This is a genomic window from Ruminococcus sp., from assembly GCF_024691275.1.
Lineage (GTDB): Bacteria > Bacillota > Clostridia > Oscillospirales > Ruminococcaceae > Ruminococcus.
Map to the genome: position 1 here is coordinate 1 of NZ_JAILNU010000042.1, position 49,486 is coordinate 49,486.

The 49,486-nt window shown below is 42.0% G+C and carries 30 protein-coding genes; 22 read left to right on the forward strand and 8 right to left on the reverse strand.

Features of this window, described 5'->3' with window-relative positions:
- A partial coding sequence (locus tag K6G33_RS05335; protein ID WP_296777071.1) for a hypothetical protein occupies window positions 1-269 on the forward strand: 269 nt, incomplete at its 5' end.
- 68 nt (window positions 270-337) lie between these two features.
- Here K6G33_RS05335 and K6G33_RS05340 read toward each other — a convergent pair.
- Both K6G33_RS05340 and K6G33_RS15255 read right to left on the reverse strand, forming a co-directional pair.
- Window positions 338-2,176 carry a leucine-rich repeat protein gene (locus tag K6G33_RS05340; protein ID WP_296777074.1) on the reverse strand — a complete coding sequence of 613 codons (1,839 nt, stop codon included), beginning with the start codon at window positions 2,174-2,176 and terminating at the stop codon, window positions 338-340.
- A gap of 46 nt (window positions 2,177-2,222) precedes the next feature.
- Window positions 2,223-2,879 (reverse strand): TraX family protein, encoded by a 657-nt coding sequence (locus tag K6G33_RS15255; RefSeq protein ID WP_367270480.1) that lies wholly within the window; start codon window positions 2,877-2,879, stop codon window positions 2,223-2,225.
- Window positions 2,880-3,869: 990 nt separating this feature from the next.
- Here K6G33_RS15255 and K6G33_RS05345 point away from each other — a divergent pair.
- The 4 genes from K6G33_RS05345 to K6G33_RS05360 are packed head-to-tail and all read left to right on the forward strand — an operon-like array spanning window position 3,870 to window position 10,631.
- Window positions 3,870-5,333, forward strand: a complete 1,464-nt coding sequence (locus tag K6G33_RS05345; RefSeq protein ID WP_296777075.1) for a radical SAM protein — start codon at window positions 3,870-3,872, stop codon at window positions 5,331-5,333.
- Window positions 5,330-8,869, forward strand: a complete 3,540-nt coding sequence (locus K6G33_RS05350) for an FtsX-like permease family protein (RefSeq protein WP_296777077.1) — start codon at window positions 5,330-5,332, stop codon at window positions 8,867-8,869. The genes K6G33_RS05345 and K6G33_RS05350 overlap by 4 nt, the downstream gene beginning before the upstream one ends.
- 18 nt (window positions 8,870-8,887) lie before the next feature.
- Window positions 8,888-9,550 carry an ABC transporter ATP-binding protein gene (locus K6G33_RS05355; protein WP_296777079.1) on the forward strand — a complete coding sequence of 221 codons (663 nt, stop codon included), beginning with the start codon at window positions 8,888-8,890 and terminating at the stop codon, window positions 9,548-9,550.
- A complete protein-coding gene (locus K6G33_RS05360; RefSeq protein WP_296777082.1) occupies window positions 9,540-10,631 on the forward strand; it encodes a hypothetical protein in 1,092 nt (363 codons plus the stop codon). The genes K6G33_RS05355 and K6G33_RS05360 overlap by 11 nt, the downstream gene beginning before the upstream one ends.
- Window positions 10,632-10,715: 84 nt before the next feature.
- Here the strand turns inward: K6G33_RS05360 and K6G33_RS05365 are convergent, their stop codons facing one another.
- The gene (locus K6G33_RS05365; RefSeq protein ID WP_296777084.1) at window positions 10,716-11,360 is read right to left on the reverse strand and encodes an N-acetyltransferase; all 645 of its coding nucleotides are present in this window, start codon (window positions 11,358-11,360) and stop codon (window positions 10,716-10,718) included.
- A gap of 251 nt (window positions 11,361-11,611) precedes the next feature.
- On the opposite strand from K6G33_RS05365, the gene K6G33_RS05370 reads away from it, so the two are divergent.
- The 5 genes from K6G33_RS05370 (at window position 11,612) to K6G33_RS05390 (ending at window position 17,599) form a co-directional block, all read left to right on the forward strand.
- Entirely contained in the window at window positions 11,612-12,571 is a 960-nt protein-coding gene (locus K6G33_RS05370) for a hypothetical protein (protein WP_296777086.1), read from the forward strand.
- A gap of 188 nt (window positions 12,572-12,759) precedes the next feature.
- Complete coding sequence (locus K6G33_RS05375) at window positions 12,760-13,914, forward strand: O-antigen ligase (RefSeq protein ID WP_296777089.1); 1,155 nt, start codon at window positions 12,760-12,762, stop codon at window positions 13,912-13,914.
- A 1-nt stretch (window position 13,915) separates the two neighbouring features.
- Window positions 13,916-14,998: a polysaccharide pyruvyl transferase family protein gene (locus K6G33_RS05380; protein ID WP_296777091.1), complete on the forward strand. Its 1,083-nt coding sequence runs from the start codon at window positions 13,916-13,918 to the stop codon at window positions 14,996-14,998.
- Window positions 14,988-16,190, forward strand: coding sequence for a Coenzyme F420 hydrogenase/dehydrogenase, beta subunit C-terminal domain (locus tag K6G33_RS05385; RefSeq protein ID WP_296777094.1), 1,203 nt, complete (start codon window positions 14,988-14,990; stop codon window positions 16,188-16,190). The genes K6G33_RS05380 and K6G33_RS05385 overlap by 11 nt, the downstream gene beginning before the upstream one ends.
- The gene (locus K6G33_RS05390) at window positions 16,190-17,599 is read left to right on the forward strand and encodes an oligosaccharide flippase family protein (RefSeq protein ID WP_296777095.1); all 1,410 of its coding nucleotides are present in this window, start codon (window positions 16,190-16,192) and stop codon (window positions 17,597-17,599) included. Before K6G33_RS05385 ends, K6G33_RS05390 begins: the two co-directional genes overlap by 1 nt.
- 94 nt (window positions 17,600-17,693) lie before the next feature.
- On the opposite strand, the gene K6G33_RS05395 is transcribed toward K6G33_RS05390, so the two are convergent.
- From K6G33_RS05395 to K6G33_RS05410, 4 genes are all read right to left on the reverse strand, one after another.
- Window positions 17,694-18,905: a hypothetical protein gene (locus K6G33_RS05395; RefSeq protein WP_296777097.1), complete on the reverse strand. Its 1,212-nt coding sequence runs from the start codon at window positions 18,903-18,905 to the stop codon at window positions 17,694-17,696.
- Between the two features lie 21 nt (window positions 18,906-18,926).
- On the reverse strand, window positions 18,927-20,222 hold the full coding sequence (locus tag K6G33_RS05400) for a hypothetical protein (protein WP_296777099.1): 1,296 nt from the start codon (window positions 20,220-20,222) through the stop codon (window positions 18,927-18,929).
- A 107-nt stretch (window positions 20,223-20,329) separates the two neighbouring features.
- The gene (locus K6G33_RS05405; protein ID WP_296777102.1) at window positions 20,330-21,676 is read right to left on the reverse strand and encodes a hypothetical protein; all 1,347 of its coding nucleotides are present in this window, start codon (window positions 21,674-21,676) and stop codon (window positions 20,330-20,332) included.
- Window positions 21,677-21,708: 32 nt separating this feature from the next.
- Window positions 21,709-23,037 (reverse strand): hypothetical protein, encoded by a 1,329-nt coding sequence (locus K6G33_RS05410; RefSeq protein ID WP_296777105.1) that lies wholly within the window; start codon window positions 23,035-23,037, stop codon window positions 21,709-21,711.
- A gap of 335 nt (window positions 23,038-23,372) precedes the next feature.
- On the opposite strand from K6G33_RS05410, the gene K6G33_RS05415 reads away from it, so the two are divergent.
- From K6G33_RS05415 to K6G33_RS05470, 12 genes are all read left to right on the forward strand, one after another.
- On the forward strand, window positions 23,373-25,097 hold the full coding sequence (locus K6G33_RS05415; RefSeq protein WP_296777106.1) for a substrate-binding domain-containing protein: 1,725 nt from the start codon (window positions 23,373-23,375) through the stop codon (window positions 25,095-25,097).
- Window positions 25,098-25,617: 520 nt separating this feature from the next.
- A complete protein-coding gene (locus tag K6G33_RS05420; RefSeq protein WP_296777131.1) occupies window positions 25,618-26,211 on the forward strand; it encodes a signal peptidase I in 594 nt (197 codons plus the stop codon).
- A 22-nt stretch (window positions 26,212-26,233) separates the two neighbouring features.
- The gene (locus K6G33_RS05425) at window positions 26,234-27,571 is read left to right on the forward strand and encodes a BsaA family SipW-dependent biofilm matrix protein (protein ID WP_296777108.1); all 1,338 of its coding nucleotides are present in this window, start codon (window positions 26,234-26,236) and stop codon (window positions 27,569-27,571) included.
- Between the two features lie 54 nt (window positions 27,572-27,625).
- The gene (locus K6G33_RS05430; RefSeq protein ID WP_296777109.1) at window positions 27,626-28,372 is read left to right on the forward strand and encodes a hypothetical protein; all 747 of its coding nucleotides are present in this window, start codon (window positions 27,626-27,628) and stop codon (window positions 28,370-28,372) included.
- Entirely contained in the window at window positions 28,369-29,127 is a 759-nt protein-coding gene (locus K6G33_RS05435; RefSeq protein ID WP_296777111.1) for a class B sortase, read from the forward strand. The genes K6G33_RS05430 and K6G33_RS05435 overlap by 4 nt, the downstream gene beginning before the upstream one ends.
- Before the next feature lie 9 nt (window positions 29,128-29,136).
- Complete coding sequence (locus K6G33_RS05440) at window positions 29,137-29,628, forward strand: signal peptidase I (protein ID WP_296777113.1); 492 nt, start codon at window positions 29,137-29,139, stop codon at window positions 29,626-29,628.
- Window positions 29,629-29,660: 32 nt separating this feature from the next.
- Window positions 29,661-30,440: a hypothetical protein gene (locus K6G33_RS05445; protein ID WP_296777116.1), complete on the forward strand. Its 780-nt coding sequence runs from the start codon at window positions 29,661-29,663 to the stop codon at window positions 30,438-30,440.
- Between the two features lie 24 nt (window positions 30,441-30,464).
- Window positions 30,465-39,815 carry a leucine-rich repeat protein gene (locus K6G33_RS05450; protein WP_296777118.1) on the forward strand — a complete coding sequence of 3,117 codons (9,351 nt, stop codon included), beginning with the start codon at window positions 30,465-30,467 and terminating at the stop codon, window positions 39,813-39,815.
- 16 nt (window positions 39,816-39,831) lie between these two features.
- Entirely contained in the window at window positions 39,832-42,555 is a 2,724-nt protein-coding gene (locus K6G33_RS05455) for a hypothetical protein (RefSeq protein WP_296777120.1), read from the forward strand.
- Between the two features lie 14 nt (window positions 42,556-42,569).
- A complete protein-coding gene (locus tag K6G33_RS05460) occupies window positions 42,570-43,232 on the forward strand; it encodes a hypothetical protein (protein WP_296777122.1) in 663 nt (220 codons plus the stop codon).
- A gap of 206 nt (window positions 43,233-43,438) precedes the next feature.
- Window positions 43,439-44,005 carry a hypothetical protein gene (locus tag K6G33_RS05465; protein WP_296777125.1) on the forward strand — a complete coding sequence of 189 codons (567 nt, stop codon included), beginning with the start codon at window positions 43,439-43,441 and terminating at the stop codon, window positions 44,003-44,005.
- A 394-nt stretch (window positions 44,006-44,399) separates the two neighbouring features.
- Window positions 44,400-47,885 (forward strand): glycoside hydrolase family 11 protein, encoded by a 3,486-nt coding sequence (locus tag K6G33_RS05470; RefSeq protein WP_296777126.1) that lies wholly within the window; start codon window positions 44,400-44,402, stop codon window positions 47,883-47,885.
- A 141-nt stretch (window positions 47,886-48,026) separates the two neighbouring features.
- Here the strand turns inward: K6G33_RS05470 and K6G33_RS05475 are convergent, their stop codons facing one another.
- On the reverse strand, window positions 48,027-49,229 hold the full coding sequence (locus tag K6G33_RS05475) for an IS110 family transposase (protein ID WP_296777128.1): 1,203 nt from the start codon (window positions 49,227-49,229) through the stop codon (window positions 48,027-48,029).
- Between the last annotated feature and the right edge of the window lie 257 nt (window positions 49,230-49,486).

Here is a 49,486-nt window from a genome sequence, read left to right on the forward strand (position 1 = left end):
AGATCTCCATTGCTATTGCCACTCCTTGTTCCTCCTGTACACAAGCTCTTTCTCTTATTATACAGGATTTTTATTTTAGTGGCTCATTTTTTTATTATCATTTTGAGGCTAACTGGCTCAGTTTTATTTTAGCATACATAGGCTGGGATTGGTTGGCGGTTACCTTTAACAGTTTAAGTTCGAGCAAATGGACGACAAATTGTAAAGTATCCCCCTATGCCTATAAAGAAAGAAACCGCCCACAAAGTGATACCTCCAAAAATATATAACTTTTGGAGTGCATATCATTTCACAAGCGGTCATTTTGCTGCTATTCATCATTAATAATATTAATTGTTTATTCTCCGAAAGGAGCTATACCTCCCAGTGCTTTTTGTACCGGAGTAAGTGAAGCAGATGGGTTATCATAGATACTTCCGTATTCCTTATAGAGGGTGTAATATCTTATGCAGTCGGAATCTTTTGTATCAACAACACCATCCATATTTACATCACCATATGGATAGTTCTTTCCATTAAACAATACCTCAAAGGTATCTTTAAGAATGCTGTCGCTCCAACCAATGCTGTACGCGGTATCTGCGCCTATTTTAGGTTCATCAGGATTTAGATTCATAAGTGTTCCGCACATAAGGTCAGCGTTTTTGCCTGTATAATAATTATTTGTATAGACTAATCCTGAGCTTACATTATTCAAATTAACTTGACCACTTTTAAGTTTGGAGCGAATGTAATAATCTTCTGCACCATAGAGATGACATATTTCATGCATAATTGTGAGCTTGTTTTCATTTTTTATTAAGCAGTGTTCATCAGTAGCTGTTGTAAGATTACTGTTATTCGCAAAATCTTTTAAATCAGTACTGCTATTTGGAAAAGCTATACCACCAAAATCATTTTTACCAGGTATATGTACGATGTAAATAACACCATCAACATCATACTCTGACATTAATTGGTTTGTAAGTGGAGAAGTATATTCATCGCGGTTGACTTGTTCCTTTGATATCATAAAATCCAATCCGACTTTTTCACTCATCTGCTTTAATATAATATCTGTATTAGTCCATTTTGTAATTTCCTGATAGCTACCTTTTATAGGTTCAACATTTACATCGTGACCCATTACTTTAAAATCATACTGAACAGTATCGTCCCAGTTATTATAGGTATAATAAAAATTCGTTTCCGGAGACATGACAAATTCAAGATACTGATCATAATTTGCTGCCTGAGCCTCAAGGTCTTCAAGTGCATCATTAACAGTATTCAGCGTTTCCTGTATTTCAGGAGAGGTTACGTACCAGTCTTTAATGCTATCAGTTGTTGCATCTGTAGCAAAAGAGGTGTAATCAGCATCTACCAGACTGGAATAATTTATTGTATCAAGAGATTTAGCATAAATCTGCTCTGGATTTTCTGCATTTATTTCGTTTATATTACTTACGCATTCTAAAGTACCATTATAACCCCATTTTGATAAAAAAGTGTATTGTAAGTTACTTTTTAGGTATTTGTAAAATTTATAATCTTTATATATCACATACTCTTTATCATGATCTACTATGTAATCCCCGTCAACTTGAGTAGCAACTCCTGGCATACCTCTTAGTTCAGCCGGAAATATATTTACAACAAGCTGACGGCCTGTCATATCTTTAGCAGAACCAATACTCATATACGAATTTCTTTCTGTGGTGAACTTGTTTCTGTAGTAAGGTGTATTTTTGAATGCGGATTCATGAATTATTCTTGTTGTTGCATTCATTTCTACAGCTTCAAGTCCGGAATTATAGAAAACAAATTTTCCTATTTCTTGAACTGAATTAGGTATCTCAATGTATTTGAGATTTGAGAACATGGCGAATGCATAATTGCCTATGCTTTCAACACCATCAGAAATTATAACCTTCTTTATTTCTGATGCTCTGACTCTCCATGGAATTGAATTGATGCCATTAAAGTTTTTCATTTTACCGGTACCGCTTATTGTAAGAGTTCTGGAAGATGAATCATATTCCCAACTAAGTCCATCACCAATATAATTGCTGATAGCTGCCGAAGCTACAATCGGATTGGTAAAATTATCAGAATATGTATTGCTTGTAAGTGTTAATACACTTCCGCAGGCAAGCGTTGCCGAGAGGCAAAATGATATTATCTTTTTTGTTTTCATAGATTTCTCCTTAGTATAATTATTATTTGAAAATTATTATGATAAATTATATAATGAACAGCAACTCATAAAGTATATCACATATATATCTAAAAGTCAATGAATAATAACGTTTTTGGGATTCAATAGCGATTAAAATAATCACCATCATATGCAAAGGATAGTAGATATAGAAGAACCAACAATTGATTTTCTTTTTCAATGGAGTGCTGCTGCGTTCACGCTTCCCGTTATATAATTGTAGCGGGATCAGAGCGAAGAGCGCACCATAATTGAAAGAGAAAGCTGCAAAGCTATCATAGTATTTCAGGAATGTTACCGGCAGAATTATTATCGTTGCTGCTATAAATGCAGCCAGCATCATATATTTTCCCTTATTGAAAAAGAAAAAAATTATCGTCCAGACTGGAATAATATATCCCCAGTCCGCAAACTGTGCGAACGAAATTGTGATTACAGTTAATATACCTTTAGCTGTAATGTTAAGCTTATCATTCGTCAGGATCAGCAAGCAAATGAACGCAAGCATCAGACTAACCATCATGCTCATGTTGCGCATGAAGTGAAGAATACTTGTAGGTGCAGTTCCATATACATATATATAGTATACAGGCTGACTTATGACAGCAAACAATAATAATCTGAAATAGTATTTCTTCTTATCATGGGTATGCCTGAACCCCTCTGCAAGGAAGAAGCACATAATGGGATCCGTTGTTTTAGTGTACCTCCAAAATGTCGTTTATTCGGGGAATACCCCTTGAAAATTATAGCATATAATAAAAAAGCCTGATATTGACTAAACACTTAAAGTTTCAGCAAATATCAGACTTTTTTCAAAAAAAGTACTTGATTTAATTTGGTAAATATGATATAATTTATCATATATTATTAGTCGTTTTAAATAATAATTTCGGCTGGGATCGTTTGAAGAGGGGGTGGCTACCCTCCCTTCAAATCCTTCCACCCCAACCAACATAGCCTCGCTAAAGATTAGCGAGGCTTAAATAATATATAAGAAAGAATAAATAACAAAGAATAATAATGTCAGGGCGCTGGTGTATTATTATTTCTTATTTATTCTTGGCGGACGTACCAGCATTCTTTGAACTGCTGAAAAAATGATGCCATTTTATAGTTGAGCATAGTCGGAACGGCAATGAGCTGCACAGTAATGTGCAGCTCATTTTTTATACATATATATTGATATGACGTTTGTTGTTTGCCAGTCTGTGGTTTGGACGTGTATTATAATATGAAAACAAGACTGAGGGATAGCAGAGGTGTCTCATATTGTGCTTCTTGTAAAATATGGGACGGTTTATCACATAGGAGAAAAAGTTGTTCAATGATATTTATTTAACAGATATGCACAAAAATGTTCAAAAAAACTTTATTTTTTATTGACATTTGTGTTTTTATATGATATAATATTTTTGACAAACAAAAAAATTTTGTCTAATATTTAATTGCGGTTAGAGAGATACCAAAAAGCGTTTATATTCACACAGGCATACAAAACGGTGCAGCGGAATGATGGATGTGTGTTTATGATTTTAAATTGTAAGGAGGTGTGGGAAATGGATGAGCTCAGAAAGAATGAAGAGTTAACAGAGGTTTCTTTTGACGATATCGAGACTGTTGAAGAGATCGTTACCGGAAGTGTGTCCGGCTTTAGCAATTGCTGCTACGGTTGATAAAAATATCTTGTACACATAATGGGGGGGCAGTAAGCTGCATATTACTGCCCTTATTGCTTTTAAAAGGACTTTTAATTATGATCAAAATCAATAACGATTTTTTCGCCGTTCAGTGCGATTTGAATAAATATATTATTTTTAATTCCGATACTCATAAGATCTTTGTTTATAACGGACAGCTCGATTCTTTTTCTGCTCCTTCAAAAGCTAATTCAGAAATATGTAAAAGCGATCAGGTTACTGAATTAAAATGTAAGGATCAGTTGATCGGTCTTACGCTGTGTGTAAGTGAACGATGCAATCTTGCGTGTAAGTACTGTTATGCCAATGGAGGCGCTTACGATCATTCGGCAATAGAGCAGGATATGAATGCAGAAGATATGAAAAAAGTTTTTCATGAATTGCTTCTTGTCTATCCAAAGGGAATAATGAACTATACTTTTTTCGGCGGTGAGCCAATGCTGGCATTCAGCGCTATCAAAGAGTTTTCGGAATATGTTGCTGAAAAATCGGAAAAACTCGGTTTGGATAAACCACATTTCTCGATCGTTACAAATGGTACTCTTATTACAAAAGAGGCGTGGGATTTCTTTAATAAGATGGATTTTAGTGTGTCAATAAGCCTTGACGGAAATAAGAGCGAGAATGATACGATGCGAGTTTTTGCTCATTCAGATAAAAGCGTCTATGATGTAATTGCTCGTAACTTAACTTCTTACGGAGAGAGGTCATTTTTTTTGGTCGCTGAAGCTACATTAGGAGTAGCTTTTTTTAAAAAATATACTTCGGGAAAAATACGTGATTATCTGAAGACCTTTGATGATCTCGGATTTGATGCGGTCTCTCCGTTTGTTGCTGAATCAGCTGAATGTGATCTCAATGATCCTGAGATAGTGAATGGAATAAAAATGTTCTATTCTGACCTTGTTGATTACAGTTTTGAAATTCTGTTATCAGATGATAGATGGTCAAAAACTCCCACATATATTTTGAGTGCTATCATTAATATAATAAAAAAGAAAAGTAAACGCACCTGCACCGCAGGAAAAGAGAGCCTCTTTTATACCAAAAAAGGTAAATTTTATCCTTGTCAGATGTATTACAGCGGAACAGATCAATCTCTGGGCTGTATATCTGATATCGAGGCTTTAAAGAAAACTGTATCTGAAAAAAAGAGATGTTATCGTTCGGATATCCGTGAGTGTCAGGAGTGCTTTGCACGTAATTTCTGTACTCTTTGGTGTCCCGGCGGATCGTATCTGTTCTGTGGAGATGAAATGGCTGTTGCTCCCATACGCTGTCTTGTTCAGAAGGCTATCGGTAAAAGGATCATAGAACAGCTTGTGAAAGTATATAATTCTGATAAGAACAAGATCTTTGTCAGCAATCTCAGGCAGCTCAGTCAGAGGTATTCATGGAATCGGCTCATTGAGGATAAAGGTGTTAATATCAAATGAATGATTTGCTCATTGAAGTTGTTGAAGATATTGAATTTGTGATCCAGAAATCATTCCAAAAAAAAAATGTGATCTTGTTAGGCAGTAAATCAGTAAATTCATATATCAAGATGAATGAGAATACTTATAAATACGCATCTGATATAATTGAATCTCTGAAAAAAAAGAGCTCTTTGGAAGAATTAAAAAAAGAACTCGAAGGTAAGTATCCTGATAAGAAAATAGATGTGAACGCCTTTGTGGACCGATTGAGATCGGCAGGTCTCATCAAGGGAACTGAAAAGAGGATCGACGATGAAATGGGAGCGCTCGGCGTTACTATGTTCAATAAGCGATTTGAAAAAGGCTGGGGAGAAGATAACGTTCTTATCCGTCTTTTATATAAGTTCTTTTTGACATTTCCTGTATGGGCTGTACCTGTGTTTGCCATAATTACGTTTGTTTCGTTTTGTTTCGGCAATGAACTTCGCATAAAGCATATTGCGAACTCAAGTGCCGTGCATACGATCATAGAAACGGTCATAATGACTATCGCTTGTTTCGGTATTCATGAAGCGGGTCACGCTTTTGCAGCGATCAATAATAAAGTAAGTATCAAAGATTTTTCATTAGGATTATATCTTGGTATTATCCCGATGTTTTATTTCAGATACAGAGACATGAAGATCGCAGATCCAAAAACAAAACTGAAAGTCGTTCTTGCGGGGATCTACGTTAATTTTATTGCGGTTATTTGTGCTTATTTTTTGTCATTGCAGCAATGGGTTCCTGCTTCTGTGGCCGATAGTGCATATCATTTTGCTTTGCTTAACGGCATTATGATCGTATCAAATTTTATGCCTACGAGACTGTCTGACGGATATTATATCATGTCGCTTCTGATCAATAAATATGATATCCGCCTGTCCTTCTGGCAGAATTTGTTTTATTCAGAGCCGGACGATCGCAAGAAGAAAGGCAGTTTGTCAATAAAGCTGTATTCTGCTTTGATCGTGATCTTCATTGCAATTTCTGTTTGGGGAATAATCAGGAGATCGTTTAATTACATTCATAACGGAAATGTTATTTACGGATATGGTATTTTGCTGTTTTTCTCGTTAACTACCTTGCTTGCAATAGGAAAAATCATTCTGAAAATATGGGGTTCAAGATCAATGCTTTTGAATTTACTTAAAAAAACTACTAATCTGAAATATCATCGTAAACATTTAATAGGTCTTGGCGTTCTGCCGCTTTTTTTCTGTATGATAATGGCTGCGGTATTTTTTGTTCAGGACAATGCAAAAAAAGACGCGGTGTCTACGTACTGGGATAAGTACGGATGTGCCGACATGATAGTTTATTATTCCGATACAAAGGAATATGATCCGTCGAAGGATCTGGATTCTTCTGACGGAAATGCTTGTGCGTATATTGACGGTCTGGCTTGTGAAACTGATTATCAGGATAAGACTTCATATTCCGTAAAAGTAGTTACTGACATATCAAAGATGAACGAGTTCTTTCATATCAGCGATGGAAACGTGAAAGAAAATGAGGTCCTGATAAATACGCTTCTTTGTGAAAAGCTTGGCTGCAAGATCGGAGATACAATAAAAATTGATAATAAAGATCATATCATAGCGGATATATCTAATAAGATAAACGGTTTTGCACCTGATGCCGAGATCGTACTTCTAAACAGCAGCGAAGCGGTTCAGACGGATCAGATGATCGCAACACTGGATCTTTCACATGATACTGAAAGAGTTGAAGCGCTGAAAAACGAACTGGATAAGAATGAAATAACATACATCAATCAGTTCAGCGGTACCGAACAGATAGATAAGGAATTTGAAAATCTTCAGACCGTTTTATTGATACTTGTTATTGCAATAACAATCGTCTTTGTAATATTTATTTTCACTCATTTTGCTCAGGTATTCAGAAGTGAAAATAAGCTGTTCGTAACATTGAGAATGTTAGGAATGTCAAAGTCAAAACTGAATAGATTCATGCTTACCGAAAGTGCGATCGTCACTGTTATAGGCAGTGTTCTCGGGTATTTTTTAGGAATTGCAGCTGCGAAGGTCATATGTAAACTTACGGATACTGCATTTACAATATCCGTTGATCTGATGCTGATGCTTGTGCTTCTGGCAGCGAACATTATAATAATATCCGCTGCTTTGCTTATATCTGTCCGCAAAAATAAAGAGCGTTTCATGATAATAAAGAATGAAGATGAAGCAAAGAATTATTCAGCCAAAAAAGGAAGATCAATTGTTTTTGATATCATTACAGTGATATTGCTGGCATTTGACATAGCGATACCATTTATAACGAAAGAGAGCGAAAAAAGCTCGAATGCTTTGATCCTGCATATGCTGCTCACAGGCTGTACTTTAGTCTGTGTGCTGCTGATCGTACATAAGTATCTGCTGAGAAAGATCAGTCTGATACCTGCTAAGTCTGCCAAGATCACAAATAAGCTTTCAAAGAGAAAGGTGAACAACCATTTCGGATTGATCTTGTCGTTATCCATAAGCCTGATAATGATATGTATACTGACCGATTTTTCAAAATCTTTCAAAGATTGGGCAGGCGATAAAGGAGAAACTCAGGTGAATTTCTCTGCAAGGATCACTCTTGACAATGATTCCGTTGGAAAGGGTCAGATGAAGGAATTCACCAATAATGAAAATGTCACTCCTGTTTGCGGCTATTACCTCGGAACAGGAAAGGCTGATATCATAACGAGCTATTTTATGTCCATTGAAGATAATAGCGAATATATCGCGGAAATGTATGATGATAAAGAAATATCGGAAATACAAGGCAATGAAGCTGCTGTTTCGAGCTCGATATTTTACGGTCTTAACCTCAGGATCGGCGATCCTGTAAATGTGACAATGAACGGCGTGGAAAAAACTGTAAATATCAAAACAGTTTTTGAAACAGAAGATTATTCTTCGTATATCATGATCTTTCCTGACGGACTGTTCAATGCAGCTGATTTCAGCAAATACTGTGCAAACGTGGATCTGAAGGATAATTATGATGTTTCGGAATTGAGAAAGAACATAAACCCGAATATCGTAAAGATCGAGTCAAGAGACGATCTTATAGCTTCATGGAAGGATTCGATAACCAACGGTGATGATATTCTTTTGTATTTATGTGCTGTCATGGCTTTTGCACTGATACTTGTACTCAGCAATCAAAATAAAAATACAATACTTGACCGCAAAAGAGAGTTTGCACTTTTGCGTATCCTCGGACTTCCAAGGAAGAATGTTCTGAGTTTGCTTATGTGTGAACTAACGGCATTTCACTTACCTGAGATAATCATAACACTGCTTTTTGTTCCGCTTTTCTCAAAGGATTTTATAGAATTGAATAAAGTATCAAGTCATTTTTCGGTTTCATATACGCCGAATGTAGTACTGTATCTGATAATAGCGTTATGTGCTGTTGTTGTAATGCTGTTTGAATCATTTCGGTTATTTAGGATCATGCGGAAAGAATCACCTATTGAAAGTATGATCCGGTATTAAATAAATGAGGAGTTCACTATGGTTGAATTGAAAGAACTTACAAAAGAATATAACGGAACAGTAATAGTTAATGATATATCATTGAAAATATCAGATGGAGAATTCGTAGGTATTGTCGGGGAATCGGGCGCAGGAAAAAGTACATTATTGTATCTGATGAGCGGTCTTGTTGAACCGACTAAAGGACAGGTATTTATTGATAAAAAAGAGATCACGGCTATCAATGAGAAAGAAATGAGCGATATCAGAAATAATGAGATAGGCTTCGTTTTTCAGTTCCATAATCTTATCCCGGGATTAAGCGTGAAGGATAATATGGAGATCCCCCTTATTTTATCGAACAAGAATCCGAACAAGTATCACGATCACATAGTATCTCTGCTTGAATCCGTTGGATTGGGACAATGCATTGATAAACAGGTCGAAGCTCTTTCAGGCGGACAGCAGCAAAGAGTTGCTATTGCAAGGTCTATGGTGAACGAGCCGAAGGTCATTTTTGCTGATGAACCAACAGGAAGTCTTGACAGTCAGAATTCTGAGATGATAATTGATCTGCTGGCAAAGCTGAATAAAGAGAAAAAAATTACTGTCATAATGGTCACACACAGTAACAGGACTCTTCGCTACTGCGATCGTGTTATCAAAATTGCAGACGGAAAGGTTGAAAAAAATGATAATTGACCTTGTTGATCGTGTGGATAAAGATGAACGAATAGGCAATTGCAGAGTTCAGTCATTATGTGATCTTTTAAAGATAAAAGGTATGAAGGTGTCTCCTCATGCATTGTTTCTGACCTGCTTTAATTCATTGATAGGTTTTTCGGAGATGAATCTAAGCCATATGAAGCTGCCGATGCTTTCAGGCTTTTGCGACAATTTTGAAGAGGCTTTTTTTAAAGAAGAGAATATTGAGCATAGTATCAGGAAAGATCTGAAAACACAAAGTCAGCTGAAGGAGACCTTGATTAACGAAGGTGCATTTATCATTCTGTGTGATTCAAATTCTATACTTCATCAGAAGATGAATAAGGCAACATTTCAGGTAGGTGTGTGCAGCGGGATAACTTTGATAGGATATAAGCTTAACAATTTCATTTTTTCACAGCTGAGCAGGGAAAAAAGCTTTTCCAAGATATCGGCAAAGGTTCTGGAGCATTCCCGTACATTTAAGGTTTATCCTTCCGCTCCTGAATCTATCTCGATCCATATCAGTGATAATGCTCATTTTGATGATCTCGCTGAGAAGATGAATACGCCCGAATATTTAAAGGCGATGGTCGAAAGGGTGATCTCGGAGAGAACAGATGATATCGGTGGTGATGAGAATTCATACCTTACCAACCAGCAGATAAAGGTGTACTGCGGCTGTGACGGATACGATCATCTCATGCAGTTTTTTGAAAGCTTATATGACATTATAAATGATAAAAGCGTGGATAATGATGCGATCAAAGTTAAAATTGTCGGATTGAAGCTGAGAATGCTGCGCAAATCACTGCTCTCGGGTTCGGCGACTTTCAACAGAAGTGAGTTTGCTGATTCGATTTACTATCTGAGTGAAAAATGCTCATCAGACAAGTTAAGATGTCTGGCGGACGGATTTAAAGAAAGCGGAGATAAATTCAGAAATATCGCGCGTTTTTTGTATCAGACCGAAAGCGGACTGTGTAAGGACGCGAATGAGTATGTCACTGATGTCATCAAGATGTTTAAAAATGTATTCAATTATGAAAACGAGATAATACAGACATATTTTGGATAATTGATATGAGAAAGCCTTCCCGAAGCAGGTTCAGGAAGGCTTTTGGTTTTACGAATTATTATAATGTTTCATCAAGCGGGACGATCAGCACGAAACTTTCATGCGGAAGCTCCAGTTGCCGATGATACAGCCGTCTTGTCTGATCTCCTTGGCATCAAATTCCTCGAAGCCGTTTTTAGCGTAGAATCTGCGGTTTTTCTCGTTGTTGGTGAATAGTGTGAGCTCAGCATTTTTTCCGCGGGACTGTTTTCGTATATAGGGAAGGATACAATCCTGTATCATACCTGTGCCGAGGTGTTTGCTCTGGATTTCGGGAGCTACTGCAAGGGATTCGATGAACCAGGAACGTTTCATAAGCTCCTCACACGGACCGTGTCCTGAGTCCATGACTTTTAGCAGTTTGAAGATATTGGCAGGACTTGTCATAAGAAATATTTTTAATGCGCCTGCTTTTATGTAATCCTGAAGCTTTACGCTGGGAGTATGAGGACGGACGAGGATCGAAATGCTGGCAATAGTATTTCCGCGTTTTCCTATGAAGACAGGGCAGCCTTTTCTTTTGTATGCCGCGACATAGACCTTGAAGATCTCTGTCATGAAGCGCAGGAACTGTTCTCTGGTGGTAAATTTATCCCTGACGCAGTCGCACAAAGGATAATCCGCAAATGCATTTGCCATGACTTCGGCAGCTCTTGTTAGTTCGGCGGGTTCTAATTTTTTGTATAACATATGTACCTCCTTAGACTACAGTGACGAAAACGGGTTTAAAAGTGCGGTTATGTTCTGATATCATTATAACAGAAAACAGGTGCTTTGACAATGTTTTTTCGTTATATTGAGACATAAGACCCGTGCCTCTGAATTCTCTTGTTGACATTTTTTATGTGAAAGTGTATAATTCAAGTATGAAAAGTAATATCTTTTATACTTTTTCTGTGTGAATGCACTCATAAATTAAAAAGATCGGAGAGTGCTCGGTAATGAAAAAAATACCTTTTATAATAACTATAGATACAGAGGGCGACGACCTCTGGTCGCAGCCCGAGGTGATCGGGACAACCAATACAAAGGGATTACACAGGTTTCAGGAACTGTGCAATAAGTACTCGTTCAAGCCTGTATACCTGACAAATTATGAAATGGCTATGGACGACGGCTTTGTTGAGTTAGGGGAACATTATTCATGCAGAGGACAATGTGAGATAGGTATGCATCTTCATGCGTGGAATTCTCCGCCTGAGTATGACCTTACGGGTGATGATATGCATCAGCAGCCGTTTTTGTTTGAGTATCCCGAGTCAGTGATCGACAGCAAGGTCGGATTTATGACGGAGCTGCTGCGCTCACGCTTTACGGCTCCTATAGTATCGCATCGTGCGGGAAGATGGGGCATGAGCCCTGCGTATTACAATATTCTGGGGAAATACGGATATACTGTGGACTGTTCGGTCACGCCGGGAGTTGACTGGAGCGGCGTAAAGGGAAAAAAGGACGGCAATGGCGGAACTGATTATTACCGCAGTCCGCACCATTACTATTTCGTGGATAATACTTCGGGAAACAGGATACTGGAAGTGCCTGTGACTATCGAGGGATTCCCGAGGAAAAAATTCTTCTCGCCTTTTGATGCTGTAAAGTATCGTTTGCCCAAGCCGATGTACAGGGTGATGTTCAGGAACAGATGGCTGAGACCAAGCCTTAACAATCTTGATGAGATGAAACTGTTAGTCGATAAAAAAGTGGGTGCTGACTGCAAGTACCTTGAGTTTATGATACATTCTTCTGAATTGAGTGCAGGTCTGAACCCGACATTCAAAACGGACGAAGATATTGAAAAACTGTATTATATGCTTGAAGAGCTTTTCAGCCATATTTCGGCATATGCTGAGGGTACTACCCTTAATGAGTTTTACAAGGGAACTGTCAGCAGTGAGAGGTGAACTGAATGACCACAGATAGCAAAAAAGGCTTTATATACCTGACGTTATGCTTCTGGACTGTATACAGCATATTATTCAATGTGTACGGTTTTAAGGCAAGTATGGTCATGTCTGCTGTTATTTGTGTTCTGTTTTTTTCTTTCTCGATAGAGAAAAAGTGGCTCTTTACATTTTCGGCGCTGCCTTTTATGGGAATATTCAAGTTTGCGGTCTCGCTTCCGAGTACATCTGTCATACTTTATACTGTTTTCATTGCGGACAGTCTGCGAAAAGGGTATAAGATAAGGAGCAGCGTCAAGATATGTATGGTTATATGCTTTTTGTTACAGCTGCTGCTGCTCCTGAAATATGAGCATACACCTGTACCGCTTATCAGCTCTGCTGTGAACTGGCTGTTCATCACGCAGTCGGGAAACCTTCTGGGAGCTGATGAGGAGAGAAAAAAGGGATTTTTCCTTGATTCTGCCAAATTATACCTGTTGTCGTTGACCTTGATGACAGCTGCATCTCGGTCAATGCCTGATATGGCAAAGCATATTGAGGTCACAGCGCAGAAGGTAATAGTAAACGGTGAGATATCATCAAGATATGCAGGTATAGCGGGAGACCCCAATTATTACACTCAGCTCATAATAATCGGCATAGCTCTCGGAATAAGCGCACTGACAGTATGCAGGACGGATATAAAGAGCAGGCTGATTATCGCTGTTTGCTGTATATACCTTATGTATAGCGGTATACTGACGTTTTCAAAGAGCTTTTACGTTGCTGTTGCAATAATGTTTGTCATAACATTGCTGTATATCTATCGGATAGGAAGAAGCAATAAGCTGATATTCATGATATTCTTTATACTTACTCCCATAATAGCGTACTCGGGATACTATTTGTATCAGAATTTTATAATTCCCGGAATATTCCAGCGAGTGACAGCTACAGTCGATTTCACCAGCGGAAGAGCTGCAATATGGAAGGCTTATCTTGAACTTATGCTGTCAAGACCCGATGTGCTTATATTCGGAGCAGGTGTGGATAATGCAAAGCAGCTTCTCATACCGTATTACGGGAAAGCTCAGGCGGCACACAATGTTTTTATCGAGCTGCTGTCAGATTACGGCATAGCGGGCTGTGTGCTTTTGTACATGATCTTTTCTGAAAGCCTGAAGAAATTCTTTGCGGACATAAAAGAACCTATGGGACTCTGCTTTATAATGTTTGCAGTCACAGCAATGTCGCTCTCGCTTTCTGCATATGACACCATATGCTTTGTTATACCTTTACTGTGTCTGCTGCCTGAAAAAGCGAATGAGGTGCATGAAGTTGAAAAGGGGAATGATAAATAGTATGAAAAGCAATATAAAGACAGGTATACTGACGTTCAATGATACTAATAACTTCGGTTCGCTTTTGCAGACATATGCACTGTATAAGGTCGTGAGCGAAAAGTATTCCGGCTGCGAGATCGTAAATTATCGCTGCAAGGAGCTTTATGACCGTGAGATACCTAAGCCCGTCACAAGGCTGAGAAGTGTCAGGGACATCTACCGCTATATCCGATATCACAGCAGACAGCAGAAGAAATACAGCAAACTGTGTGCGTTTGCCGAGAAGAATATGAAGATCTCACCTGTTCTTGACAAGAACAGCATTTCAGAATATTCCGCGAAGTATGACATGGTAATGGTCGGAAGCGATATTGTCTGGGGACTTGATATCACAGGTGAGGACTATACCTATTTCCTTGATTTCTGCAACGTGAAAAAGTGCGCATATGCATCAAGCTTCGGCTCGGATTATATACTCCGCGATGACAGAAGGGAAAAGGCAGGAGAGCTTTTAAAACAGTTCGATATGATAGCGGTGCGCGAGGAAGATGCCCGCGGTATAGTGGAAAAAATATCGGGGAAGAAGGCTGAGACCGTGCTTGACCCTACGCTGCTCCTCGACAGGGAAGCGTGGAAAAAGCATATTTCGCCGCGCAGGGAAGCCCAATCGTATATACTCACATATTTTGAAGACGAAAAAGGCGTTGTAAAGGATACGGCGGTAAAGCTTTCGGAGAAGCTGGGACTGCCTGTATATAATATCAGCAGCGGCAAGCCTATGAAGGGCGTGAACAATATAGCTGTATACAGCCTTGAGGATTTCCTTTCGTATATTTATTATGCTGATCTGGTAGTGACTGCCTCTTATCACGGCATGGCGTTTTCTGTGAATTTCGGTAAGGACTTTTATTACTTCAACAGGTGCCACAAGTCAAGAATGGACACTCTTGCTGATCTTATGGGGATAAAAGACAGGGAGCTTTTTGCGGGCAGAGATGTTGCCTACAGCAGTATGGATCATGATGCTGTAAACGAGAAACTGGAAATATGGCGTAAAAAGTCATATGATTATCTGGATAGGGTATTTGAATATGAAAAATGATCTTGTAGTTGACAGGGAGAGCTGTACAGGCTGCGGAATGTGCATGAGCATCTGCAAGAGGAACTGTATTTCGCTTGTCAAGGACGATTCTGCGGCGGTTTATCCTCATATAGATGCGCAAAAGTGCGTTTCGTGCTCGGAGTGCGTGAAAGTCTGTCCGTCGAACAGTATAAAGCCTGAAGTGTTCAGTCTGCCGCGAAGGGTATATGTGGGCTGGAATACAGATAATGACATAAGGAAAAATGCTGCTTCGGGCGGCATTGCATCTGCTTTTTATCAGTGTGCCTTTGATAATGGCTGGCTGGCTACAGGAGCACGTTTCACAGATGAACATATCTTGAGAATGGAGCTGTTTGACAAGGACGGCTTTACGCCTGCATACAGAAACTCCAAGTATGTTTTCTGCGAAACGGCAGAGGTGTACCCTGAAATTGCCGAAAAGCTCAGAGAGGGCAGGGGAGTGCTGTTCATCGGTCTGCCGTGCCACACAGCTGCGGTGAGAGCTCTTGCCGAAAGGGAGAATTGCTCTGAAAAGCTGATAACGTGTGATATCATTTGCCATGGAGTCGCACCTGCTGAGTACCTTTTACAGCATATTGATGCTGTTGCGGGAGATCATAAGAGCGTTGACAGGATATCTTTCCGCGATCCTGATTGGGAAACTTGGTCTTATATGTTCACACTCAGAAAAAAGGAAAAAGTTATCTATAAGAAGCGTGTTAAAAGCGGAGATACCTATCAGAACGGCTATCATTCGGCTCTGATATATAGAGAGAACTGCTACAGATGCAGATACGCAAGACCTGAACGCATTGCCGATATAACTATTGGCGATTTCTCGGGACTGGGTTCGAGAAAGCCCTATACAGGTGAGAGATATAATGTCTCCTGTATCATGGTCAATACCGATAAGGGAGAGCGTTTTTTCAAGGCAGCGTCGAAATATCTTGTATATGAAGAACGTCCTGCCGATGAAGCACTGAAGGTCGAGAAACAGCTTCAGCACCCTTCCGAGAGAACAGAAGCACATAATGTGTTTGTGCGTGAATACGCTGCGGACAGGGATTTTGACAAGGCTGTCAATAAAGCCATAGGCAGTCAGCTCTTTTCGGGAAAGATGTATGAGCTTTTCCGTATCCATGAGGTCAAGCAGTTACTGCGCAGTGTGAGGAGGCTTGTGATAAAGAAATAATGAGCAAAACTAAGGATCTTGTTAAAAATACGGGCATTATCGGCATAGGAAAGCTTAGTTCGCAGATAGTTACATTTCTGCTTTTGCCGCTGTATACCAGTATATTATCCTCTGCTGAGTACGGAACGGTCGATCTTATACTGTCGTATATACAGCTTCTGCTGCCGATAGTTAATTTGCAGCTCGATCAGGCGCTTTTCCGCTTCCTTGTAAACAAAAGGGAAGACCGCAGCGAATGCAGGACGATTATTTCGACCATGGCATTTTTCTCAGTCATACAGCTGGTCGTATACATAGGCATCTTCGGAGTAGTTCAGCTGTTCATAGACAACAGATATAAATGGTTCTTTCTGCTGAATATAATCTGCTCGGTCTACTCCTCCTTTATGTCGAACTGTTCCCGCGGACGCGGACATAATATGAGCTATTCCATACAGAGCTTTATCGGAGTTCTGATGAATATCCTGCTGAATATCCTGTTTCTGGTCTTTGTGAAGATGGGCGCAAACGGAATGCTGTTAGCATCTGCATTGTCCTCGGTTTGCTCGGGAACATACGGACTTTTCAGCAATAAGGCGTATAGCTTTTTCTCGCTTTCAGCCGTTGACCGCAGCAGGATAAAGGAGTTTTATGCATACTCTGTTCCGCTCATACCAAATCAGCTTTCGTGGTGGATAATGAAGGCTTCCGACAAGACGGTGATAAATATATTTGTGTCAATTGCCGCAAACGGACTTATCGCAGTTGCGTCAAAGTTTTCGAGCGCGTATATAATGGTCTATAATCTGTTCAACATGGCATGGGCTGAATCAGTAGTGCTGCATATAAACGACAAGGACGGCAAGCAGTATATTGAAAAAACGGTGAACTCAACGTTCAATATATTCTTCTGCCTTTGCATCAGTGTGATATCGTTTATGCCCTTTGTATACAGATTTTTTGTGCCGAATGCAGAATATTCCGACGCTTACGGACTTATCCCCATATACATGACAGCAGTCTTCTTTAATGTAATAGTCGGGCTATACAGCGCACTATACGTTGCGAATAAGGATACAAAGGCTATAGCCGTCACCAGCGGAGTTTCGGCAGCTGTGAATATAACCGCAGACTTGATGCTGGTCGGGGTGATCGGAGTATATGCAGCTCCAGTCTCCACAGCATTGGGATTTGCAGTGATAATGGTGTACAGGTATTTTCATTCGAGGAAGTACATGGTCGTAAAGCTGGAAATGAAGAATATCCTCGGAGCACTTGCTGTTGGAAGTCTTGTGATAGCGCTGTATTATATCAATTACACAGCAGCTAATATCCTTTCGGCAGCTGTAAGCGTGGCATACGCGCTGATATTCAACAGGGATATCATAAAAAGCTGCATAAGCACCATAAAAAAGCGAGCAGCGCGATAATACAGACAGCCGCCGCAGTCACTTAGTGACTGCGGCGGTGCTTTTATGATCTCTCAGGGAAAATGCCGAAAGCACAGAATACCATTCAGCTTGTTTATTTCAGCAGATTACGGAAGGTATTCGGCGAGCAGTTATAGAAGTTAGTACCGATGTTTGATGTTGTGGAGTTCCAGTAAAACTCTATGGTGCTGTATTTGCCGATATTGTCCATCAGCCAGGTGTTGCGGCTGAAAGCGTATTTATAGCCGCAGTTGAGGAGTCCCTGCAGCTTGCCCACACCCGAACCGTTTGCCCAGCTCTGGTCTGATATGCCCTGATTCACACCTGCTCCGATGCATATTTTCAGAGTATCGCCGTCGGATTTGAAGGCTTCAAATTTATTCTGACGGAAAGCGGAAGCTGTTGAGCCGTTTGCGGTTGTTATGAGGTCAGTACCGCCGCGAAGTCCGTCATAGACAGTGTTTTTTTCGTAGGTGTATGTCTTTTTGAAGTTGGTGAATGTACGGCTTCCGTTGATGTAAGTGCATTTAAGGTTTTTGAGTATCGTGTAGGTCGAAGAAGTCGAGTTCCCGAACATGATCGAGCCGCTTCTTGGCAGAACGCCCTCAAAATGCACCTTTGTGACAAGTCCGTCATAGCCGTTATAGTCCATCTTCAGAACGGGAGTGCTGAATGAAGTGGTTGAATCTGAGCAGGTGAACTTCATCTTCGGAACATAGCAGTCATACATTACAAGATCGCCGCTGTATTTGCTGCTGTTCTGATCGAATGAGTAGTTCTCAATGCCGAAGTCGTAGAACGGGTCTGCGCACTCGTCGGAAAAGAATGATGACTTGTCCTTGTTTTTGTTGTCGAAGAACTGGAGTGCCCAGTGTATCGTATCGGAGTATGCAGGGTTATTGTCGTAGCGCAGGCATACAGCACGGTCTGTAAGTGTGCCGTTTTTCTCTCTGACCTTAACGTATATCTTATCGGCATTGAATTTGGTCATATCAAGATAATCTTCTCTTGCAACGTGCTTGTTCAGGAGTGCGAACACGCCGTTGTAGATAACGTAATTATCAGCTTTAACAGCAACAGCATTTATTATGGAGTTAGCTGCTGCGTATTCGCCCTTGAAGGTGGGCAAGCCTGCCTGATTAGGCTTCAATTTCCAGTATACGCCTGAATCCTCGCCGTCATATATATTGTTAAGGTATGTGACATTATCCGAGGTCACATCATAAGCAAGAGCTGTCATATTTACAGGAAGTGCAAGAGCTGCTGCGGCGGATAATGCTGCGATAGTTTTGATAAGCTTTTTCATTGGTATATCCTCCGTAAAATATTAATAGAGAGCGCTGCGGACATTGCCTGCAGTGCAGTTGTAGAAATTGGTGCCCATACTTGCTGATGATGCATCTCGGTAGAACTTAACGTTTTTGACCTTTTTGAGCTGAGTTTTTATCCAGCTGCAGTTTCTTAATCTGTCACCGTGATTTTCAATAAATGATTTAAACTGATCTTTGCCCGGTGCTTCAGTAGTAGTAAACAAATGGTATTTTTGGAATTCGAGCTTTCTGCCGATGTAGAGGCTAAGTGTTGTACCATCTACTCTGGCACAGATAAAATCGCCATCATAGAAAGCGGCCTGATTATCTGCTTCGATCTCGGTAAGTAATCCTTCATCAGTTATAAATCCCTGATAATTTGTATGAGTATAATCGGAAATGAATGATGATACGCAGTCATTTTTATTTATCTTTACTGTTCTCCTGAATTTATTTGTGGAGTATACAGCATTTCCGCCGCATTTATAAATGACTTGGAGATTGTTGAATATGGTGTAATCGAGAGTTCCCGGGACAGAGGTTCCGAAAGCGAGATATTTGTCCTTATAAGGATTGAGTATATGGAACTTTATTTTTGTGCGGAAGCCCATACCGTTTTCCTTAGTTTCAAGAACAGGCTCATCAAAATCTATGATAATAGGAGCATCGCTTCCGAAATCCAGACCGGAAAGGTAATAATCGTCCAGATAAAGGTAGCCTTCGTAGCAGCTTCCCGGGAGACTTACAAGATCACTCATATATAATTTGTTGAGTATAGTGTGGTTTACATCATATTCACTGAGCATTCTCAGACCGTAATCCACAACATAATCATCTGTTCCGGGGACAGCAGACGGCTCATCAGGGAAAACATCGTCCCATGAGTTGTTGTTGTATTCCAGGCAGAGCGCAAGGCCAGCGTTTTTTAGACAGAGCTTATCCACATATTTTTTAGCGTTTGCGATAGTTGCAGATGTTGCAACGTCCTTGTCAAGGAGACCGAGCATATGTCTGTTGCCGAAGGGCTCGCCGTTTACGTCAACAGGTACAGATAATCTGAAAGAATCCTTTGTATCAAGGAAGGATTTTTGGAACATTGGAAGATTGTCCTGAAGAACATGAGTGTTCCATGCAATACCTCTTAATGAAAAAACGCTTGAGGTGCTTGGAAGAGTATTTTTCAGTTCATAGCTTCTTGTTTTTTTTACGTAGTCTGCCTGAGATACATAATAAGCTGATGCGGTGAGATTTGCAGGGACAGCAATAACTGCCATAGTTGAAAGTGCTGCGATAGTTTTGATGAATTTTTTCATGATAATTTTCCTCCGTTTATAAGTTATAATATAGATTCCTTTGTTTATATTTATCAGACTGTAAATTGGATCAGGGAAGAAAAAACTTCCCTGATTCAATATAATTATTAGCCGTTGTTAAGTCTGTAGAGAAGGTCGCTTGCATAGCAGTTATAGAATGAACTGTTGCTATAAGAATTTGGTGTTGCATCAGAATAGAAATAAACACGAGTTGCCGTGCTCAGCTGACTTCTTAACCATCTGCAATGACCTAATTCATCTCTTCCCATGGTTCTGAAGAATGCGTTGAACTTTGTAATACCTGTTGAAAACCAGTCATTATTTTTGCGACCATCTAAATAGACATCTTTTAAATAATGGTCGTATTTCTTGCCGATATAGATGTAAAGTGTATTGCCGCTGCGTTTTGCAGCAACGAAATCGTTATTTTCAAAGTATTTTTTGTCGCTTCCGCTAACTTCTCTGAGCAGATCATCAGGATATTCATAGCATCTTATAAGTCCCTGATATCTGTTATTTCTTTCATAGAATTCGCTCTTTGGGATAGAAAGCTTTTTATTTCCGTTTGGAACATTGCTGTAGGAGTCAATATAATTATACGGTGTTCCGCTGCCATTGACGGTAGCCTTTAAGCCTGTCATGATATTATAAGTGTTATTGCCTGATGTAGAAACCGTTGATAAGCCGAGCAATGTGGTCTTTTCTATTTCAGGGTTTCTGACAATGAATTCAACCTTTGTACGGAAGCCTATACCATCAGGATTCGGTTCAAGAACAGGTTCATAGAATGTAGTATAAGGATCGGTGCTTGTAAGCTTCAGACCTGCTACATAATAATCCTCCAGATACATATAACCTCTGAAGAAGCCGTTTTGTTTGATATAGTTATAGTTAAGGTTAGTTGTATCGCTAAAAGTGAACTTATTGAAAATATCCTGTAAGTACGGACCTTCGAGCATTCTCAGACCATAATCACACAGTGAGTTATCTATATCCTCCTCATACTCCGTTCCTGTTAAGGAATCTCTGCCTGAGTTGTCTTTGTATTCCAGTACAAGAGCATAATAACGTTTATCTTTTTCTGTTTTTGCACTTCTAACAGAGAGATTGTCTACATAATGCTTTGCATTCTGTATATTTTGAGTTGAAGCAATATTATCGTAAAGAAGTGCAAACATATCACATGGGCCGTATTCTTTTTTGTTTTTGTCAACGGTTGCATAGTATGTGTATTTGCCTCTTGAATTAAGAAGCCTGTCTGTTAATATCGGCAGTCCGTCCTGATTGTTATCATATTCCCAGCGCTGACCTCTTCCCGCTGATGTATCATAGTTTATCAGCGGATTAGATGAGTTGGCAGGGCTTGCAGGATAAGCAGATGCGGTGAGATTTGCAGGAACCGCAAGAACTGCCATAGTTGAAAGTGCTGCGATAGTTTTGATGAATTTTTTCATGATGTTTTCCTCCGTTTATATAAATTATATTATCAGCCGTTGTTAAGTCTGTAGAGAAGGTCGCTTGCATAGCAGTTATAGAATGAACTGTTGCTATAAGAGTTTGGTGTTGCATCAGAATAGAAATTAACACGAGTTGCTGTGTTCAGCTGATCTCTTAACCATCTGCAATGACCTAATTTATCTCTTCCCATGGTCTTGAAGAATGCGTTGAACTTTGTGATGCCTGTTGAAAACCAGTCATTATTTTTGCGGCCATCTAAATAAACATCTTTTAAATAATGGTCATACTTGTCACCAATATAGATGTAAAGTGTATTGCCGCTGCGTTTTGCAGCAACGAAATCGTTATTTTCAAAGTATTTTTTGTCGCTTCCGCTAACTTCTCTGAGCAGATCATCAGGATATTCATAGCATCTCATAAGTCCCTGATATCTGTTATTTCTCTCATAGAATTCGCTGTTTGGGATAGATATCGTTTTCTTTGAAACCCTTCCGATATTGCTGTAATTTTCAATGGCGTATGAATTTGTTCCGCTGCCGTTGCAGGTTATCTTCAAACCTGTCAGGACATCAAAGTTTCGTGTGCCTGCTGTGGAAACAGTTGATGAACTGAATAATATAGTCTTCTCTATTTCAGGTTTGCGTATATGGAATGCGATCTTTGTTCGGAAACCTGTTTTTTTCGGTTCGAGTACAGGTGTATCAAACGTTGTGTACGGATCGGAGCTTGTGACTTTAAGTCCTGCGATATAAAAATTGTCAAGGTAAAGATAACCTGTATATGTGTTGTATTGTTTAAAGTAGTTGTAGTTAAGATCGGACAGATCACTCGTATAGAACTGGTCGAGAACGTGAGTTAAATATGGACCCTCAAGTGTTCTCAGTGCATAATCAAAATATTCATAGTTCGGAGTAATGCTTGGTCTGTTTCGGTGTGAATCCACCTTTGAATAATTATTATACTCCATACAAACAGCGTAATAGCTCTTATTACCCTTAGAGCTTCTTACAGAGATGTTGTCAACATAAGGCTTTGCCTGCTGTATGCGTGATGATTCGGCAATGTCGCGGTGAAGGATCGCAAAAAGAGCACCTGCGCCGTATTCACGTCCGCCTGTCACTGTAGCGTAGTATGTGAATTTTCCTTTTGAGTCAAGATAGTCCTTGAATAATACAGGGTTATCGACCTGTTCGAGTCCGCCCCATGTGAATCCCGCTCCACCGTAGGTGGATTCATTGATGATCGGATTGTTTGGGTAACCCGCCCTGATATCGGTTGCACTTGCTGTGAGATTTGCGGGAACAGCAAGAACTGCCATAGCTGAGATCGCTGCGATAGTTTTCATGACCTTTTTCATAATAAATTCCTCCAATAATTTGTTTTTATATTTTATGCTTTACGAAAACTTTTTATCTCGTTTCCGTAACAACAGTTTATCATATTGTACAAAAGATTTCAATAATTTGCGACAAAACGTTGTATTTTGCGACGAAAGGCTGAATATGACGACGAAATGTACAAAAATTGCACTAAGCTGCCGTTTCTGTGACAAATGGGCAAATTTGACTGTTCGTCTGTAAAAATGTACACTTCGTCGTAAAAAAATGGCGTCTTATCCGCGACGAACTTGACAACAATTTTATATCTGTGATATAATTATTTTGCGATAATTAGGCGCAGGAGGGCGTTCTTATGTCATTACACAAAGCAATCGCAATAATTTTTTCGGATTTCAAAAACGACTATAATGACGGATACATCATCGGAATACAGAATCAGGCTAACGCTTACGGCTATCGCACATTTACTTTTTCTATGCCACAGACCAGCGAATTATACACAAACAGTGAAGAATGGGTGTATGAGCTGATAGACTATGACCGATATGACGGCATTATTTTTGTTGAGCACACTTTTTCCACTCATAAAAGCCTTATCCCGCCTATAGAGAGGGCTCTGCGGGAAAATTGCCGCTGCCCTGTGGTGGTGATTGGCGGATCGAATACCTTGCCGAATGTGATCGGAATGGAGAACAGGCACAATTTTGAGAAAGTGGTAGAGCATCTTATCACTGTTCACGATTGCCGCTCAATTTACTGCCTCGGCGGCGAAAAAAGCATCGCTGACGAACGTATTGACGCATTCATCAGAGTGATGAAGCGCCACGATCTCCCGTGCGGAGATGAGAACCTGCTTTACGGAGGATACTGGATATCAGGTGCAGAGGCTCTGGCAAAGGATATAGCCTACGGTACTGTTGAAAAGCCTGATGCCATTGCCTGCCTTAACGATGAGATAGCATACGCGCTGATAAAGCAGCTGTTTTTTGTGGGCTTGCGTGTGCCTGAGGATATCCTTGTTACAGGTTTTGATGATTCGTCCTATGCGTCCAACAGCGCGGTTTCCATTACGACGTATACTGCGGATACTCCTTTTTGCGGTCAGAGAGCTGTTACGCTGCTCCATTCGCTCATAACAGGGAATGAGATCGAGCAGATCAAGCAGAAGAAACATTGTGTCATCACGGGTGACAGCTGCGGCTGCGGAAGAAAGAGCAGGCTTAATGTCCGTGCAAAACTGGACGAGCTCCACAAAATGGAGACAGCCAATATGGAGTTCAGAAACAGCTGCTTTGAGGAAAAGCTGTACAAGGTCAATTCGCAGGAGGAGCTTTCGCTGTTCATAAAGAACCACAAATACCTTATCCGCAATCAGATAAGCGTGAGCGTAAACCTTATGGAGCAGGAAGACGAAGATGCCAGATGCATATTCCTGAAGGACTACCTTATTAACGGCGAAACGGCGGATTTTCGGGCTAAGAATATATATCCCGATATGTTTTCCTTTGGAGCTATACAGAATATCCATGTTCTTCCGCTGGTTTTTGATAAGAGAGTGTACGGCTTCATGACCATTGGATATGCCGATCCGAATGTCTATACGCTCCACGCAAAGCAGTTCGCAAACAGGATAGCGATAGGTGCGGAGATACTTCGGGTGCGTCAGAATTTGGCAGAATCCGACAAGCTCCGACACAGCGAGATGCAGATCGACATTCTGCCGCAGGGAATAGATGCGAAGAAAATTGCTGCTGCGATAATGGTCATAAATAAGGGTTCAATGACAAAGGTGCCGCTGGAGAATATCCTTTACTTTGAATCGGGCGAAAAGAAGGTATATGCTGCAATGAAAAGCGGTAAATACGAGATAAAGCAGCGTTTGTTCGAGCTTGAAGAAATGCTTGCCGAGAGAAACTTCCTTCGCATTTCACGTTCTGTTATTATAAATATGAACAAGACTGTAGGATATAAAAACGGGTTCAACCGAACACTTCTCGCTGTATTGTCCAACAAGGAGGAACTCCACGTATCAAGGACATACGGCGACAGCTTCAAGAAGAAGCTTGAGGAATACTGATAATGCGCAAACCGCTGCTGATAAGCGTGATGCTCATATAGATGATCTACATGGGATCATGGGGGACACCTTTCTGAGGAGATGTTCTCCCCGATATCTCACGTAAAATTATCTGTATAAGCACCGTGCTCATTCAGCAGCGTTTTTTTCGTGAGAAGCTCTCGTCATAGTTGTCAAAAAAAGTTGTCATGCCAAATTACACATAATTTGCAGTAAAATTGCAGATGGACAAAGCGGAAAGTTATAAAGGATTTGCATACAACTTAGCGTATAAATGATATGAACAAATATTAAACAAAAAATAAACTTTCACGCGCGTAAAACGAAATTCACAGCGTTTTGGCTGTTAAAATGTACAAAAATATTCAAAAAAGTTGCAATTTTAGGTATAATCACTTTACAAGCAGTTCCCCCCCATGATATAATAAGACATAAAATTTATTCTTAGTATCAGCATAAAACTGATATCAAAAATGCAGAAAAGGGGGGCTGCCATAAAGTGAGTACGATCGCAAAAGAAGTGACAGGCAACAATATTAGTAGTAAAGGATTTCGCATATATTCAGTAGCGCGAAAGGTCTTTATATATTGCCTGTCCGTTTTTATTGTTGCTGTCGCAATTTTCTTTGCAGCAGATAAAAGTCCTAAAAAGTCGATGTTTGGTTTCAGGTATTACACAGTACTGACCGATTCTATGGCACCTGAATTTTCAAGCGGAGATATGGTCTTTGTCAGAGTAGTAAATGCGAATAAAATAAAAGAAGGTGACATTATCACTTTCAATCCTTCAAGCGGAAGTGATGCATATCTTACCCACCGAGTTACTGAAAAAATAACTGACTATCAGGGCACAGGCGTAACTTGCTTCAGAACGAAGGGTGACGCTAACAATACCGACGATTCATTTCTTATCGACGAGAGCAGAGTGATTGGCAAGGTAAAGTTCCATGTGCCAAAATTAGGGGTAATGGTCAGATTTGTTCAGCTTAGGTGGTACTTTATCCTGCCGTTGGTCGCGTTGATGTTCGTATTTTTTAAGATGATGAAGTACTACTTCGATTTAAAAAGCAAGAACGACAGTGCCCAGACACAACAAAGTATAAAGACAGAATAAAACAAAAATAGGAGGATCGAGTATGAATAATGACGTTTCCAAGAAGAAAAAAACTTCAAAAGAAAAGCGAGTGCTTATTGGTGCGCTTTGCGTAGCAGCTGCTGTTGTTGCAGGAAGTACCTTCGCATGGTTCACAAGTACTGATGAAGTAACCAATAAGCTGTCGGCATCAGGCGATTACGGCGTAGCTATTGCCGAAGACTTCACACCGCCAGAAGACTGGATACCTGGTCAGTCTATCAAGAAGGCAGTTACCGTAGTTAATACAGGTAACGTAGACGCATTTATAAGAATGTGGTTTTCGGGTACTATGAGAAAAGTTACCGAAACCGATTCCGGTACAACTTTAGATGATTTTGCCTCTGCTACTTTGACAACTTCAAATTTAGGCGGTAATTTCAAGTACACGGACGGAACAAATTTCTACAGACAGCTAAGTGATAGTGAACGTAAAATAATGCAGACAGGTGAACTTGCATATGCAGGCGGTGCCTATAAGTTTACATCAAATGCGGCAGGTTCCTCAGAGGAAACAGGTGCTGCATATACAGCTTCTGATGTGGCTGTAAGATTAGTAGACAGTGACACGTTTGAGCCTACAGGGGATGGACTCTTTATTTTCAGAAGAGTTAATTCCGCAACAGATGGCGTAGAGTATAGCGGCTATCTTAGAAAAACAATTGGCGATGACAAATGTTATTTTGCTCTTACCGATAAAACTGTTAAATCAGGTGGAGGGGCAAATCAGGACAGACAGGTATTTATCAAGGGGCTGACAGGTTTAACAGGCGCAACACTGATAAATAAAATAAAAGATGACACAACACTTTCTATACGTACAGCAACGCAATCTACAGTTGCTAACAGCGGTCTTACCTGGACATATACGGTTCCTACAACAGCTGCTGATTCGCCATTTAACAATACACATCCATATCTTACAGCGTCAATTGCAGGAGCTGCAGCTGGCTCTCAGGATGCATCTATCAAGATCAATGTTGAACTTGAGAATATCGGCGACGGTACAGCGCCTGATGAATGGCAGCACTTTGATAACACAGGTGCAAAGCATACATTCTATTATACTAATGATCTTGACAGCTCAAATGATTCATCAAAGCTTGTTGCAAATGTACAGCTTGATAAGGGACTTAAAGAAGGCGCTTATGTTGCTTTTGACTTTGACTTTGATGTACATCTTGATTCTATCCAGATCGTTAAGGATACTGATAATAATGAACTCGATACACCTGTTAGCGGTGCTTCCGGTTGGGGAATTGCAGATGGCGCAAATGCAACAGCAGCTAAGGGTACAGCTACCAATAGCGGCAAGGAGATCAGCGCAGTTAAATGGTCATAATAATCAATAATAATCAACTTACAAGTAACTGATTAACGAAAAGGAGGCGGTTTAATGAGTTTGAAACGAAAAGTATCAACACTTGTGAGCTGCCTCCTGCTGTTTTCGTGCAGCACGATAAACGCTTACGCTGAAACTGCCCTGCCAAAGGGTGCAGTCAAGGGCTTGCCCGAAAAACTGACTGCCATGGACTCCGAGGGCAAGGCGGTAAACAGCGAGAGCGGCGAGTATTTCTTCTCCGTCGATGATATGGTTTTCGGCGAGACATACTCAAAGGACGTTCAGCTTATGAACCTCCGCGACGATCAGGCATATAACATCTATCTGCACACAGAGCCTATATCGAGAAGCGGCGATATAGACCTTGAAAAAGGGTGTGTCTGCAAGTTTTATCTGGACGGCAAGGAAGTTTACAGCGGCGATGTCAACGGCAAGGGAAACCTTGATCTCACGCAGGAAGCTCTCGACCTCGGCAATTATAAGCCGGGCGACTCTCATACCCTCAAATGCAGCGTTTTGTGGAATGACGCTTCATCTGTGGACTATTCTCAGAGCAGCAAAAGAGTCGTCAGCACTGACGGCACTAAGGTGCTTAAAGAGACAAAGGGGCAAAACTACGGCGAGATCGAGTTCAAGTGGATATTCTATGCTGCTGTTGACGAGAAATTTGTTCCGCCGCACACAGGACTGCTTGCTGTTAATGGACGCACATGGCTCTACTGTATGGCTGCTGTAGCATCAATGATATTACTGATGCTGCCGCTTCTGTTCAGGCAGAAAAGGAAGAAGAAGCACGCATGAAGACAAAGATAATAGCTGCGGCGGCGTTACTGCTCGCGGCAGCAGGGGCGTTCTGCGGAAGAAGGTATTATACGACAACTTATCTCCCGCAGAAACGCCTTGATGATGCAGTTAAAAAACAAGAGGAGATCATTGCAGGGATCAGACCCGATGTAAGGGCACTTGCCGCAGCTTCGGGCGAAACCCCTGCCGATCCTCTTGAATACTGTGAAAATGTGAATGATGACATAGTTGGGTGGATCACCATTCCCGATACAAATATTGATCTTCCGATAGTGCAGGGTGAGGATAATGATTTCTACCTGCACAATGGAGTGGACGGACAGTACAACTATGAACTTGGCTGTCCGTTTCTTGATTATAGGTGCAGCCGCGATCTCAGCGGACTGAATTCGATAGTTTATGCCCATAATATGGAGGGCAGGCAAATGTTTGCCGATATCCCGCTTTTTCGTGACGAAGCTTTTCTGGAGGCTCACAGCAGCGGAGTTCTGACTCTTAAAGACGGTCAGCACAATGTCAGGTTTTTTGCTTACCTGAGCCCCCTGAGTACATCGCCGTTATACAACACGGTATTTGTCTCGGAAAGCGAACGCAGGGAGTACACAGACTTCCTGTTCAGATCAGCAGATCATACATCATTTTTTACAGCTGAAGAACTCAGCGGACGTGAGGAGCTGCGGCTTCTGCTTCTCTCGACCTGCACCTTTGAGACTGACGAATCAAGGGGAGTTCTTGCAGGAATAATAGAATAGCGCATAGATATGAAAACACATTATTTAAAACGCATACTTAACGCAGTATATATGATAGTTTCTACGGCTGTTATAGTGACGGGCATCATAGTAGTGGTGCTGTACCTGTGCGGCATACGCATCTTCAAGGTGAGGTCGGGTTCTATGGGAGAAGCTGTCCCGCTCGGAAGTTTATGCTTTGTGAGCACTTACAGTTCGTATGAGAATATAAGTATCGGAGATATAATCTCTTTCCGTTTAGGTGATGATGTCATGGTAACTCATCGTGCAGAGGATATCACGGCAGACGGCGTGATGACCAAAGGGGACTGCAATGAGGGTATTGACCCCGATCCCGTTACCAGGGACAATTACATCGGAAAGACAGTATTTGCCATACCGTACCTCGGTGAGTTCCTCAACTCGCTGAACTCTATTACAGGACGTGTGATACTTGTATTTTTTGTTATTGCTATCATTATTTCAGGACGTTTGTTCAGAGGCGGCAAAATAGAGAGCTGAAGGAGCCTTCTGAGACAGGAAGGGGGGATATCATGCGTTTTATAGCTGAATTTTTCCATAAAAGAAAGCGTCAGAAAATAACTGTTATAGCAGCTCTTCTGATAGTTTATTCTGTTGCTTCCGCAGGTATCTTCTCATATTTTCATGGCAGCGATCAGGTTACAAACAGGTTTTCTGCTGAAAAAAGCGCTGCATCTGTTACAGTTTCAGAGCCTTTGTGGACTGCAAGAGGACAGAAAATGGCAGGAGCTATGGAAGCAGGAATGGTCATACCCAAAGACCCGAAGGGACTCAATAACGGAGATGAAGAACTGTATATAAGACTTAAAATGACGATAGAGCTTGATCCGATCAGCGGAAATCTTACATCGGGTACCGATAATGCTTCCACAGGCGAGCTTGGCATACCGACAAATGAACGAAGAAACAAAGGCATACTCGATGCCATAAAGATAAATGAAGCCTCATTGTTTACCAATACAGGGGCAGCTCTTGACTCATGGGGGTGCAGTCACGGAGATTATGTATGGACGGAAGAAGGACAGGACCTTTCAGGGGATATGCTCGTGTTCTATTTTTACTATACAGCAGGCGAAAAAAAAGGTGAAGATGATATCATGAAGCTTGTGATGCCCGGTGAGAGCACAACTGAGCTGTTTACGACCATAGAGCTCCCTGTATACAAGCACGAATTTCTGGGAGTATTCGATCAAAGCTTCAGGATAAATATACAGGCTGAGGCTGTTCCTGCATCAAATTATACTGAAGCACCGACGGTAGAAGAGATTATTACTTATTTCAACAGCAATTGATGTTATATGAGGGGTTGACGGTTTATGGAGAACAACTTTGAGACTAAATATAAACCTCTTGGTACGAGGTTATTTGCCGTATTAACGGCTTTTATAGCAGGACTCACCTTTGTTGGTGATCCTGCTTTCTCTGCAAAAGCAGAAGAGATGCCTGCGGAGATCGTCGGGGAACTTCTCGGCGATGAGAGTATTCCCGAGTACTCTTTTGATGAGACAGACGATGTTATTGTGGATGATTTCCCGGAGGTCACGGCGAGCTATGTCCCTATGAGTGATGAGGAGCAGGCAGAAATAACAAAGGCGCTTTTCATTTCAAATATGAAGGAAGTCGACCTCAAAGACGGCGAAACAGGATTTGTGCAGATCAGTGATTCAGGTGATATAGCTGAACAATCAATGAAGACGTACATTTTGCAGTATGTTTTTACATCGTCCGAGCAGCAGGAAGGCGATACTGCTCACTATATAGAGCGTTCTGATAATTTCATCATAAAAGGCAAGATAACTGTAAATACCGAGCATATCCTTGAAGCAGGACACATGGAATTCAGACTGCCGAGGCATCTGCTTCAGCAAAGAAACGGCGGATACTGCGAGATATCCAGTGTTGCGGTGGGTGAGTTCCCTGTAATACCCGTAAAAGATGAAAATGGTATTTATCAGATAGGTGAAAACTATAGTCCAAGTATGGCAGTATTCAATTATTATATTGATAATGAAACCGATGAGTATGTTTTCATCAATTATGGTACACTTACAAGTAATGCAGCTGTAGTAGAGGTAAGCTATAACAAGGTCGATGTATTTGAAGTCAGAGACAGCACTGAATGGAGTATTAAACCATCAGCCAAGCTTGTATATTTTATTGAAAAGACAGGTCATCTTTATGTTAATGGTTCTCCTGTTTTGGACGTTGGAGGTGAGCCGCTTTACCTGACACAGTGTATGTGTAATGACGAATACCTCTATATGAGTTCCGCAGAAGAGGATACCTCAAAAAACAAACGTATAGTATATTATGATTCAAACGGAAACCCGAAGTATGTATATGAAAATTCAAAAAACTGGTATTCAATAACAGGCGTGGAAGGTGTGCATTCTGCCGAGTGGCTCGTTACCGGACGCGACCCGATGACAGAAGATTTCCCTGTAATTACGGTATGCTATGATACAGAAGAAGTTAACAGAGAAATTGACAACGGCATTTCAGGCAAGATTAAAACAGATGTAACACTTGATTCTGTCACAAAATATCCCGAGAGCAATAACAGCAGCGGTTACGGTGCTCAGCTTTACACAAAGGGACAGATGAGCAAGTACATCAACGTCAATAATCTGCCTTCCGAGGTGCTTAGCGGAAATAAACTCAGCGATGATTATATCTATACCTGCTGGAGAGTGTACACAAAGGGCACTTGTACGCAGCCGTGGTCTATGCTTTTACAGGAAACCCCGAAGGCAGCAAGTTTTGTTTCCGGTACCGCTGAGGTAGTTAAGGACGGCAGCGGTAATATAGTTTATAATGATGTTCCCGGTGCTATCGTTCTCGGCGTTTCGACCATGCTGCCTAACAGCTACAGCAAGCGTACTGACAGCAAAGTCGGCAGTAATTCCTCAGACATAACACGACTTAAAAGTTATGTTGATATTGATAATTGGTCGGAAATGGGCGACTGGTGGTATGTTGCGGATACAAATACCGAGATGCGCGGCTCATTCGGATTGCAGAGCGTTATCAAGGAGCATAAATTCAATTTGGGCTACTATGTGGTGGTTGCCTATCCGAGAAATGAACTTTCATCTTACGGCGATGGCGAGTCTGAACAGTATCCGCCGCTCAAAAACGAAGTTATTGTACACCTTTATTCAAGAGATGACGCAGTTGACCAGTATGCAGGAAGTGTGTCGAACGATAATATCGTCTACAAGAAGTTCGAGTGGAAGGGCGGAGAATATTACGTTCACACTTATAAGCGCGTAGATGGCGAATGTAAAGACGGACTTCTGAGCGTTTATGATAATCTTGCCGCAGAACCGGGAGCAGACGGTTATATCGGTGATATATGGTTCCATGAAAGCTATCGTATCGGCGGATACAAATGCTGCCATAATACAAAAGATTATTCTTATGAGGAAGGTAAATATTATAAAGTCGTGAATACTGACGATGTTCTGACCGCTCAGCCATACGGCGAAGTAAAGTACAACGGCGAAATAAAGCGAGTATACGGAGTTCCGAAGGTTCTCGACGGAAGTGATTATTTCTACAGCAAGGCTGTTCTGACTATCTCGGAGTTTGAGGTAGATCCCTATGAGGACTACGTTTATGCCCTTGATGATGAGGCAGCTGCTCAGAAAATTTTACCTGATAACAGCAAGAACCGTGACTGGATCGTTTACGGCTGGTATGAAGACAGTTCAGACTGGGTACCGATAGACCTCACAAAATACGGTTGTGAACATTCAACTCTTTCTGTTCAGGATTATGTCAAAATGCGCGGAAAGAGCGATCAGCTGAAAATTACTTTTAATTTCAAGGATAAGGGCGAAAAATGTCCATACCGATTAAAGGTAGAGCATAACAGCATAGCTTACAACACAAGAATGAACTGGGATCTTGAAACTCAGCTAAAACTTGATTCATCAACGTTGAACGAAACAGGTATCCGCAGCAAAATGTATTTTGATGACGGTACTCCGGTGACTTCCGGTGCGACATATGAAATGTTCAGGATAAGTCTCAGGAACTATTCCGCAACAAAGTCTACAGTATATGACGAAAAAAAGGGCGGAGTACAAGGTGATATGATAGATCACTACGATAACGGTGGAGGGACTTATCAGAATATCGCAGGCTTGGCTGACAGAACTCTTGTAAATGCCAACAGATACCAGTTTGTGGATATGAGTAAGTTTTATTCAGGCGGACCTTTGTATAGGCAGAAAGACAACCTTACAAAGAGTGCTCTTGGTACAAAACTGCTGGAAACAGAAGGTACTCTTGAAAGCCCATACGGAATATCAGAGTATCTTCCGCTGAAATATATCAACGGCGATCAGACATTTGGATCTTTAAATGATTTTGTTGAGGCAAACAGACACGTTTACCGCGATCATGCAGCTATCGACATTTCAATTCTCGAAAACGATGCCCGTGCTGATAAGTTTGCAAGCTGGGAAAACGATACCCAGAACGGTCAGGTAATAATGACCTATACTATCTCGGGCTACGAGGGCTACAAGCTTTCAAAGGAGCTCCGTCCGCTGATAGAGAGTATGGGAGTTGCAGCGCCGCCGCAGCGCCAAAAAGTAATACTCTACGATCTTCTGCCATACGGAGTGAACTATTACGGCTTTGAGGAGCCCATAGCAGGCAAGCTCACCACTACTCAGATAGGCGATCCCGATGCGGAGAGCATATCATACGATGACGTTGATGAGTTCGTTGATACGTGGGACAACAGTAAGATTAAAATTACAAAGATAGATGTCAAAGAGAACTGGAATGATTCGGGACGAACAATGGTGGCGTTTACCGTTGATTTCAGAGACAATAACGCTATAATGACGGACAGCAACTGGTTCGTTGGCTGCGGTATCAGATTCAAGGGCTATGTTTCGTGGGATAACTATGGTCCTGCAAGAGAAAAGGACAATATTTTCGCATATACTGTTGAAGAAACTGATGACAAAAACGGCGGCAATCTTTACGGTAAATTTACAGGTACCAACGAGTCGCAGGTATATGACGGCGCAGGAACTTACGTACCGAATACTGTTTCGAGTGCGGATTATTCTCCTTTCGAGGGCGAAACATTAGACCATACTAAAGGAACTCCTGATGCTCGAAACCGTCTGTACGGTCACGCAAATGATATGGAAAATATCACTATGGCGCGTACTATCGGTATAAAAAAGCTGGTAAGAGCTGATAAAAATACATATGCCGAATATGAAAAAGAGATAGGCGTTCCAAAAGGAGAGGATTACACTTATAAAATACACATTGATAAATCCGCTCAGGGAGCTGTCGGTAATGTAGTAATATTCGATAATGTCGAGAGAATGAGCGATGAGCACTACGGTGGGCATGGTGTGTTCCATGGAGTTGACCTTAATGAGGTATTCCTGAAATTTTCAGGTTTGGAATCCCAAACAACGATATGGTATTCAGAGAGCCGAAATGCTCCGAAAGTGCTTTATGGAACTCCGGGAGCATATTCGCTTACAGGTGATGAATCAGAAATAGCAGAGTGGTCTTTTGAGGAAGCTAATAATTTGTCGACTGATAAATGGGTCAAAAGCTCGGAGTATGTAGGCAGGACAGAAGATGTAAAAAGCATTGCAATAGATTTTGGCGATCATGTTTTTGAAGGTGAAGCTATTATCAATGTCTACATTAAAATTAAAGCTCCTACAGGAGATGAAAAATTTGCGCTCAATCAGGCATCATATTACTTCCATGATTATAAAAAATCAGGTGATGATTATGTGCTGTCTACAGAGGAAGGTGCATATGAATACAGCAACAGTGAGATAACAGCTGTCACATACGGCGACAGAAAAACGCTGAACATTGTGAAAAACGTTATAGGTAAATTTCCTGAAGAAGTTGCCGAACAATTTACCTTCATTGTTACATCGAAACTTTATTACTATAATAGCAGTACTGATGAGGCTTCTAAAGACTATGATTTTTCAAATATCGGGTATAAACTGTTCAAAAAAGGTGAATCGGAAGATGACAAACTGATCCATGCCACAAACTCAAACGGTGAATTCACGCTTAACGGCGGAGAAAAAGCTGAATTTTCGGAGGTGCCGTCAGTCAGCGCTCTCGGAGGAGCAGCAGCGGGGTACGATTTTGACAACTATAGGATAATCGAGAAAAGTGCTCCTTATTTTCTTAGTGTGGAGAGCGTTTCATCAGGCGGTACAGAGACCGCAACATTCAATAACTACTACAGACCTGTCATATATCTGACAAAAAAGACCAAGGGAGTTCCCGAGGGCGTTGTTCCTGATGATACTGAATTCAGCTACAGGATAAAGATATACGATAACATGAGTTCAACTCCCGACGTTCCGATAACTTTTTCAGATGCAGAGGGCGGCTATAAGCTTCTCAGCAAAACAGGTTCGGTAGATGCAATACGTTCTGACAATACACTGTACTGGTATAAGGTTTACGGAAGTGCAGGCTGGTATGATATCCCGAACGGCTGGAAGATCAAAAATGATTCGTCAAGTCTATATAATACCACAGGTTCTGCTTTTGATCTTTCTGACAGCAGTTTTACTGTAACATTTGACACTAATACAACAAATACCGTAGCCGTACCGATATACATTCAGCATAAAGTCAGCGGTGAAGATGTGGGAATGTTATATGAAGAAGACGGCGAACTTAAAGCACGTTACCGTTTCGAGATAGAAAAAGTTCCTGAAGATGACTGGTATTGCTCATCTCCGAAAAGCGGCAAATACAGCGGAGAGCTGGGAACAGGTGAGAACTCTTTTATCTGGACGAACAATTATATGTACAAGGAGCTCCTCGTAAAGAAGACTGTTACTCATGCTCCTTCTGCATCAGCACTTGCAGACCGGACGTTCACTTTCAAGCTCACAAAGGGCGATGACCCATATCATGAATACAAATCAGGAAGAAGCGTTGCATGGAACCTTTGCAAGATGTCTCCGCAAGGAGAGATAACTCCTCTGACAGGCGAAGGCAAGAGCGGAACAGTCGGGGCGGACGGAGTATTTGCTGTAAAAGACTGCGGAAATCCTGCCGACAGCACGGGCGATGTATACGTTATAAAGCTCAGCTATTTGAAGCTCGATGAAGGCGGAAAGGATACAAAATTCACGGTAAGCGAGATCGAGCTCAACAGTGATTACAGAGCTCTGAAAGAAAGCGATACTGTGACGGTCAAGGGCAATTCCGTTATTACAAATGCAAATATCGAAAACGACTATCTCAAGCGTGATATCACCGTCAGAAAGATAGTTGCAGCAAGCACTATACCGTCCGGCGACAAGGCATTTACCATGGTGCTTTGCCGTGAAGGCGCGGATTCGCTCCCAGGTTCAAATCTGACAGGCAAGGTGATCGGCAAGGACGGAAAATCAGGAGTAAATATAACAGCTGTGCCTGCTTCTGCTCCTGCTTATGGCTGGACATTTAATATACACGAGGGCGAGAGCGTAACGTTTGAGGACATTGGCAAGGCAGGAGATAAGTATTATCTTTACGAGAAATACGATAGTGATTACCAGCCGCTGTCACTTAACTATGATACGGGAGATTATACAAACGCGCAGGCAATAGAGCTTCCGTATGATAACGATTATACAACGGACGTTGTAAACGGTGCAGACGGTTATATGGTGCTCAGAAAGCGTTTCACAGGCAGCGATATCAATGATATTTCAGATGCTCTTGATGAGGATACGCTGACCGTTGCAATTAAACTTCGCAAAACTGACGGAACATATCTTGATGATCTCGATGCGGACGGAAATATAACGGTCGGCGGTGATCCTGCTGCAAATATCAACAGTATCCAATTCAAACGTACCGATAACGTTATTATCAATATGAACGGACTGAAAACAGCTGCGGCAGGTTACGGAATTTCGCTGGACGGTACTTTTACAGTTGCCGAAACAGGTTACAGCCATCAGCTCGAAAACAGCGGCAGCTGGTACGTGATCGAGCCTGCTCATTCAGATGCAATGTGGGAGTTCGGTGCGGACACAAAACAAGCGGTAATAGTCAACAACGTAACTAAGTTCGATTCAGGAAACGTTATCTATAAGCGTATAGGTTTCAGAGACAATAATGTCGAGCCGCCTACAGGTGCGATATCGTTTACGGTAAAGGACAGCACAGGTACACCCGTACAGGGCGTTAAGTGCATGGTGGCAAAGTATGATAGCAGCGGCGTGACGGAAGAGTTCACTGGTTACGGCTGTGTTTCTGACGAAAACGGAATAATCAGCATTGATTTTTCAAATGATAAAATAAAAAACAGCGGCTGGGTAAGTACCAGCCAGAATATGCAGTATTTCCTTAAACTGTATTTCGACCGCGAAGTCAGGATCAATCCCACAGGCAGTAAACTTAGCATTACCGAGAACACCATTGCTACGGACAAGAGCTGGGGTGCTCCTGCGGGTTATGAGATATCAAGTTCGGAAGATTCCTATGTTAATGAGAGACTTCTGAAAAAAGGTGAAACAACTCATTGGACTATAAAGAATGCCGATACTTTCGTAAACACTCAGGACACTGAAAAAGTCGCATTCACAAAATCAGTCACTTCAATGGCTGAAGGCGATAAGGATACTATGTTCAGCTTCGTTGTTTCGGAGTTTGTCGGCAGCGGTTATCAGCCTGCACCGCATATCAGCTATGCGGTCTATGGCAAAGATGATACCGAAATGACTACTCCTGTCCGCACGGGCGTAACAGACCTTGCCGAGGACGACCCGAACACGGGCTGGGGCGTATTCACGCTGAAAAGCGGCGAAAAGGCTGTCATTGAGTTGCCGAAGAATGCGTACTGGCAGGTGAGCGAGGACAACACGGGTAAGTACAAGCTCGTTACCGACAATGATGACAACATCACGAGCGGTGAAAGCGATTCTGCTCTTTATGCAGATACTGATTCACAGACCGCCTACGGCGCTAAGTATATCGCGCAGGGCTTTGAGTTCCATACCACACTTGATATGCTGAGCGGCTATATAGAGGGTGATGATCTTGTTATCATAAACGGTGTTGCAGCGGCTGGAGCTCCGATGTTTTCAAAATATGTGGAATCAGAGGATTCTCCAAACGATGCAGACGGAATATACAGGACACATACAAGAAATGGCGAAGATGCTAATTACTATTACAGTGCATCAGATTCAACTGCTAAGTATAATAATCCGGAGTATATTATCAGTGATATGGCTTTTTATTCAACAGGTGATGCAGCTTTAGTTCATGATGGCACAAATGGGCTTGTATGGAACAGTACAGGTGGAACAGCGGCTGCATATAAAGGCTCTGAGGTCGTGCTTCCTGATAAGGTATATTCATTTGTCGGAGAAAAAGTCATAAGCCACAGAATAGTCGGCATAGGCAAGAATGCGTATAATGGAAATACGGGCATCAATACCGTTATCATGCCTAAATATGTTGAAAAGATAGGCGACAATGCATTCAAGGGCTGTACAAATCTAAGAGATGTAATATGGTATGGTGCGACAATTGCGTCATACGGCGGCAGTTATCCAAATAAATACTATGTTACCTATTCTGACCCCGAAGACGGCTTTGGCGTAAAGGTGCTCGGCGCTTATTCGTTATGTAGCACAAGCGTCGATGTTGTTCTTCCGCCAACAGTTGTAACTATAGAAGCAGGTGTTTTCAAGGATTATAAGACTAATAAATATGGTGATAACAAATGGAGAAATGCACCTCCGGCTAATGGAGTTACAAGAGCAAATGCAAAATATGTATATAAATTCGGTGAAATGTTACCGAGTACATTGCGCTATTTTGCTCTGAATGATAGTGGCTTATCGGATGAGGCACTTGGAAAAGGTGCATATTCTGTAAATGGTAATCTTGAAATTTATGCCGGTACTTCAGGAACTTCATCATACAGCAATACAAGCCAGAGATTTATTCCATTTGTAATTGGAAGCGGTGACAGTATATCTGAACTGAAAACATCATTTAATGTTATTGGTTCAAGTACGATTGAAAATGATGTAGGCGTACTTCGGATGAACAGCTTCCATTATCAGCCTATGAGGTGGCCTACAATTGTAATTGGTAAAAATGAAAACGGAATAACTGTTAAAAGTGAGTTTAACGAACAGTTTGGCAAACATAATGCAGCGTATGAGGGACAAGTAATAGTATTTCCAAAAGGACAGCTCACACTTGAAGAAAACTGTTTAAAGAATAACAATGGCAAAACATATCTCAGAATACTTCAGACAGATAATCTTGCAGACCTTAGAGTTGAAGGTTTTGTAAATGATACTATCAGTTCAAATACAAAGACGATATATGTCTTTACAAACCTTACACAGGCTCAGGTCGAAGGCTCGACACAGTATACTAACCTTAAATCAGGCGGCAGTGATTCTAAAGTACAGTTCTATTACAAGGACACTATCAGCGGTCATTACGATGATATAATCCGAGGTGTTGATATGAGCGTCAATTTCTGGAACGCAGATGTAAGAGCGATGCTGAAAGAATTAGCAGGTCCTGGTACACTTCCCGCACCGCGGCATTTAACAGCGTCCGAAAACATCATCACACACAAGGACATCTACCTTGAAAAGAAAAAGGAATTATTAGACTAACGAAAGGAGGGCGGCAATGAACAAAACATTATCAAAACGTCTTGCAAGTCTTGTGACGGCATTTGTTGTCGCCCTGACTTTTATGACAGTATGGTCAGGCGCGGCAGACGGTATACCACAGATGAACTTCACAAACGAAATGGTGACGGGTCTTACCGTGACCAAGGAGATCTACCGCAAGGCTTCAAGCGATCTGCCGCTGAGGTCGGGTGCGGAAGAAGACAAGAAGTTTTACACCGAAAACAACCTAAGCGAGGACGAGTTCAGGCTGTATCTGCTGGAGGGCAGCAGCGGCGAGAATATCGCGCCGAAGTCAGGCGAGATCTACACACGCTCAAATAAGTACGGCTATTACCTCTACAGCTCAAATTACAGCAACAGCGATGAAGGTATTTCGGGAGTTGACCTGATACTCCGTCCCATCGACAGCAGCGGCGGCTATGAAGGGTACTATTACGACTCTGAGGGTCGCCATGAGGTCGATAACATAAGTGTTGCGGATCTGCCGACTACCAAGAATTTCAGCACAGGAACAAACGGCGAGTTCTACCTGTTTGACGGCAGTGAAGGCGATCAGGTGTACTTCAAGAAGATAAAGAGCAGCTACTACTACATAATCGAGGATACGGCTCTTTTAGCGACATATAATAATGCTAAGTTCTCGGGAGTTTATGACGATTCCGTGCAGGCTCTGCAAAACGGTATCGGCTTGAAGTATAACAGTACTGACGCGAATCTTTTTGAGGTGCAGAACCTGTTTGACCGACCGAACGATGCATTTACGATCAAAAAGACCGTCAATTACATGGCGGGTACAGATATTTTCGACGAGGAATTCACCTTCGAGCTCCTTATTGATGATGCATCGCCTTCGGGCTGCAAATATGAGAAGTATGAAGGCGATGAGCTGATCGAGACAGATGTTTTCCCGTACAGCGAGTCTCCTGCGGTGATAAAGCTAAAGAGCAATCAGCGCATGGAAATAAAGGGCATCATGAAGAATACTCCTGTTGAAGTCAGGGAGCTGATAACCAACGAAAGCGGCGAAAAGCTGAATCCGTCGTTCAGTCCTCTGACAGTGCAGTCGGCTGAGGACGGCGAGTCTTACACTCTTGAAACGGAAGGCTTGAAGAAGTACATATCGTGGGAAGGCTCATATGAGAGCAATAAGGTCGATACAGCGGACTTCATAAACGTGCCGAACGTTATGATGGTGAGAAAAAAAGTAACGAATCCTCTTGAAGTCGAGGATATCAGCGAGTATGAGTTTGAGTTCAGTATAAAGAATTACGACAGCGGAGGATATGTTGATCTTCCTGAAAACAAACAGCTCAGGTATTATCTCCGTGACGGATACGGAGCTCCTTACGGCGATGAGAAAAACAACGGACAGCCCTTTGTTACCGAGGACGGCAAATTCACGCTGAAGCATTTGCAGACGGCGATATTTGTCGGGCTTGGTACAGATATTAAGTACCGTATCGAGGAGACAAGAGCTCTCCGCGACGGAAAAAACGTAAGCGTTGACTTTGTTATGGACAGCACTTCGCACGACAAGACCACTCGTTCCGAAACTGTAAAGACGGCATATACGCAGTCGAGCACAGGTGAGATCATCGAGGTGAGCAACACCTACGAAAAGAAGCTGGGACTAAGTGTAAGCAAGAATGTCGAGGACAAGTACGACAGAGTTGATCCTGACAGGGACTATAGTTTCAGAATACAAGTATACGATCAAGAAGAAGCTGAGTTTTTAGACCTTAACAGTAACGGCTCGGTAAAGGTGAACGGCGAGCCTATCGCAAACGGATCACCTGTCAGCTTCACATTGAAAAACGGTGAGACTGCCAATATTACGGGACTTTCAAAAGGCACATATAAAGTTGTGGAACTTGATCCCAATACCGTCGAAGAACATATCTTTGTCACTGATGTACAGGTGAATGAGGGTGATATCAAAACTGTTAACGGAAATGATTCGCCCACGACTTCCATCGGATCAGAACAGTTCGTTATTTCGGCAGTATCAAGCGTAAAGGTGGATTTTACCAACAGAACGATACCGCTGAATTACTATTTTGACATTGAAAAGATACTTTTCCTTGACAAGAACGTTCACGGCGACAGCAGCGATGCGGAGCAGCGCTTTATATTCAGAGTGGAGAGATTTGCCGAGAACGAGACATCGTTCACAGCTGCAAATGTTATCGAATCATTTTATGTTGATCTTAGCTGTGACAAAAAAATGACCTATACAGCTGACAATGATGTGAAGATCGGCGAAGATGATTACCGATATGATTTCTGGCACGTAGATGATACGTCATCGTCAACGCACTCGATCTTTGTAACTGATACTGCTCCGAATGTAAAGGTCAGAAAAGAGTACGGCATCGGTGATAAGTACACATATCCTTGCAGCATATGGAACGGCAGAAAGACTGTAGCCGTGACCAAAAAAGGAAAGTACCGTATATCTGAGGTGAGCGGCTGGTCGGGAACAGATTACGATTTCTGGCAAGGCTCGAATCAGTATAAGGGATACGGCAGCGGAACAAGTTCCGACAGCAGCGTTATATTCTCCGTAAGTGATGTCAAGGCGGATAAGTTCAGCAGTCCTTCGGCAGTTATAGACGCTGTAACGGTATACCGTCCGACAGCAAGCTTCATCAACAGCGAATCTGAATATGCATATTACAGCTCGCAGTCATATGCCGAGAATACGATAAAACGCAAATAAGGGGGGACAGCATTGTGAGCAGCATTAAGAATAAGAAGCGCTCTGCCGCAGCAGCAGGTGCATTGGCAGCGGCATTTGCTGTCCCGCTCATCGTGCTTGCTGTAGTTTGTCACAGCAGTATTAAGAGTAATGAATTCGCACCTGCCAAGCTCGGGATAGAGGTCGAGGAGAAAGCAACAGCAGCAGAAACTGCCACTCATGAGTATACTTTCGTGCTTTCCGAAAGCGGCAATTACAGCACGGATAAGCAGGTCAAGGTGTTGGCGGCAGGCGATTCGACAGCTGACAAGAGTGAGCTCCGCGTGAAACTTGTCCCCATGTGGTACAAAGAGGACAGCAGCGATACTGTTTGTGGAAGCATCGGCAATCTCAGCGATTTCCGCTATCAGCGCCTGAACGAAGACAGAACTGCACTTTTATTCCTGAACGGCTATAACGAGGTCATTGTGACCTGCTGCCTTGATGATTATTGGGAAGAAAAGTGGGAGTACAACAGCGCCAAAGAGTATTTCGTCTACACAGACGATCTGGCTGAGGGCGAGACAACATCGGCACTGCTGTCATCGGTAGAGCTTTCCAAAGCAGTATATGATGAAACAGAAGGGTATGAGCTGCACATAGATGTGCTGGCTGATACGATACAGTCCGACGCAAATGCGGCAGATGAACGCTGGTAAAAGCAATTATAAACGAGTTTGCAGATTTTGTTAAGTGCTCTTTTGCCTATTCTGAGTAAGCTCCCGCACTGAGGATAAAGAAGATATTTTCATAAAAATACCGTGGGTAATGGTCGCTTTTTCAATATTGACTTTTTATTTCTTGTGTGCTATAATTTTGATTTAGCGGAAGTCAGGGCTTCTGCTGAAAAGGAGGAACAAGGAATATGCAAAAGAAAATCTTAACACTGGTTTTATGTTTGATGTGTGCAGGTTTAAGTTCATGCGGTACAGAAAACAAGGATACAGATGTACTGCCCAAGTCTATCACTACGACTACAACTGCAACTGAGCAGACAAGCAAATCAACAGAGACAACTCAGGCTGAAAACACCGAGGCTGCCGCGACTACTCAGGCTGAAACTACTTTACCTGAACAGACAGAGGCTCCTCAGCCTGTTCAAACCGAAGCTGCAACAACAGAGCCGACCGAGACTAAAGCAGCGGCAATTTCAGAGACTCAGGCACTTGAGGCGATCAAAAGCTACTGTATTAACAGTAATCCAAGCCTGAAAAATATAGTAGATTCAGGAGAAAACAGTGTTTATTGGACTGTTTCCACAAATGATGCCAATGAAATAGTTGTATTATACAGATCTTATACTGCTGCACAGTTACGCTATTATATTGATCCTGTTTCAGGAGACACATATGTTACCGAGTTGGTTCCGGGAATAATAGATGAGGAACAGCGTACCGGAGAAACATTCAATATAAAAAACTACATAGCATAATATTCCGTGATGAAGTTCCTTCTATGGTGTTTGTAAGACCATGGAAGGACTTTTTTGCGTTTTGCTGATGCGGTTCAATTTTCAGAACCGCTTTTTTTATAATTTCTGGGCGATGGAGCAGTTGTGCATAATGACAAAAATTAGATTATTTGTCTGCTCGCTCAAAATTATTCAACGCATTTATTGGCAATATTACGTTGTTTCTTAACAGCGTTGAATTATACTTGTGCAAAGTGTTAGCAATTTTTGGCAAGCTTAAACAATTAGGACAAAAAATGACTTGTTTTACTATGGGTTTTGAGACTATAATATAACCAGAAAAATAAAGGCGTTAAAACGCACGGGGGTTACTGAAATCATTAATTTGCTTTATTTAAACAAAGGAGTGATTGAAGTGAAACTATCAAAAATCAAGAAGGTTATCAGCGGCACCGTTTCTGCGCTGATGATCGCAGCAATGGTACCATTTCCATCTACAGCCGCAAGTGTGAACGTTGATTTAGGCACTATTACAGACGGCAATGTAGGCGGCGGCTTTGACTTCGGAAACATGGGCGGCAACAATGGCGGCTTCGACTTCGGAAATATGGGCGGCAATAATGGCGGCTTTGACTTCGGAAACATGGGCGGCAACAATGGCGGCTTTGACTTCGGAAATATGGGCGGCAACAATGGCGGCTTCGATTTCGGAAATATGGGCGGCAACAATGGCGGCTTCGATTTCGGAAATATGGGCGGCAACAACGGCGGCTTCGATTTCGGAAACATGGGCGGCAACAATGGCGGCAACATCGACTGGGGCGGCATGGCTGGCGGCTTCAATAATGGCGGCGGCAATATTGGCAGCGATGCAGGCAATGGCGGTAACGCAAAATCAGGTATGAACGCTCAGATAAAGAACGATATGCCTACAACTGTCCCCGGCGGCAGCGAGAAGAGCGGCGCCTGCAAGGTCGAGAAGAAGACCTATAACTGTAAATTTACAGGCGGACAGAAGAGCTGTAATGTAGTTCTTCCGCCTAATTATGATAAAAATAAAAAGTATCCTGTAATGTATGTTCTCCACGGCATCGGAGGCGACGAGAACAGCATGGTAAGCGGCATGGGCGTTCAGGAACTTCTTGCAGGTCTTATCGGAAACGGCAAGGCTGAAGAAATGATAATCGTTCTCCCAAGCCAGTTCACAAGCAAAAAAGGCAATCAGGGCGGCGGCTTCGGCATCAATCAGGAAACTTGCGAAGCTTACGACAACTTCCTCTATGACATCTCTGACAGCCTTATCCCGTTCATCGAGTCCAACTACAGCGTTAAGACGGGCAGAGAGAACAGAGCTATCACAGGTTTCTCAATGGGAGGACGAGAGGCTATCTACATCGGTCTTATGCGTCCCGATCTCTTTGCATATGTTGGCGGAGCTTGTCCTGCTCCCGGTATCACCCCTGGCAGTGATATGTTCATGACTCACCCCGGCTGTATGCAGGAGAGTGAGATGAAGTTCAGGGACGTAGGTCCTGAACCTTACGTATTTATGATAACAGGCGGCACAAACGACTCGGTCGTAGGTACTTTCCCGAAATCATACAGCGATATCCTCACAAGAAACGGCGTTGAGCACGTTTACCAGTCTATCCCGGGCGGCGGACATGGTGCAGATTCTGTAAAGCCTCATCTCTACACATTCATGAGATATGCTTTCAAGGCAGGTGAGGGCAGCACTAATAATAACACACCAAATAACAACAGTACAAATAATAACAACAATACACCTAACACCAATACTGATCCGAAAACCAATACAGATCCAAAGGCAGAGCTCAATGCAAAGGTCAAGAAGTGGGGCGACGCAAACAATGACGGTGCAGTTGATATGAGTGATGCTGTACTTATCATGCAGTCTCTTGCAAATCCTGACAAGTATAAGCTTTCAGATCAGGGCAGACTTAATGCTGATGTTTATGAAGCAGGCGGCGTTACAAATAACGATGCAGCTTCTATCCAGAACTATCTTTTAGGAATTGTTAAGTCTCTTCCTGAGAGCTATTCAAAGGATCTTACATCAAATACAAATAACAACACTAATACAAATAACAACAATAATAACGCAAACAACAATCAAAATACCAACACAAATCCAAACAACGGCTTCGATATGACAGGTTGGGGCAATAATAACGGCAACAACGGTTTCGATATGACAGGTTGGGGCAACAATAACGGCAACAACGGCTTCGATATGACAGGTTGGGGCAATAATAACGGCAACAACGGTTTCGATATGACAGGTTGGGGCAATAATAACGGCAACAACGGTTTCGACATGACAGGTTGGGGCAATAATAACGGCAACAACGGTTTCGACATGACAGGTTGGGGCAATAATAATGGCAACAACGGTTTCGATATGACAGGTTGGGGCAACAATAACGGCAACAACGGTTTCGACATGACAGGTTGGGGCAATAATAACGGCAACAACGGTCAGCAGGGCAACAATTCAAACCCTGCTGCCAACGGACAGACCTTCAAAGTCGGCAACGGTCAGAATAGATTTGCTAATGATAACGTTGACGGCTACAGCTACGAGATATGGCTTGACACCACAGGCGGAAGCGGTTCTATGACTCTCGGCAGCGGCGGTGCATTCAGCACTGAGTGGAGTGCTCAGGTCAATGCAGGTAACTTCCTCGCTCGCCGCGGCAGAAACTATGACCGTACTAAGAAGGCTACCGACTGCGGTACTATCGTAATGGACTATGCAGCAGATTATTCAGCAAGCTCACAGGGCAACTCTCGTCTGTGTGTTTACGGCTGGATGACAGATCCGCTGGTTGAGTACTACATTATCGAGGACTGGGTAAACTGGCGTCCAACAGCTCAGGGCGGCAGCAAGACCGTTACTATCGACGGTGCTGAATACGAGATATTCCAGCTCGACCATACAGGTCCTACTATCCTCGGCGATACACGTACCTTCAAGCAGTATTTCAGCGTCCGCAAGTCTAAGAGAACATCAGGTACTATTACAGTATCCGACCACTTCAAGGCTTGGAAGGAAGCAGGCTGGAACATCGGCAACCTCACAGAAGTTGCACTCAACGTTGAAGGCTGGGAGAGCAGCGGTAAGGCTAACGTAACAAAGCTCACTATCAGCAGCGGCGGCGGAAGCAACACTCAGCCAACTATAAACACAAATACTAACACGAACACAAATACAAACAACAACAACAATAATCCTGTTACACCTAATACAGCAGGCAAAAAGCTCTGTGCTATCTCCTTTGATGACGGCGCAAGCGCAACAAGCAGACAGTCACCTGCTTACAGGATAATGGACGCTCTTATCAAGAACAACATGACAGCTACATTCTTCTATGTAGGCGACTGGATCCAGACCAACGATCAGGTCAAGTTTGCATACCAGAACGGAATGGAAGTTGCTAACCATACAAAGTCACACCAGTCACTTGGCTCGCTCGGTTCACAGCAGATACGCAGCGAGTGGGAGCAGTGCAACAGCAAGCTCAAGAGCATCATAGGCGCAGAGCCTTCACACATCATGAGACTGCCATTCCTTGACGGCGGCGGACAGGTCAAGTCTGCACTTTACGACGTTCCGCTTATCTCATGCGCTATCGACACAAAGGACTGGGATAATGCGTCAAAGGATCAGATCGTAAATACTATCAAGCAGGCAGCACAGAACGGTTCACTTGAGGGTGCTATCGTACTTTGCCACGAGAACTATGAAACAACAGCAGCAGCGATGGAAGAAGTTCTCCCATGGCTCGCACAGAATGGCTACATGAACGTAAACATTTCTGATATGGCTAAGGCTCACGGCAAGACACTTGCAGGCGGTCAGATACACACACGCGCATAATTTTTGCATCAATAAACCTGTTACTGTTTGTCAAGCCCTTTTTAAAAGATTTTCAACATACAAGTTTTCAACACATGGGCATGACAAATAAAGCCGAATAACAGTATTGTTTTTCGGCTTAGAAGGAAAAGGTACAACAGATCAACAATAAACTTCCATTACTCTTGCGTAATAGATACGCAGGAACTTGTTGAAACCTGCAATTTTAGCCACACGTTTTGGTTTTCCCTCATTTTCTTTTTTTATCATAAAGTCATAGACAGCAGAATCATCTGTTGGCTTGGTAACTTTCAAAGCGTGCATGATCTCATAACCTATTTTGCGAAGCGATGCTGAGCCTCGTTTGGAGATATGGCGGTTGGTTCCCACAAAAGATCCGGATTCATATGGTGGAGCATCAATTCCTGCAAAAGCCACCAGCGCACTGCCATTATGGAATCTCCTGACATCGCCAATCTCTGCTATCAGGCGCACAGAAAGCACTGCTCCCACGCCTTTCATCTCATTCACAACAGAGTATTCAGGTAAAGTACTTGCAATTTCCTGCATTTGTGATATAATGAGAGATAAGGTTAGTTCGGCATCTCTGACGGACTTAACCGCTTGCAGTACCAGCATTTTGGTCGATGAGGTACTGGATTTCAGAGTGGGGATATTGTTCTTTGAAAGCTGATATATCGCTATCGCTTGACTTTCATTGTAACGGTATCCCTTTTTCTTAGACCATTTTTCATAGCTTACAAGAAACTGCTCTTCACTTAATTTCTTGATATGGTCATAATGCCAGTATTTCTCTACGAAGTCACAGAGCTTGTCTTTTGTGCTGAATGCAGGAACATTCCCCGTCAAGATTTTCTTAATGCCTGGCAATACACCATCAAGTAGCTCCGCAAGATGAATCTTGCAGCCGACTTTCAGTCTGACATATTGTTCATACTGTCTGCCGAGTAGCTTTAATTCAGCATACACCTCATCCGGTGGACAGTAAGCCGTCATAGAAAACCAATGGTCTATGCCGTAATTAGCGATCTTTACAGAGTCAATCTTGTCTGTTTTCGCTTTTCTCAAAGTTGCAGCACAATACTTCTTCATTATGTATGGATTGACCACAACCGTGAAGATTCCAGCAGAAAGCATTTTAGATACGACAATATGGTGATAGCCGCCGGTAGCTTCAAGAACGACTTTTACATCCTCATCAAACGACTGGATGTGTTCAATAAGAGCGTTTAGCTCTGACTCGTTATGAGCAACATTGTAGGGGGGCTCAACAACTTCACCATAAGGGCGAAGCATACAAACAGTGCTCTTTTCCTTTGAAATGTCGATACCGATACTAATCATAGTGTTTCCTCCTAAGAATGAATTTGAAAAGGTAGAACCACTACTCTTATTGACACTCATTTTGGTTCGTTACACGAAGGCTATGCTTCAACCTGTTTACTCGAATGCTTACAATAAGAGATGGTCGACAGTTTATCGCACGGATGTGTTAATCCTATCAGAATTACGCCGGACCTTTTCTCTCTTATTGTAATAAAAAAAGAGTAGCTTTGCAATGCTTTGGACACATCGCTTTTCTACTCTTTTATTGTACCAAA

Bases quoted from the DNA above. Each gene is read 5' to 3' on its own strand.
- K6G33_RS05475 (WP_296777128.1), bottom strand. From the start codon at position 49,229: ATGATTAGTATCGGTATCGACATTTCAAAGGAAAAGAGCACTGTTTGT.
- K6G33_RS05355 (WP_296777079.1), top strand. From the start codon at position 8,888: ATGGTTGAATTGAAAGAACTTACAAAAGAATATAACGGAACAGTAATA.
- K6G33_RS05410 (WP_296777105.1), bottom strand. From the start codon at position 23,037: ATGAAAAAGGTCATGAAAACTATCGCAGCGATCTCAGCTATGGCAGTT.
- K6G33_RS05445 (WP_296777116.1), top strand. From the start codon at position 29,661: ATGCGTTTTATAGCTGAATTTTTCCATAAAAGAAAGCGTCAGAAAATA.
- K6G33_RS05340 (WP_296777074.1), bottom strand. From the start codon at position 2,176: ATGAAAACAAAAAAGATAATATCATTTTGCCTCTCGGCAACGCTTGCC.
- K6G33_RS05395 (WP_296777097.1), bottom strand. From the start codon at position 18,905: ATGAAAAAGCTTATCAAAACTATCGCAGCATTATCCGCCGCAGCAGCT.
- K6G33_RS05435 (WP_296777111.1), top strand. From the start codon at position 28,369: ATGAAGACAAAGATAATAGCTGCGGCGGCGTTACTGCTCGCGGCAGCA.
- K6G33_RS05455 (WP_296777120.1), top strand. From the start codon at position 39,832: ATGAACAAAACATTATCAAAACGTCTTGCAAGTCTTGTGACGGCATTT.
- K6G33_RS05390 (WP_296777095.1), top strand. From the start codon at position 16,190: ATGAGCAAAACTAAGGATCTTGTTAAAAATACGGGCATTATCGGCATA.
- K6G33_RS05380 (WP_296777091.1), top strand. From the start codon at position 13,916: ATGAAAAGCAATATAAAGACAGGTATACTGACGTTCAATGATACTAAT.
- K6G33_RS05450 (WP_296777118.1), top strand. From the start codon at position 30,465: ATGGAGAACAACTTTGAGACTAAATATAAACCTCTTGGTACGAGGTTA.
- K6G33_RS05365 (WP_296777084.1), bottom strand. From the start codon at position 11,360: ATGTTATACAAAAAATTAGAACCCGCCGAACTAACAAGAGCTGCCGAA.
- K6G33_RS05370 (WP_296777086.1), top strand. From the start codon at position 11,612: ATGAAAAAAATACCTTTTATAATAACTATAGATACAGAGGGCGACGAC.
- K6G33_RS05425 (WP_296777108.1), top strand. From the start codon at position 26,234: ATGAATAATGACGTTTCCAAGAAGAAAAAAACTTCAAAAGAAAAGCGA.
- K6G33_RS05385 (WP_296777094.1), top strand. From the start codon at position 14,988: ATGAAAAATGATCTTGTAGTTGACAGGGAGAGCTGTACAGGCTGCGGA.
- K6G33_RS05465 (WP_296777125.1), top strand. From the start codon at position 43,439: ATGCAAAAGAAAATCTTAACACTGGTTTTATGTTTGATGTGTGCAGGT.
- K6G33_RS05430 (WP_296777109.1), top strand. From the start codon at position 27,626: ATGAGTTTGAAACGAAAAGTATCAACACTTGTGAGCTGCCTCCTGCTG.
- K6G33_RS05360 (WP_296777082.1), top strand. From the start codon at position 9,540: ATGATAATTGACCTTGTTGATCGTGTGGATAAAGATGAACGAATAGGC.
- K6G33_RS05350 (WP_296777077.1), top strand. From the start codon at position 5,330: ATGAATGATTTGCTCATTGAAGTTGTTGAAGATATTGAATTTGTGATC.
- K6G33_RS05440 (WP_296777113.1), top strand. From the start codon at position 29,137: ATGAAAACACATTATTTAAAACGCATACTTAACGCAGTATATATGATA.
- K6G33_RS05375 (WP_296777089.1), top strand. From the start codon at position 12,760: ATGGGAATATTCAAGTTTGCGGTCTCGCTTCCGAGTACATCTGTCATA.
- K6G33_RS05405 (WP_296777102.1), bottom strand. From the start codon at position 21,676: ATGAAAAAATTCATCAAAACTATCGCAGCACTTTCAACTATGGCAGTT.
- K6G33_RS05400 (WP_296777099.1), bottom strand. From the start codon at position 20,222: ATGAAAAAATTCATCAAAACTATCGCAGCACTTTCAACTATGGCAGTT.
- K6G33_RS05415 (WP_296777106.1), top strand. From the start codon at position 23,373: ATGTCATTACACAAAGCAATCGCAATAATTTTTTCGGATTTCAAAAAC.
- K6G33_RS15255 (WP_367270480.1), bottom strand. From the start codon at position 2,879: ATGTGCTTCTTCCTTGCAGAGGGGTTCAGGCATACCCATGATAAGAAG.